Source organism: Kitasatospora sp. NPDC127060 (assembly GCF_042724935.1).
Taxonomy (GTDB): domain Bacteria; phylum Actinomycetota; class Actinomycetes; order Streptomycetales; family Streptomycetaceae; genus Kitasatospora.
This window is the reverse complement of the sequence record NZ_JBHXEG010000002.1, coordinates 166,689-223,281: the sequence shown is the minus strand read 5'-3', so window position 1 is coordinate 223,281 and position 56,593 is coordinate 166,689. Positions and strand designations below refer to the sequence as shown.

Genomic DNA, 56,593 nt, shown 5'->3' with positions numbered 1-56,593 from the left:
CGGCTGGTCGTGATCGGCGGCCTGGCCCGCTCGGCCAGCTACGAACTGGTCGGCCCCGCCGCCGAGCGGATGCTCGACCAGTACCACCTGGACCTCGCCTTCATCGGCGTGGACGGCCTGACCGTCCAGCAGGGCTGCACCACCCACGACGAGATGGAGGCCCAGACCGACCGGGCCTTCCTGCGCAGCAGCGCCCACACCGTCGTGCTCGCCGACCGCACCAAGGTCGGCCGGGTCACCTTCGCCTCGATCTGCCCGCTCACCGACGTCCACGACCTGGTGACCGACGCGGGGCTCCCGGACGCCCAGGAGCGGGCGATCGCCGAGGCCGGCGTCCGGGTGCGGCGGGCCTGACCCGCCCGGGGCCGCCCTGACCCACCCGGGGCCGCCGGCCGCCCGGGACCGTCCCGGGACGGCGGTGGGACGCGGCAGGGACGGCGAAGCGTGGTGCACGGGATCGCGGCGCTCCTAGCGTGGCAGCCGTCCGGTCCGCCGAAGCGCGGACCCCTGCCGAGTTCGAGGAGTACCCGTGGCCATCCACGCCCTGGTCAAGCGCGCCGCCGCGGTGGCGGCTGCCGCCGCCGCCCTGCTGACCGTGTCCGGCACCGCCAGCGCCAACACCAACGCCGGGTACGTCGGCCCGGGCCAGGCCAACAACTGGACGGCCGTGCAGTGCGTCCAGCACGACATCAACGTGTTCATCGACGCCCGCGGCGGCTGGTACCCGAAGCTCAAGGAAGACGGCTACTGGGGCCCGAACACCGACAACGCGATCCGCTGGTTCCAGAACTCCCTGATCAGCTACACCAAGAGCGCCGACGGCATCGTCGGCCCGCTCACCGGGGACATGGTGCTCGCCTACGGCGACGACCAGTGGGACGGCAAGTGCCGGGCCGCGCTGCCCACCAGCTCCTGACCGGACGCCCGCCCCGGAACGCCGCACCCCTGCCACCCCTGCCCCCGTGCCGTCAGCAGGCCCGGGGGCAGGGGTCCATCCGCCGCCGTCAGCTCCCCGAAGGACCAGGTAGTCCCGTATGAACGCCCTTGACCCCGCCTCCGCCCCGGTCGGCCCCGGCCGCCGCACCTTCCTGGCCGGCGCCTTCGCCGTCGGCACCGGCGCCCTGCTCGGCTCCGCCCTGACCACCGGGGTGGCGAGTGCCGCCACCGGGCCGGTGATCGCCGACACCGGCGCCTGGGGTGCCCGGCCGGCCAGCAGCCCGCTCAACTTCGTGGCGGGGGCGCCGGACAAGGTGATCGTCCACCACACCGCGACGCCCAACGTGACGGACTACTCCCAGGCCGCCGCCTTCTCGCTGGCCCGCTCGATGCAGACCTACCAGATGGACAGCGAGCACTGGATCGACACCGGTCAGCACTTCACCGTCAGCCGCGGCGCCTACATCATGGAGGGCCGGCACAGCAGCCTGGCCACCCTGCGCAGCGGAACCCAGCACGTCGAGGGCGCCCACTGCACCGCGCAGAACACCGTGGCGATCGGCATCGAGAACGAGGGCACCTACTCCACCGTCGACCCTCGCAGCCAGCAGTACGCCGCGTTGATCGAACTGATCACCTACATCTGCCAGCAGTACGGGCTGCGCGCCTACCAGGTCTACGGCCACCGGGACTTCAACAACACCGAGTGCCCCGGCGACCGCCTCTACGCGCTGATCCCGCAGATCCGCCGGGACGTCGCCGCGCGGATCGGCGGGGACCCGACCGGTCCGGTCTGGCCGGTGCTCAGCAGCGGCGCCTCGGGCGAGAACGTGAAGACGCTGCAGTACCTGCTGGTGCAGCGCGGCCAGTCGCTGACCGTGGACGGCGCCTACGGGCCCGCCACCCAGGCCGCCGTCACGGCCTTCCAGAACACCACCCACGCCTCGGCCGACGGCGTCGCCGGCAACCAGACCTGGAGCCAGGTCGTGGCGCCGCTGGCCCGCGGCGCCTCGGGCAGCGCGGTGCAGGGCGTGCAGAGCCAGCTGGTGGCGCACGGCATCCAGGTCAGCGTGGACGGTGCGTTCGGCCCGGGAACCCAGGCCGGGGTGACGTCCTTCCAGTCCTCGGCCGGGCTGCCGGCCGACGGCGTGGTGGACGCCCGGACCTGGAGCCGGCTGCTCGGCTGACCTCCCCCTCCCCCCCCGGTGACCGGCCCGGTCCGTACGGACAGCGGGGGCCGGTCACCGGCGCTTCCGGCACCCCCGCGGGGCCGTCCCAGCCCCGTCCCAGCCCCGTCCCAGCCCGTCTCAAGCCCGTCTCAAGCCCGTCCCAGGCCGCTCGCACCGCCGTCCCGGGCGTCCCGGGAGTGCCCGGGACGTCCCCGGTGCCGCGGATCGCCTGGCGGGACGGCCGACCGCCCCCCGAGAGTGGGCGGCACCGCCTGATCACCCCGACAGGCACCGGAGGGGATGGGAAGACCGTGAAGAAAACCTCGGCCCTGCGCGCACTCGCCGCGGCCGTACTGGCCTTCGTCGCACTGGCCCTGCTGCCCGCGCAGGCTCAGGCACTCGACACCACCACCTGGGTCCAGCGCAACCTGGTGGGCATCGGCTACCTGGCGAGCAGCGGCGTGGACGGCAACTACGGCCCGCAGACGACCGCCGCCGTCCGCAGCTTCCAGCACGACAACGGCCTCGACGAGGACGGCGTCTACGGCGCCCGCACCGAACTCGCCCTGCACAACAAGGTCGCCGAGGTCCAGCGGGTGGCCGGCTCGGGCGCGGACGGGGCCTACGGCTCCGGCACGACCGGCGCCGTCAGCAACTGGCAGCACGCGCACAACCTGAGCGACGACGGCATCGCCGGCCCGGCCACCATGAACGCGATGGGCGTCGCGCGGACGGTGCAGATCACCGCCCAGTGGAAGTTCCCGAGCCACGGCTGGAGCGTGAGCAGCCAGTTCGGCTGCCTGGACGCGATCTACGTCCACGAGAGCGGCTGGAAGGTGTACGCCACCAACCCGTCGTCCGGGGCGTACGGCATCCCGCAGTCCCTGCCGGGCGACAAGATGGCGACCGCCGGCTCCGACTGGCAGTACAACCCGGCCACCCAGCTCCAGTGGGGCCTGGACTACATCGCGAGCCGCTACGGCGACCCGTGCTCGGCCTGGAGCTTCTGGCAGTCCCACAACTGGTACTGACCGGCCCTCGCCGGCTCCGGCCGGCCCGGTCCTGACGGACCCCCTGCACCGCCCTGTTCGACGTCTTCCCGTGCCGACTCCTCGAAGGAGCACGTTGTGAACAACTCTTCCCTCGACCGCCGCGCCCTCCTGCGCTACGGCACCGGCGCCGTGGCCGCCGCCGGGCTCGCCGCGGTCGCCAACATCGGGTTCGCCCGCCCCGCGGCCGCCTACGGCTGGTCCGGCAACCTCAGCCAGGGTTCCTCCGGTTCGGCCGTGGTCGAGCTGCAGATCCGCGTCGCGGGCTGGGCGGCGGACTCCGCCTCGCAGACCTACGTGTCCGTGGACGGCTCCTTCGGCCCCGGGACCGCGGCCGCGGTGCGCCGGTTCCAGGCCGCGTACGGGCTGAGCGCGGACGGCGTGGCCGGCCCGCAGACCTTCGGCGTGCTCAACGCGCTGGAGAAGTCGGACGGTTCCACCGCCCACTTCAACTGGTCGGAGTTCACCAGCCACGACGGCTCGGGCTTCGGCGGCGGCAACGTCGGTGCCGACGAGGTCAAGGAGAACGTCCGCCGCACCATGTACAAGCTGGAGGCCCTGCGGAAGAAGGCCGGTGACCGCGCGATCACCATCAACTCCGGGTTCCGCAGCACCTCGTACAACGCCTCGGTGGGCGGGGCGAGCAACTCCATGCACACCTACGGCGTGGCGGCCGACACCGCGGTCTCCGGCCTGTCGACGCTCGACGTCTACCGGATCGCCGAGACCTGCGGCTTCTCCGGTCTGGAGACCCACACCGTCTCCTGGCAGCACGTGGACAGCCGGATCGAGCACTCCAACTACGGCTCCGGCTTCTGGTGGTGGCAGGACGGCGTGGCGTAACGGCGAGCGCCCCCACGACAGCGGCACCGCGCCCTCCCCACGGGGCGCGGTGCCGCTGTCCTTGTTCTCGTGCTGCTGTGTTACCGGGTACCGCGGCCGGTCAGACCTCGCGGCGCAGGCCCCGGCGGCCGGTGGCGACCAGCACCCCGCCCGCTCCGAGCGCCAGCGAGACCAGGGCCAACCCCTTCAGCAGGGTTGCCTCCCGGCGGTGCGGGCACTCGGCGTGGGCTTCCTCGGTCGGCCCGCAGTCGGCCGACCGCTCCTCGCCCGGCCCGCCCTCGGGCGAGCGGTTCCGGAGCGGCCCGCCCCGGAGCGGCCCGTTCTCCGTGGGCCCGTCGGCCGGGTCGGTACCGGGCGCCTCGCCTCCGGGCGCGGGGGCGCCCGGAGTGAGGAACGTGACGCGGCGGCTCTCGGCGAGGTGCCAGAGCTCCAGCAGGTGTTCGACATCGCCCCCGCAGACGGACGCGATGCTCTGCACCGCGTCCCGCGGGGGGAACTGCTTCCCGTTCACCCAGCGCTCCCACGAGGACTTCGCGTAGTGGGTGCGCTCGCTGAGCCGGACATAGGTGAGACCGGACAGGTTCTTCAACGACTGCAGCTCGTCGGCGAGCTGATCGGCAGGTGACGGTGTTGTGATCTCGGACGCGTGTTGGCGGCCCATGAGGTTCTCCCCGAACTTCCTCTGAGATGACCGTTGTTGTGCATGGTCCCGTTGTGCCGGGGGGCGCTCGTCTGCTCTGACGGCTGCGAGGTCTTTGCCCGGACCAGACCCGGCGTTGACCTCGGGGCTACCCGGTGTGACCAACTCTGCGCGATCGTGCACCGATCTTCGACCGTCTCCGTTGGTTCTGAGACGATGCGCCGTGTCCCCGGGCCACTGACCTGGGAGTTGAGACGCTGAAGTGGAGACGGGTGAGACGATCGGGTGGGCGCGGTGGGAAACTGATGAGGGCAGGAGCCGGAACGCGACTAAACTGATCATCCCAAAGAAGATCAGTCCATGCCTGCCGTCGACCCGCCAGAGGTGCCCCCCCACGATGAGTCAGTCCTGGAAACCGCTCCCTGACGACCTCTCGGAGCCCGCTCGGCGTCTGGCCGAGGAGCTGCGAGCGGTCAAGGACGCGCACCGGATCTCGCTCGCCGAACTCGGCAAGCGGACCTACCTCAGCAAGGCCTCCTGGGAGCGCTGGCTCAACGGCAAGCGTCTGATCACCTCCCAGGCACTGGACGGCCTGATCGCCGCGGTGGACTGCGACGCCGAACTGCTGACCTCCCTGCTGCGGCAGGCCGAGGCCGCCCGCGACGCGAACGAGCCGACCGGGCCCACGCCGGCCGCCCTACCCGTACCGGCCGCCGGTTCCGCCGCCGTGCCCGCGGCCGCCGCCAGGCCCGTCCCGGTGTCGGTCCCGTTCCCCGTCCCCGTCCCCGTCCCCGTCGCGGTGCCCGCGACCGTGCGCGGCGCCGGGTGGCGCCGCACACCGACCCTCGTCGTCGCCGCCGTCGCCGCGGCCGCGGTGCTCGTGCTGCTCGCGGGCCTCTACCTGCACGGCCGGGGCGGCGACAGCGCCGCCCCGGCGGCGACCGCCGGGCGTCCGGCCGCCACCGCGACCCAGGCCCTGGCGAGCGCGACCGCGCCGGCGCACCCGCTCTGCCAGGGCCTCGGCTGCGCCGGCAAGGACCCGGCGGCCATGGGGTGCGAGGCCGACGACCGCACCCTGCTGACCGGCAACATCGGCAAGGTCGTGCTGTACGTCCACTACAGCCCCCGCTGCCGGGCAGCCTGGGCCGGGATCACGGACGGCGCCCCCGGGGACACCGCCACCATCACCACCGGCACCGGCGGGCAGGAGACCGCCCGGATCCACTGGGGCTTCGACAACTACTCGATGATGGTGGACGCCGGCGCGCCCGACACCACCCTGCGGGTGTGCGGCCATCAGCCGGACGGCGACGGCTGCACCGGACTGGTCACCGACCCGGCCACCCGGGCGGACGTCCTGGTCCCGTCCACCCCGACCCCGGTGAGCGGCGCCCCGGCTCCGGTGGCCGCCACCCCGACCGCGACGCCGGGCTCCTGAGCGGGCTCCGGCGGCCGGGCGGCGGCCGCCGGGGCGCTCCGGTGCCCGTCAGACGAAGTTCTTGTCGATCAGCATCTGCAACACGTTCACATGGAAGTCCGGGAAGTCCATCGGCACGACGCCGAACCGGGCCCGCTGCCCGGTGCGGGCGCTCAGGTACGGGTAGACGGCACGGTCCATCAGGGTCTGCGAGCTGGTCTTGGGCCAGAAGCCGCCCGCGTAGCTGAGGAAGTTCACGAACATCCTCGGGTAGCCCGGGTTGAGGAAGGCCTTGTCGAACTGGGCGACGATGTCCCGGCCCTTCTCGCCCAGCGGGTCGAGCCCGCCGATCTGCCAGACGTCCTGGGTGTCGAACCAGTCGTTCTGCCCGCTGGACCAGCCGATCAGGCCCCACGGGTTGGCGAAGTCGGCGAGCAGCACCACCTTGCCGCGGGCCGCGCCCAGGGTGGGCCAGCCGTAGAAGTGGAACAGGCCGCGGTAGCCCAGGTCGTCCAGGTAGTGGTTCACCCGCCGCTGGAACTCGGTGTCGTCCAGGGCCTGGCCGCCGGCGTGCTCGTTCTTCAACCGCATCAGGACGGTCTCGCCCGGGTGCGCCTGGAGGAAGGACCGGCACTGGTCCAGCACGTCCTGGAGCCGGAGGTGCTGGTAGGCGTCGGAGTGGTAGATCCCGAGCTCGTCGGGCGCCCCCTCCAGGCCGTTGCAGCGGATGTCGAGGAAGCGCACGCCCTCCTGCAACTGCTGGGGCAGGCCCCAGTTCTGGGTGTGCGACCACTCGGTGCCGTACCGGGGGTTCTGGCAGCAGGAGTCGTGGGTGCCGGGGACGGTGAGGTCGAGCAGGGAGAGGTTCCCGTCCAGCCGGCCCATCCAACCGTCCGTCGGCACCCCGCCCGGGGTGGTCGAGGTGCCCGCCGCCCAGGCCGCGGACGGCACCCCGAGCAGGCTCCCGACCGCGGCCGCACCGCCGGCCCCGACGCCCCACCTGAGAAGATCACGACGTGCGATGCCCATGGACCGGCTCCCTCTGCCCCGTGCGGCTCTGACGACTTGACCCGACACTCCTCGAACGGGGCCGCCGCGTCAACGGGTTCAGCGCGGAGTCGGCTCCCGCCCGTCCGGGCCGACCACCAGCCACCAGGCCGGCAGCTCGATCCGCTCGCCGTCCGGGGTGAACTCGGTCAGCGACAACGGCAGTTCGCCCGAGGCCAGCACGGTCAGGCCGGCCGAGCGGAACAGCCCGTCGAAGGCCGCGTCGGCCACCTCGGCCGGGGCGAGGCCGTGGGCGAAGACCGGGCGCAGCTTCGGGGGCGGCCCGGCCGGATCCTTGGCCAGCCCCTGGAGCACGGCCTTGGCGGACTCGGCGAGTTCGACGACGAAGGCCCGGCCGCGCGACCCGAGCAGGGTCGCGACGGCCTCGGCCACCGGGCCGCGGTCGGCCGGGTCGCTCTGGTGGATCACCCCGCGCACGTACACGTCGGCATCGCCCAGGCGCTCGTGCAGGGCCCGGACGGCGGCCGGGTCGGTGGCGTCCAGCTGGGCGAACTCGGCCAGCTGCGATCGGTCCTGGCGCCGGGCGAGCCCGACGGCGGTCTCGGAGAGATCGACCCCGACGGCCCGGGGGAAGTGCTCGGCGAGGAAGCGGGTCTGCCGGCCGTTGCCGCAGCCCAGGTCGACGACGGGCAGCCGGGGCTCGCTCAAGTAGGGCCTGAACAGGGCGAGGTGGCGCTCCGCGGTGCGGGCCGGCTCGGCGTCCCAGATCACCGAGCCGGGCTCCTCGGGCGCCTCGCTCCAGAAGCCCTCCCAGGCGTTTCGGTACCGACTCGTCACGCTCATGGCTGGGACCTCCGGGTGTCACGCACAGTGCCGGGGTCGTGTCTATCGGTCGCGGACGCGGGAGGGCAAGGACCTCGGGCCCGACCGCTCGCGTGGCGTCGGGCCCGAGGCCGCTGGCGGCGGTCGCCTCAGCGGCCGGGGTGCCGGTCGGCCGCCATGGCGGCCGACCCGTCCGTGCGGGTGGCGGGGTGCCGGTGGGCCTGCGGCCCGGCCGGACGGGCGGTCGAGCGCGGTGCGCCCAGCGCCCCCAGCACGGAGCTGTCCAGCGGGCTGGCGGACAGCCGTTCCAGCACCCGCGCGCACGCGGCGCGCAGCCCCGGCCCCCGGTGGCGCACGTCGGGGACGACGGAATGGAACCCAGCGAGGACGGACATGCGGATCACCTCCGGAAGGACCTGCGGACCTGCAGGTGCGTCCCTCAGCTTGCGCCGCTCCGCCCGCGGGCGAACCCGGATTGACGAACTGCTGACGTCCTGCTGACGCGCCTCTGACGGGCCCCCGGAGTGCCTCTGGTGACCGCGCCCGGGCCGGTCTCAGACCCGGTGGGCGGCGACGTAGCGGGCCGGGTCCCGGCCGAACTCGCCGTGCCAGCGCCCCAGGCACTGCTCGGCGAAGGTGCGGCCGGTGGCGACGATCTCGTCCAGCGGGTCCAGGTAGCCGGGGACGTGCGGCGGTTCCAGGCCGGCCGCGACCCGGGCGGACAGTCCGGTCCGGGCCAGACGCAGCAGTTCGGCGGCCAGCGGGCGGACGGGGTCGTCGCCGAGGCGGGTGGCCAGGCCCTGGACGGGCAGTTCGGCGAGCGCGGCGCGGTGCTGCGCCAGGGTGTAGTGGCCGAGCAGGTCCCAGGCGGCGGCGAGGGAGGCGGGGTGGTAGCTGAGGCCGGTCCACAGGGCGGGGACGGCGGCGGAGTAGGGGTGCGGCGGGCCGTCGGCGCCGCGCAGTTCGAGGGTGCCGCGGACCCGGGTGTCGGTCCAGAGCTGGTTCAGGTGGGCGGCCCAGTGGGCCGGGGTGGGCTTGCCGCCCTCCGGGTAGCCGTGCCGCAGGAGTTCGGCGAAGGTGCGGTCGGGCGCCGGGTGGTAGCGGCCGGCCGGGTCGCGGTAGTGGATCGGCGGGATGTCCAGGGCCCAGTCGATGACGTCGTCCACGGTGACGCCGGGCCGCAGGGCGGGCGGCAGCACGCCGCTGCGCCGCGGGTCCATCCGCAGCCAGGACCAGCAACGGTGGGACAGTAGGCCCTCCGAACGCCCGGCCTGGAGGGGGGAGTTGACCAGCAGGGCGGAGACCACCGGTGCGGCGGCCGCCTGGGTGCGCAGCTTGCGGGTGAAGTCCTCGGGGGAGAGGTAGTCCAGGGTGACCTGGGTGGACAGCGACAGCGCCATGATGTTGCGGGCCCTGCTGCCCGCCTCGCCCAGCCCGGCGAAGTGCTCGCGCATCAGGGCGCCCCTGGTCATCGGCACCCACTCCATGTCCGACGGGCGGTCGAACGGCAGGTAGCCGCCGGGCAGCAGGGCCAGGCCGAACCGGTCGGCCAGTTCGGCGAGTTGCTCCAGCGCGGCCCGCAAGTCGTCCACCGCCTTGCCGACGCCGGGGGCGGGCGCGGACGAGTACTCGAGCTGGCCGCCGTGCTCCAGGGTGATCTGGCTGCCGTCCGGGCGCAGCACCCCGGTCAGCCGGCCGGTGTCCTCCTGCCGCTCGCCGCCCCACCGGGCCAGCACCGCCTCCAGGACGGCCAGCACGCCGCGCTCCCCGGAGTAGCGGGCGGCCAGCCCGGTGGCCGGGTCGACCAGGCCGCACTCCACCTCGATGCCGACCTGTTCGCGGCGGGCCGGGCGGAACGGGGCGCGCAGGTCCGCGCGGGTCAGCTCGCGGTCCGTCACGCGGTGCCCACCCGGGTGGCGATCCGGGGGTGGCCGGCGCGGTCGAGCAGGGCGTCCACGGCGTCCAGGGCGGACCGGGCGGCTCCCTGGCACCAGGCGTGGGCGCCGGACAGGTGCTCGCCGGCGAAGAAGATCCGCGGGTCGTCGGCGGGGTGCGGGGCGCCGAGCACGGTCAGGTAGCGGGTGTGCTCGCCGGGCGTCAGGTGGGCGAAGGCGCCGCCGCCCATGCCGGCCTGCACGTCCCAGTCGCAGTGCAGGATGTCGTCGACGTCCGCGGTGATGCCGGGGTGCAGCCGCTCCAGGCAGTCCAGTACGAGGGCGTCCCGGTCGGCCGGGGGCAGTGCGGTGAAGCGCCGGGCGTTGGCGCCCCACAGGTAGGCGCCGAGCAGGGCGGTCGGTTCGGCCGAGCGCAGCGGGTCCCGGACGGCCCAGTGCGGGCCGGGGCTGCCGTTGGCGCCGTCCTCGGCCGGTACCGCGTTGTCCGAGGGGTACCAGCACTGCTGGATCGGCAGGTCGGTGAAGCTTCCGCCGCCGTGGATGCCGTCCTCCAGCTCCCACCGGCGCCGGGTCAGGTGCAGCACGGTCTTGGTGCTGCTGGCGTAGCTGATGCCGCGCACGGCGTGCCGCTGCGGGTGGGGCAGGCCGGGGCTGACGGTGATCCGGTCCAGTGCGGGCGCCGGGACGCAGCACACCACGTAGTCGACGTGGTCGTGCAGCGGGGCGCCGAGCCGGGTGCCGCGGAGCCGGACGCCGTCCGGGGTGAGGGCGAGTTCGTCGATCCGGGCGGACAGTCGGACGCTGCCGGGGCGCAGGGCGTGGACGAAGGCGCGGATCAGCGCGTCCAGGCCGTCCACCAGCTCGACCTGCCCGTGGTGGAACAGGCCGAAGTAGTCGACCAGGACCTCCAGCAGTGAGGACTGCTCGTAGTGGGCGAGGCCGCTGGCGTGGCCGAAGAGGTCCCAGGCGTCCTGGGACAGGTGCTCGTGGACGAACTGCCAGAGCGAGACGGAGGCGGCCCGCTCCAGCGCCGGGTCGTCCCAGTGGCCGGCCAGCGTGCTTGCCTGCTGCTCGGCGGTGAGGGTGCTCCACACCGAGCCGAGCAGCCGGTCCAGCAGCGGCCCGGGGGCCTGCCGCTCGGCGGGGGCCAGCGCGTACGCGGGGAACAGCGAGGCCACCTCCTGCACCCGCACCCGCCGACCGCGCAGGTGGTAGTAGGCGCGCGGGTTGGCGTTGACGAACGGGCGGGTCTGCAGGCGGAACCGGGAGACGTAGTGCAGCACGCAGTGGTGGTTGCCGGGGATGCGCATGGCGCCCAGGTCGACGTGGGTGCCGTCCCAGAAGCGGTGGGTGCGCACCCGCCCGCCGGGCCGGTTCGCCTGCTCGTAGACGACGACGTCGAAGCCGCGCCGTTGCAGCTCGTACGCGCTCACCAGGCCGGCCACACCGGCGCCGACGACGGCGATCCGGCCGCGGGCGCCGACCACCGGGGCCAGCAGGGAGGGCGGGAACGCAAAGCTCGTATCGAACATCGACACCGCACCCCTCTGGCGACCGGGACTTCCGCCCCAGCCTCGGCCAGGCCTCGTTCGTGTGCCACTCGGCGGCGCCGGTGCGGGTGACGCGGCGGCCCGGGTTCGCAGGGCCAATCTTGTTACCGGGTGGACCGGGCCGGGGCCGACCGCACCCGGGTGTCCGGGGCGCGCGGGCCTTCGCGCGGCGGGCCCGAACGTGCCCGGGCCGGTGTTCCGCGGGCGGCGCGGACGAGCCGGACGAGCCGGACGAGGAACCGCACGTCGGGCCGGGGGGGCCGGCGCCTCCGGCCGGCCGGAGGCGCCCGGCGGGCCTCGGTTCTTCGTCCGCGCCGCCGGGGCCTGGTACGGGTGGTGGCGGGAAATCCGCTGTCGGTGCACCTGGCTAGGCTCGGCTTCGGAGTGGACGAGGACAATGTGGTGGGTGCTGACGGGTGACGTCCGCAGGGCGGGGCTGAACCCCGCTCGGTGGGGGGCCCGTTGAGCGGGACGGGACAGGACGGGGGAACACGGGATGGAAGCGGACGGGCCGGAGCTGCGGGCGTACGTCGCTGCGCTGGTGCGGATGGGCGCGCCGGTGGTGCCGGGGCCGTCCGGGCTGGCGGTGCCGGCGGGCAGTGCGGACGAGGTGACGGCGGTCGCCCGGCGGTTGGCGCTGGCGGTGCTGCCGGATCGGGGGTGTCGGCCGGAGCCGACGCCGGGGCTGCTGGGGCTGGCGCGGGCGCTGGTGGTGGACGAGCACCCGTCGGCGTCCGGGTGGACGGTGGCGGAGCGGGAGCGGCTGGCGGGGTGGGTCGCGGTGCTGATCGAGCACCGGGGCGAGGACGGGGTGGAGGAGTTGGTGCGGGCGCTGAACGGGGAGTGAGCGCGGCACTCGCCGACGGGTCGGGTGCCCGGCGGGCGGGCGTTGGCGGATCGTTGGCCGGTCCTTGGCGGCGCCCGGCAGTCTGCTGGAACCGCCACGGGGGATGTCCGGCGGAAGCCCTGCCATGTGCCCTTGCCCGACCTGAGAGGTAGCGCGTGTCGAAGCCGTCCGTCGCTCAGCCCACGTCCGTAGCCCGGCCGCCGGCCGGCCCCCCGGCCGACCCCGCGGCCACCCCGGAGCCGGCCCCGGCCCGGCCGACCCTCGACCCTGACACCCTGGCCGAGATCCACCGGCTGCACGGCGGCTACCTGCTGCGCGCCCTGCTGCGGGCCACCCGCGGCGACCACGGCAAGGCCGAGGACATCCTCCAGGAGACCCTGCTGCGCGCCTGGCAGAACCCGGCGGCCCTCGCGGCCGGCCCGGCGCACAGCCGCCCCTGGCTGTTCACCGTCGCCCGGCGGATCGCCATCGACCACTACCGGATGGCCGCCGCCCGGGCCAAGGAGGTCATCGGCGAGCCGGTGGAGGACCGGCCGGTCGCCGACGACCCGTACGAGCAGGTGCTGGTCGCCCGGGACATCGCGCTGGCGCTGCGGCGGGTGCAGAAGCACCACCGGGAGGTGCTGGTCGAGCTGCACCTGAAGGACCGTTCGGTGCTGGAGGCCTCGGTCGAGCTGGGGGTGCCGCCGGGGACGGTCAAGTCCCGGAACTTCTACGCCGTCCGGGCAATGCGGCCGGTCCTGGCGGCGGAGCACGGGTACGCGCCGGTCACGGGCTGAGGGTCCGGACCTCGCCGTGCGGGTCGCCGTGCCGGTCGCCGTGTGGTTCTCCGGCGTCGGTGCCGGTGCCCGGCACGGTGCCCCGCACGATGCCGGTGCCCGGCACGGTGCCCCGCACGATGCCGGTGCCCGGCACGGCGCCCCGCACGATGCCGGTGCCCGGCCCGGCGTCGGCGCGCAGGCTGAGGGAGGCCTCCAGTCCGGCGGTGAACTCGCTGCGCCGGCCCGCCAGTCGGTCGTGCCGGCGGAACCGCTCCAGCGCCGAGGCCAGCCGCGCGCGCACCTCCGGCGTGCGGCCCCGGGCCACCAGGTGGGCGGCGTAGGACTGCTCGGTGACGGCGTGCAGGTAGAGCAGCCCCGCCTCCTCGCAGGCGGCCAGCAGCCGGTGCCAGGCGAGGTCCGCGGTCTCGTCCCGGACGGTCGGCGGCAGCGACTGGGCCTCGGTCAGCAGCGACCACAGGTGCACCTGGGTGACCGGGCGGGGCGGCAGTAGCTCCCGGGCCTCCCGGGAGCGGAGCCGGGCGCCCGCCGGGTCTCCGGTCGCCAGGCTCACCCAGCCCTGGTGGACCAGGGCGTCGACCAGCCGCTTCCGGTTGCCCGACTCGACGGCGAGCGCGGTCGCGTCCGCCGCCAGCCGCCGCGCCCCGGCGGAATCCCCGAGCATCGCCGTGACCAGCCCCAGGGTGGCCAGCGCGCGCACGCGCGCCGAGGCCGCGGCGGGCCCCTCGGCGGACTCGGCGGCGGCCACCCCCCGACGGGCCGCCTCGGCGGCCTCGCGGCGGCGTTCAAGGGCGACCAGTGCCTGCGCCCGGCAGTTGTGCAGGAAGGCCGCCGCCACCGGGTCGGCGCAGCGCTCGGCCGCGGCCAGACCGGTGTCGGCGCGGGCCAGCCAGTCGGTGAAGCGGCTGGCGCCGTAGTACAGCGAGCCGGCGGTCAGGGCGAGCCGCCAGGCCCGGTCGGGGCGGGTGAGGGCGGTGGACTCGATCAGCGCCCGGACGGCGGGCTCCTCGGCGTGGAACCAGTCGAGCGCGCTGCGGATGTCCACGACGGAAGGGACGGGCGGGACGGGTGGGGACGGCCGGTTGGGCCGGAGCGGCTCGTCGGGCGCCGGGGTGTCCTCCTGACCGGGGTCGAGGAGACCGCCGCAGTGCAGCAGCGCGGCCTGGTAGTGGTCCAGCAAACGGGTGCGGGCGTGCTCCCGGTCCTGTGCGGGCCGCTCGGCCAGCAGGTCGGCGGCGAACAGCCGGACCAGCTCGGTGCGCTGGTAGCGGCCCGGGGCGGCACCGGTGAGCAAATGGCGGGAGGCCAGGTCGCCGAGGGCGCGGTGGGCGGTCGCGGCGTCGGTGCCGAGCAGTGCGGCGGCGGCCGGGCCGTCCACCGCGCGGCCGGGGTGGACGGCCAGCAGGGTGTGCAGCTCTGCTGCCTCGACCGGCAACTGACGGTACGTCAGTAGAAGTTGTTGCCGCAGGCCGGTCCCGCCGTCGATCTCCAGGGCGGCCAGGCGGGTCTGCTCGTCGGCGAGTTCGGCGACCAGTTCGGCGACCGTCCAGCTCGGGTGGGCGGCCAGCCGGGCGGCGGCGATCCGCAGGGCCAGTGGCAGGTGCTCGCAGAGCCGGACGAGTTCGGCGGCCGCCGCCGGCTCGGCGGCCAGGCGTCCGGGCGTCAGCAGGTGCGACAGCAGGGCCAGAGCGTCGTCCTCGGGCAGCGCGGTCAACCGCAGCAGGGCGGCGTCGTCGGTGGCGACCAGCTTCTCCAGAGAGCCGCGGGCGGTCACCACGGCGGCGCAGTCCGGGCCCTCGGGCAGCAGCTCGACCAGCTGGTCGGGGTCGGCGGCGTCGTCCAGGACCACCAGCAGGCGACGGCCCCTGGTGTGTTCGCGGTAGCGCGCGGCGCGGTCGGCCCGGTCGGCGGGGACGGCGTCCTCCGGGACGCCGAGGGCGCGCAGGAAGCGGCCGAGGACGGCCCCCGGGTCGGCCGGGCCGTCCGGGTCGAGGCCGCGTAGGTCCGCGTACAGCACGCCGTCCGGGAAGCGGTCGGCGGCCCGATGGGCCCAGGCGGTGACCAGGGCGCTCTTGCCGGTGCCGGCCGGGCCGACCACCAGGGCCGGTCCGTCGGTGGCCCGGTCGGGGGCGCAGGCGCGGTCCAGCCACCGGGTCTCGGCCGTGCGGCCGATCACGTCGACGCGTCGGCGGGGGAGTTGGTTCGGGGCCCGGTGGAGCGGTACGGCGGCCGGGGGAGCGGGAGCCGGTGCGGCGGCCACCCGCACCGCCTCCGGATGGTCGTCCGCCAGCACCTCGGCGAACGCGGCCCGCAGCGCCGGTCCGGGGCGGATGCCCAGCTCGCGGTCCAGCCGCAGCCTGGTCCGGTGGAAGGCGTTCAGCGCGTCCGCCGGCCGCCCGGCCTGGTGCAGGCAGCGCATCAGCAGCGCCACCAGCTCCTCGCGCAGCCCGTCCCGCCGCACGTTCTGCTCCAGTACGGCCACCGCGGCCGCCCCCGTGCCCTGCCGCAGCCGCAGCTCGGCCCAGTGGAGCAGGGCCGCGGTGGAGGACTGCTTCAGGTGGTCCACCGCGGCGGCCCGCAGCGGGGTGTCCGGGAGGTCGGCCAGGGCCTCGCCGCGCCACAGCTGCAGCGCCTCCTCCAGCAGCGCGATCGCCTCCCCGACGGCCCCGCGCCCGGCGAGCTCCCCGGCCCGCCCGGTCAGCCGGGCGAACCGCAGCGCGTCCACCTCCTCGGCCGGCCCGCTCAACAGGTAGCCGCAGGCCCGGGTGTGCAACTCGAACGGGGAGTCGGCCAGCACCTTGCGCACCGCCGCGACGTGCCCCTGCACCGCGGCCCGGGCACTGGCCGGCGGACGCTCGCCCCACAGCAGCTCGCAGAACTGGTCCATGCTCACCACCTGGCCCAGCCGCAGCGCCGGCAGCGCCAGCACCGCCCGCCGCTGCGACCCCGCCAGGGGGGCCAGGCCGCCGGTCGCGACCTGCAACTCCACCGGCCCGAGCAGCCGAATCCGCACCAGTACTCCCACCTCGCAACACCCGAGAGCCGTCGGCGGCCTGCGGGGTGGAGAAGTGTAGTGCGCACACATGTCCTGCCCGTGCCCGGACGTCGGTCGTCGGTGGGCCGCCGTGGATAGAGAGTCCGTAGGGGTGCGGGATGGTTGCCTGCGGGGGGGTGTGGCGGAGCGGGAAGCGGTGCGGTGCGGCGGGGACGGTTCGGTGCGGCGGTCGAAGGGATGGCGCGGTGCGCACGCGTGTGCGGCCCAGGGGTGGGCGTTCGCCGACGGTGGGCCCGCCGTGGACGGCGAGCGGGCCGGGGTGCGGTCCGAGGGGAGCTCGCCTGCGGGGGATCGGCGCGTCCCGGTAGCGTGCGGGCATGGACGAGACTCACGGGAGACACGTGAACGCCCGGTTCGAGCGGCTGGCCCAGCGGGTCCGCGACGAACTCGCCGCCGCCGGGCTGCCGGTGGTGGCCCCGGGCCTGGACACGGCGCTGGCCGTCGGCGCGGAGGTCCGGGTGAGCACCTGGAACCAGCACTTCGGCGAGGAGCCGGAGGTGCTGGTGAGCTGGCACACCAGCCCCCGGCTGCGGAGCCGGGCGGCGGACCCGGGGCGGGACGGGGAGCCGACCGGGGCGACCCGGCAGGCCGGCGGGATCCACACCGCGATGGCCGCGGCGGTGATCGCGATCCTGGCCGCGGCCGGCTTCACCGCCCGGGTCCTGGGGGACGACTACGCGCCGTTCGACGTACTGGTCCTCGACGGCCCGGACACCAGGACGCCGCCGGCCTGGTCCGACCTGGCGGAACACCCGCGGCGGACGGTCGGCGAGCCGGTCGACTGAACCGCCCGGCCCCGGCCCGTCGTCCCCTCCTAGGGCGTGTCTGACCATTCGCGTCGGGTCAGCGCGCGCCCCCGGCGTCGCGCCCCCGGCGGGAATGTCAGACACGCCCTGAAGGCACCGTCACGGGCACTCGGGGAGCGATAACCAGCGGCCGGGAGTCCCGAGCCGGGAGTACCGGGGCGGGCCCGAGACCCGTGGCACGGGGGAAGGAAAGCATGGAGATCGAGCTGCTCGGACCGATGGCGGTCCGGCGGGCCGACGGCACCGAGATCACGCCCTCGGCTCCGAAGCGGCGCGCCCTGCTGGGGGCGCTGGCCACCCGGCTGAACCAGCCGGTGGGCGCCGAGGAGCTGATCGAGCTGGTCTGGGACGGCGCCGCGCCACCGACCGCGCGGGCCGCGCTGCAGGGTCATGTGGCCGCGCTGCGCCAGCAGTTGGACGATCCCCGGCTGATCCTGGGCACCCGCGGCGGCGGGTACGTCCTGGAGGGCGACGCGGACCGGGTGGACCTGGTGCGGTTCGGCGCGCTCTGCGACCGGGCCGGGCTCCTGCTGCCGGGGACCGTCGCCGGAGCCGGGCCGGACACCCCGGCCGCCCCGCTGCTGCGCGCGGCCCTCGACCTGTGGCGCGGGCCGGCGCTGGTCGACTGCGGGTCCGCCCTGCTGCGCGAGCGCACCCTCCCGTACCTGACCGACCTGCGGCTGCGCGCCCTGGACCGGCTGGCGCAGGAACTGGTGCTGGCCGGTCACGGCGGTGAACTGGTCGCCGAGCTGACCGAGGCCGCTGACGCCCACCCCAGCCGGCAGCCGCTGGCCGCCCGGCTGGTCCAGTGCCTGGAGCAGGCCGGGCGCGGACCGGAGGCGCGGGCCCGCTACGACCACGCGGTGGCCCGGCTGTCCGGCCCGCCCGGGCCGGAACTACGGCTGGCGGGCGAGCAGTTGGCGCGCCACGCCGCGCCCGACCGGCGCTTCGTCGGCCGCGCCGCCGAACTCGCCCGGCTGCACGAGGCCCTGGGCGTGGCGGCCCGGACCGGCCGCCCGATCCTGGTCACCGGCCCGGCCGGGGTGGGCAAGACCGGGCTGGTCCAGCACTGGGCGGCGCAGCGCTTCCCCGAGGGCGTGCTCCACGCAGACCTGCGCGGCACCCACCCGGACGGCCCGCGGGAGCCCGCCGACGTCCTGGCCGGCTTCCTCGCCGACCTGGGCGTCGACCCCGGCGCCGTCCCCGCCGATCCCGCCGAGCGCGCGGCCCGCTACCGCGAACTCCTCGCCGACCGCCGGATCCTGATCCTGCTGGACGACGCCGCCGACTACCGCCGGCTCGCCCCGCTGCTGCCCGGGCCGCCCGAGCCCGGCAGCACCGCCCTGGGCCCGGTCGTCGTCGTCACCAGCCGCAACCGGCTGCGCGAACTGCTCGTCCACGAGGACGCGCTCGCGCTCCCGCTCGGCCCGCTCGGCCCCGAGGACGCCCGTACGCTGCTCGCCCGTGCCCTCGGCCCCGACCGTCAGACCACCGGCCCGGAGGCGGACGCCGAACTCGCCGAACTCGCCGAACACTGCGACCACCTGCCGCTGGCCCTGCGACTGGCCGCCGCCCGGCTGGCCGCCCGCCCGGACTGGTCACCGGCCGACCTCGCCGCCGAACTCGCCGACGAGCAGACCGGCCTGGCCGCCCTGGCGGGCGTCGGCACCGAACGCGGCCCGACCGGCGTCACCGCCGCCCTGGACCGCACCTACCGGTCCCTGCCGCCCGCCGCCGCCCGGCTGTTCACCCTGCTGGGGCTGCACCCCGGCGCGGAGATCGACACCGCCACCGCCGCCGCACTCGCCGACCTGCGGCCCGCCGCCGCCCGCAGCCAGCTCACCGCGCTCGACGCCGTCCACCTGCTGGCCGAGACCACCCCCGGCCGCTACGCCCGCCGCGAGCTCGTCCGCCGCTACGCCGCCGGACAGGCCGCCGCACTGGACTGCACCGAGCGCTTCGGCGCGCTGGACCGGCTCATCGCCCACTACCTGCAACTCACCGACCCCTGGAGCGACGACGACGCGGCCGACGCCGGCGCCACCCGGCCACCGGCCTGGTTCCGCAGGGAGGAGAGCGCCCTGCGCGCCGTCGTACTCCGCGCCGAACAGTACGGCCGCACCGGCGCCGCCTGGCAACTCGCCCACCGGATCAGCCTGTTGCACGAACGGTCGGACGAGGCCGCCGACCGCGACCGGACGCACTGGCGGGCCGTCGCCGAGATCGGGCTGCGCGCCGCGCACGCCGACCGCGACGACGCCGCGCTCGCCCGGCTGGGCACCGACCTCGCCGTCCTGCACGTCCGCCGGGCGGCCCACCGCACCGCCCTGGAGCAACTGGACGCGGCGGTCGCGGCCGCCGACCGGGCCGGGGACACCCTGCTGCGCCACCACTGCCGCGACCGGGTGGCGGCCGCCCTGGTACGGGCCGGGCAGTACGACCGGGCGCTGCCGCTGCTGACCGACCTGGTGACCGCTGCCCGCACCCCGACGGCCGGACACCTGCTGGTCCGCGCGCTGACCGGGCTCGCCGAGGCCCTGGTGCTGGTCGGCGCCCCGGAAAGGGCGCTCGCCCACGCCGACGAGGCGGTCCGCCTCGCCACGGCCGACGGCCGTCCGGGCGGAGTGGCGGCGGTGCTCGCCACCCACGGCCGGGCCCGCGCCCTGCACGCCCTCGGCCGCCGGGACGCGGCACTGTCCTCGGCCCAGCTCGCCGTGGCCCTCGGCCGCACCGTCGGCGACGCCGCCGTGGAGGCCCGTTCGCACGGGCTGCTCGCCGACCTGCTGACCGAACTCGGCCGCAGCGCGGAGGGGGCGGAGGCCCGACAGCGGGAGCAACTGCTGGGGCGGGCCTGAGGTCCGCTGGACGCTGCCCTGGCCGAAACGGGCGGGGCGGGCGGGCGAGGTGCGTGCTCCGGGGGTGCCTGCCGGCCGGGTACCGAGCACGGTCCCGGGTGCACAACTGCCTTCTGCGCCGGGCGCACAGGCGGAACTACCGGCGGTTCTGGCAGGCGGAACCGGGTGCCTGGCGCCGGTGTCCCGGGCATCCCCGCAGGCGGGCGCCGGGTACGCGCACCACTTCCGCCGGGGCATACTTCTGCCTGAGGCGATCTGCCCGGCGCGTTGGCCGGCAGAACTGCGGCAGAACGGCGGCAGAGCGGCGTGCGTGCGGACCAGGGGCGGGGCGGGGAGATGGCGGTTGCGAGTGGAACCGGAGAGTTCGGCCACCTGTTGGCGGGGTACCGGGTGGCGGCGGGCCTGACCCAGGAGGACCTGGCCGCCACGGCCGGAGTCAGCCTGCGCGCCCTCGGGGACATGGAACGCGGCCGCACCCGGGGTCCCCAGCGGCGCACCGTCCAGGCGCTGGCCGCCGCGCTGGGGCTGGACGGCCCGCAGACCTCCGCCCTGGAGCGGGCCGCGCAGTCCGGCCGCCCCCGGGGCGTACGGCAGGTGCCGTCGCAGGGCACGGCCGTGCTCCCGGCCACCCCGGCGTCGGCCACCCCGGCGCCGGCCGCGCCGGGAGCCGTACCGGAGACCGCCGGAGGCCCGAAGCGCCCCGCAGCCTCCGCGTCACCGGCAGCCCCCGCAGCCCCCGCGTCCCCCGGTGCGCTCGCGCTGCCGCGCGACCTCGCCGACTTCACCGCCCGCGAGCACGCCCTCGCCGATCTCGCCGAGCTCACCGCCGACCGGCACCCCGTCCACCCCCGGGTGGTGCTGGTGAGCGGTCAGCCCGGTCTCGGCAAGACCGCCTTCGCCCTGCACGCCGCCCACTCCCTGGCCCCGGACTTCCCGGACGGCCAGCTCTCGCTCGACCTCGGCGGCACGTCCGCGACCCCGCTGCCCGCCCGGGAGGCGCTCGGCCAGGTGCTGCGGGCCCTCGGGGTGGCGGACGGCGCGGTGCCCACCGGGACGGAGGAGCGGGCCGGGTTGTTCCGCGCCCTGGTGCGCGAGCGCCGGCTGGTCCTGGTGCTGGACAACGCCGTCGACGAGAGTCAGGTGCGTCCGCTGCTGCCCGGCTCGGGGCCGGCCGTGACCATCGTGACCAGCCGGCACTCCCTGCCCGGGCTGGAGGCGGTGCACCGGCTGCGGCTCGATGTGCTCTCGCCGGTGGAGGCCGCCGCCCTGCTGGCCCGGATCGCCGGGCCCGAGCGGGTCGAGGCCGCCCCGGACGCCGCCGCCGAGCTGGCCCGGCTGTGCGGCTACCTGCCGCTGGCGCTGCGGATCGCCGGGCAGCGGCTGGTGGCCCGTCCGCAGCAGCCGGTGGCCCAGCTGGTGCGCCAGCTCGCCGCCGAGGAGAACCGGCTGGATCTGCTGGAGACAGGGGACCTGGCGGTCCGCCCGGCCTTCGAGCTGTCCTACCGCAGGCTGCCGGCCGAGTCCCAACGGGTGCTCCGGCGTTGCGCGTTGACGGCCGGCCAGGACTTCACGGCGGCCGTACTGGCCCGCTACGCGGGGCTGTCGGCCACCCGTACCGAGCTGGTCCTGGAGCAGCTGGTCGACGCCGGTCTGGTGCAGCCGGCCACCCCCGAGCGCTACCGGCTGCACGACCTGGTGCGGCTGTACGCGGGCGAGCGGCTGGCCGCCGACGAGACGCCCGAGGCGGTGGCCGGGGCCCGCACGGAGGCCGGGAGCTGGCTGTTGCGCGAGGCGGCGGCCCACGGCCTGCGGTTCGACCCGGACCACGCGGAGGCCGAGGGCACCGGAGCGGTCGGCGGCCCGCCGGTGCCGCTGACCGAGGCGGCGCGCTGGCTGGAGGACGAGCACCCGGAGTGGCTGGCGGCGCTGTACCGGGCGCAGCGGGAGGGCCGGCACCGGGAGGTGATCGACACCGCCGAGGCCATGCACTGGTTCTCCGACCGCCTGCTGAGCTGGGACCTCTGGGGCGAGGTGTTCCAGCTGTCGGTGGACTCGGCCCGGGCGAGCGGGGACCGGCGGGCCGAGGCGGTGCACGTGAACTACCTGGCCTGGACGTACGTCACCTGTCTGCACCGCTACCAGCGCGGCGTCGAACTCGCCGGTGAGGGCCTGGAGTTGGCCCGGAGCCTGGGCGACCACGAGCAGCAGGGCTGGGCGCTCACCTACCTGGGCGCGGGGCTGCGACACCTCCAGCGCTACCGGGAGGCGAGCGAGAGCTACCAGCGGGCGGCGGAGGCCTTCGCCGAGGTCGACAACCGGGCCGCCCTGATCGGCCGGCTGGTGACCCTGCGCGGCGCGGCGACCTGCCTGCGCCTCCTCGGCCGGGCCGAGGAGGCGGTGGACTCCCGCCGTCGCGCGCTGGCGGGAGCGCTGGAGCTGGTGGAGCGCTGGTCCTCCCCGCTGATGCACCTGCTGGCGGCCATGACGGCGCACGAACTCGGCCAGGACCGGGCGGCGTTGAAGCGCTGGCCGGCCGCCGAGAAGGCCTACCGGCAGGCGCTGGTGCACTACGAGGCGATCGGGCGCCCGGACAGCATGACCAAGACCCTGACCGAGCTCGGCACCGCGCTGATCGAGCAGGGGCGGGCGGACGAGGCCCGGGAGATCCTCACCGAGGCGCTCACCGACCTCAGCGCGGACGGCCGCCGCGGCCGGGCCGCCCCGTAGCGGGAGCCCGGCCTCGGGTCTGTCCGGCGGATCTCGCCGGGCGCGCGATCCGCCGGACAGACCCCAGCCGCACCGGTCAGATCCGGGTGTCCTCCACCACCGGCAGCCACCGGTCGACCGGTCCGGCCTGGCCGCCCTGTCCGGCCTCGCCGTTGTCGCTGCCCTGGACACCCTGGCTGCCCTGGACACCCTGGGCGTCCCGCGCCGCCGGGGCGAAGGAGCGCGGCGCGACGGCCGGCTTCTTGCCGCAGAAGGCCGGCTCCAGCGCGTTCATCAGGCCCTGGGTGACCGAGCCGTTGTTGGAGGCGTTGGCGAAGACCACCACCGAGCGCCGCCCGTCCTGGGTGGTGAAGGACTGGGTCTGGTAGCCCTGGACGATGCCGCCGTGCCCGAACACGTCCCCGCAGGTGAGAGAGATGCGGCGGAGCCCCAGCCCGTAGGAGATCTTGGCGGTCGGGGTGGGCAGGGCGGATTCCATCTGCCGCAGCGAGTCGTCGGAGAGCAGGCCGCCGTTGCCGCCGGCCATCAGCGCGGTGAGGAAGCGGTCGAGGTCATCGGCGGTGGAGATGACGGCGCCGGCGCTCCAAACCCAGGAGCCGGTCTGCTCGGTGGAGTCCAGCAGCGGCTTGGTGCGGTCGTCGTTGGTGAGGTAGCCGGTGATGTGGTCGCCCGAGATCCGCTGGTCGGGGACGACGAAGGAGGTCTGCTCCAGGTCGAGCGGTTCGATGATCCGCTCGCGCAGCACGTCGGCGTACGGCCGGCCGGTGAGGTGCTCGATGGCCATGCCCAGCAGCACGAAGTCGGTGTTGGAGTAGGAGTAGCGGCTGCCGGGGGTGTACTGCAGGCCGTGCTTGACGGACATCGCGACCATTTCGGCCGGGGTGTACACGTTGGTGCGGATCCGGGCCTCGAAGGCGGCCGTGGTCTCCTCGCCGGACTGCTCCAGCAGGTCGTTGGTGTGGTCGTAGATGCCGGCCCGGTGTTCCATCACCTGACGGCCGGTCATCGTCCAGCCGTCCGGGAGGGTGCCGGCCGGGAGGTAGTCGCGTAGCGGCTTGTCGAGGTCGATCCGGCCCTCCTCCGCCAGCTGCATCACGAGAACGGCGGTGAACATCTTGGTGTTGCTGCCGACCCGGAACCTCCACCCGGAGTTCATCGGCGTCCCGTTCAGGTCGGCCTTGCCGACGCTGAGGGAGCGGGTCCGGTCGTGGTCGCCGTGGTCGCGGACCACCGCGAAGGCGCCGGGGGCGCCCGCGCCGGTGGTGGCCTGGAGCGCACTGAGAACCCCGGCCGTGTCGGGGGTGGGCAGGGCCGGGTCGCTGCGGTCGGCGGCCAGGGCGGGGGTTGCTGCGGTCGCGGCCAGGACGGCAGCGGCGGCGGCCACCGCGAGGGGACGCAGAAGGCTGGTCTTCGCCATGTTCCTCGGCTCTCTCGTGAGCTGACGCGCTGTCGGGATCGCGTCGTACGAAGATCACTATCACCGGAAGGGACGGACCGTGGCAATGTGAACGCGATTGCCCGCCTCATCCGTTCTCGGGGTGTTCGCCACCCGTACCGTTCGTTTCCCGGGCCGGGGGCAAGGTTTTACCTCCCGTCGTCTACCCGCGTTGACCGGCACGCCCGCATCCTGTTCGAGCGCCCGTTCGTCGTGTCCACGTCGTGCGCCGCGCGTCCCCCGGTGCCCCCGCGCGCCGACCTCCCCCTCACCGACCACGGAGTCCCCATGCCCCTGGCCACGTTCGCGCGCCGTGCCGGCGCTCTGCTGCTCGTCGGCGCCGGCCTGATATCCGCCTCCGGCACCGCCCACGCCGACACCGTCACCGGCACGTACTCGACGATCGTCTTCCCGGACCAGGACCACAGCGCGGTCTACAGCCTCATCGACTCGGCCACCACGTCCGTCGACGTGACCATGTACGAGCTGCGCGACACCACGGCGGTGAACGCCCTGATCGCCCGTCAGCACGCCGGAGTGCGGGTCCGGGTGGTCCTGGACGGCAAGCACAGCTCGGTCAACGGCGCCGCCTACTCCGCCCTGACGGCCGGGGGCGTCGGAGTGACGTACTCCTCCTCGGCGTTCGTCTACACCCACCAGAAGACCGTCACCGTGGACGGCGCCAAGTCCCTGATCCTGACCGGGAACCTGGACTCCACCTACTACTCCAGCAGCCGCGACTACGGCGTCCTCGACACCGACGCCAACGACGTCGCCGCGATCGAGCAGGTCTTCGCCGCCGACTACGCCAAGACCTCGATCACCCCCTCCGACGGCGACAACCTGGTGTGGTCGCCCACCGACTCCCAGGACCGCCTGCTGGCGCTGATCAACGGCGCGCAGACCTCCCTGGACGTCGAGGAGCTGGAGTTCGGCGACCCGGCCCTGGTGGACGCCGTCACGGCCGCCGCCAACCGCGGCGTCACCGTCCGCGTCGTCGGCATGAACCCGAGCTCGTACAGCTCCTCCTTCGACGAGGTCACCGGCGCGGGCGCCAAGGTGGTCACCTACTCCTCCACCACCGGCCTGTACATCCACGCCAAGGCCGTCGTCGCCGACTACGGCACCGCCACGGCCAAGGTGTTCGCCGGCTCGGAGAACTTCTCCGACAACTCGCTGAACAACAACCGCGAGCTGGGCCTGATCGTCTCCGACTCCGGGGTGCTCGACACGATCGAGTCGACCTTCGCCACCGACTTCGCCAACGGCACGGCCTACTAGGGCGGGTCGGCACTCCGGGTAGTTCCGTCACCTCCCGTCCGGGCGGCCCCGCAGCGGGGCCGCCCTCCACCCGAGGAAACGCCATGACTTCGTCCGCGAAGCCCCTGAACGAGTCCCCGAACGAGTCCCCGAACGACGGCTCCCGCCGCTCCCGCCGCTCCCGCCGCACCGCCACCGCGATCGGCTCGGCCGTCGCGCTGGTCGCGGCCTCCGCCGGACTGTGGGCGGCCACCGCCACCACCGCCCAGGCGGCCGGGCTGCCCACGCCGGACCACATCGTGGTCGTGGTGCTGGAGAACCACGCCTACAGCCAGGTGATCGGCAGCAGCAGCGCGCCGTACCTCAACAACACCCTGAAGGCGGGCGGCGCCAACCTCACCCAGTCCTACGCGATCACCCACCCCAGCGAGCCGAACTACTACGCGCTGTTCTCCGGCTCCACCCAGGGCCGGGTCGACGACAGCTGCGTGACCGTCGGCGGGTTCCAGGCCCCGAACCTGGCCTCCGAGGTGCTCGCCGCCGGGAAGACCTGGGCGAGCTACAACGAGTCCCTGCCCAGCCAGGGCAGCACGACGTGCAGCAGCGGCAAGTACGCCCAGAAGCACAACCCCTGGTTCGGCTTCGGGAACGTGCCGGTCAACACCGCCAAGACCTTCGCCCAGTTCCCGACCGACTACACCACGCTGCCCAACGTGTCCTTCGTGGTGCCGAACCTCTGCAGCGACATGCACGACTGCTCGGTGAGCACCGGCGACACCTGGATCAAGAACAACCTCGGCGCCTACGCCACCTGGGCGCAGAGCCACAACAGTCTGCTGGTCGTCACCTTCGACGAGGACAACAGCCTGTCCGGGAACCGGATCCCGACCCTGCTCTACGGCGCCCACGTCACTCCGGGCAGCAGCAGTGCCACCACCTACAACCACTACAACGTGCTGCGCACCCTGGAGGACCTCTCCGGGGCGAGCGGGCACGCGGGCAACGCGGCCGGTGTGACGGACGTCACCGGCATCTGGAACTGACCCTCCGGGGCGGCCGTCGGGCCGGACCGGCGACCGTTCCGCGGCCGCCGGTTCCGGCAGCCCGGCCCGGGCCGTGGGGCATCCCGCCGTGGCGGCGTCCCCGGGCGTCCCCGGCGTCCCCGCAGCCCGGGGGCTCCGGCGGCGCCCGCCGGCCAGGGCGCCGCAGGCCACGGCCCGTACCCGCACCGGCTCGGCGCACCGCACGCCCCCGCCGGCCCGGCCTTCCCCGCCCCTCCGCCGCCGCCCCGGGCAGTGCTTCCGCCGACGTTTCGGCCGCCGCCGAATCCGGAACGCCACGGCCCCCGAGGACGTTGACCCGCCCACGAGAGATCAGCACCCCGCCCGGCCGCCGGGCCGGCCGGGGACAGCGCGGTCCGACACCACGGCCCGACCGGCCGGAGGGCGGGCCGTGGCACGGGGAGGAGTCGCGTGGTGCGGTACGGGATCCTGGGGCCCTTCGAGGTCCGGTTCGACGGCGTGACGGTGACGGTGCCGCGCCCGCGGCAGCGCGCCGGGCTGGCCCTGCTCCTGCTCAACGCCAACCGCCCGGTCGGCATCGAGCGGATGGTGGACGCCCTCTGGGGCGGGGCCCCGCCGCGCACGGCCCGCGCCCAGGTGCACACCGTGGTCTCCACCCTCCGCCGGGCCCTGCCGCCACCGGCCGCGCAGGCGCTCACCCTCGAACCGGTCGGCTACCGGCTGGCCGTGCGGGAGGAGGAGTTGGACGCGGCGCGGTTCGGCGTGGCGCTGGCCTCCGCCCGGCGACTCGCCGAGGAGGGCCGGGCGGAGGAGGCGGCCGACCGCCTCCGGCGGGCGCTGGCGCTGTGGCGGGGCGAGGCCCTGGGCGGCATCGACGCGCCGTTCGCCGCCTCGGCCCGGGCCCGGTTGGACGAAGAGCGCTTCGCCGCCCACGAGTTGCTGGCCGACCTGGAGCTGGCGCGGGGCCGGCACCGCGAGCTCGTGCCGGAACTGACCGCGCTGGCAGGGGAGTTCCCGGCCCGCGAGTCCATCGCCGAACGGGCCGCCGCCGCCCTCTACCGGTGCGGACGGCAGGCCGACGCGCTCGCCGTCCTCCGGGCCACCCGGCAGGTGCTGGCCGAGGAGTACGGCCTCGACCCCGGCGAGCGGCTGCTGGAGCTGGAGGGGGCGATCCTGCGGCACGACCTGCCCATGGGCCCGCCGGTGGACCCGCCGGTGGACCTGTCGGTGGACCTGTCGGTGGACCGGCCCGCCGAGCCGGCGACGGAACCGGCCGCGGAGCCCGGCGAGGGACCGGGGGCGGAGCCCTTCGCGGGGCTGCCGGAGCGGGTGCCTGCCCTGCCCACCCCGGCCCAACTGCCCCAGGTCACCTCCGGCTTCGTCGGCCGCCGGGAGGAGATCGACCGCCTGGTCGAGCTGTCCGGGGCCGGCCCCGGCGCCAGCCGGATCGTGGCGCTGACCGGCCCGGCCGGCGTCGGGAAGACCTCCCTGGCGGTGCGCGCGGCCCAGGACCTCGCCGCCCACTACCCGGACGGCCAGCTCTTCGTCGACCTGCACGGCTACGACCGGGAGGAGCACGAGTCCCCGGCCAGGGTGCTGGAACGCCTGCTGCTCGCCCTCGGCGTCCCCGGCCCGCTGATCCCCCACGACGAGGCCCTCCGGGAGGACCTCTACCGCTCGACGGTGGCCGGCCGCCGGCTGCTGGTGGTGCTGGACGACGCCCGCGACTACGCGCACGTGCGCCCCCTGCTGCCGAGTTCGCCGCAGAGCTTCACCGTGGTCACCAGCCGGGGCAAACTCGGCGGCCTGGTCGCCACCACCGGCGCCGTACCGCTGCGGCTCGGTGTCCTGTCGCCGACCGACTCGGTCGAGGTGCTCGGCCGGATCGCCGGCCGGGACCGGGTCGCCGGGGCGCCGGACGCCGCCGGGGAACTCGCCCGGCTCTGCGGCGGACTGCCGTTGGCCCTGCGGATCTCGGCCGTCCGGCTCGCCGAACGGCCCGAACTGCCGCTCTCCGGCCTCGCCGCGGAACTCACCCCCGAGGACGGGCGGCTCACCGCCCTCAGCCTGCCGGACGGCGAACTGACCGTCTCCCGGGTGCTGGAGCACACCTACCGCCGCCTCGACCCGGACGCCGCCCGGCTGCTGAGGCTGCTCGGCCTGCACCCGGCCGAGTCGGTGACGGAGGCCGTCGCGGCCGCCCTGCTGGGTCCGGCCGACGCCCCGCTCGCCGCCTCCGGGGCACCCGCCCGGCCGCTGCTGCGGATCCTGGAGTCGCTCCACCTCATCGAGCCCGCCGGGACGGGAGTCCGCTACCGGATGCACGACCTGGTCCGGCTGTACGGCCGTCAGCTCGCCGCCGAGGACGAGGCGGACTCGGCCGCCGCCCGGGACCGGATGTTCGACTGGTACCTCACCGTCGCCGACGCCGCCCAGCGGGTGATGGCCCCGGCCGCGCCCCACGTACCCGTCGAACCGCGCCACCGCTGGCAGGGCCCGCACCCCTTCGAGGGGGCGGCCGAGGCCCGGGACTGGTTCGAGGCGGAGGCCGACACCCTGCTCGCCCTCACCCGGCTCGCCGCCTCGATCGGCGACCACCGCACCACCTGGCAACTGGCCACCGTCCAGCAGACCCACCTGATCCGCAGTCACGGCATGGACACCCTGGTGGAGACCCAGCAGCTCGGCGAGCGCGCGGCGGTGCTGGCGGGCCACGGCCCGGCCGCCGCGGCGCTCGCCGGCAGCCTGGGCATCGCGTTCGCGATCCGGCGCGACGAGCGCGCCCGCGAGTACCTGCTGCGGGCCGTCAGCGGGTTCCTCGCCCTGGGCGACCTGCGCCGAGCCGCCGCCACCCGGCTGTACCTCGGCGACCTGGACGGCGGGACCGCCCACCGGCTGTGCCTCACGGCGCTCGGCCGCCCGGTGGCCGAGGACGCGGAGCAGCTCGAACGGGCCGTCCGGGAGCGGCTCGCCGAGTCGGCCTGACCCGATCCGCCCGGCCGGGCCGGCGGAAAGGCGCAGCTCGCGACGGGTGGGGCGGACGGGTAGCGGATGGATAGCAGGCGAGTAGTGGGGCCGCTGAGGATGGTGACCACAGCCCCACCGGACCAGACCCGGAGGGCAGGACGACGGACCGATCGGGTCCGGCACGTGACTCACCCACGAAGGAGACGATCATGCAGAACGAGAACATCGAGAACGTCGACGTCCAGGTCGAGGACGAGCCAATGGGGGGCGCCTTGCTCGCCGGCATGTCGACCATGGCAACCCCGCCCGCCGTGGCGTGATCCCCCGCGGCGCCGCCACACCGAGTGCCGGGGGGGGGCGCCCCCCGCCGGCACCTCGGCGTCACCGGCCACCTCGGCTTCCACCGCACCTGGCACTGCCGCCTGGCACACCGCACCTGGCACACCGCACCTGGCACACCGCACCTGGCACCGCCCGTACACCGAACTCCCGGGAAGAGCCGCTCTGATGAGACTTCCGAAGGTCAAGTTCGACCACCTGCCCTACCGCACCGACGACGGCTCGGTGCGGATCGGCGGCGAGCTCTACGGCCTCGGCGCCGAGATCCGCGACCCGCACGGGTGGGTCTGGACGGCCCTCGGCCTGATGGACGGCACCCGTGCCGAGGAGCGCATCATCGACGAACTGCGCGCCGAGCACCCCGGATTGGCCCTCGCCCCGGCCGCCCGGATCGTCAGCGGACTGATCGCCACCGGCTACGTCGAGGACGCGGCCGGCGCCGACACCGACCGGCTGGACCCCGCCGAACAGGAGCGCTACGCCAAGAACCAGGCCTTCTTCCGCCGGATCGACCTGCGGCCCCGGGAGAGCCAGTGGGACGCCCAACTGAAGCTCAAACGCTCCAGCGTGGTGGTGCTCGGCGTCGGCGGCACCGGCAGCCACGCCGCCTGGGCGCTGGCGGCCGCCGGGGTCGGCCGGGTGCACTGCGTCGACCCGGACCGGGTCGAACTCTCCAACCTGACCCGTCAGGTCCTCTACACCGAGGCCGACCTCGGCCGCCCCAAGGCGGAGGTCGCAGCCGAGCGGCTGCGGGCCGTCAACTCAGGGATCGAGATCACCCACGACACCCGGACCGTGGACAGCCGGGCGGCGCTCGCCGAACTGGTCGCCGGCCACGATGCCCTGGCGTTGTGCGCGGACGAGCCCGACAGCGAGACCCTCCGCGGCTGGGCCTCGGAGGTCTGCGCGCAGACCGGGGTGCCGTGGGTCGGCGGCGGCTACAACGGCCCGTTCGTCTCGGTGGGCACCTTCACCCGGGAGGGCCCCTGCTTCCAGTGCGTCGCCGCCGGAGAGGAGGCCCGGCTGCCGGACGGACCGCCGCCCAGACTCGGGGGCAAGGGCGTGCTCTCGGCCTCCGCCGGCATCTCCGGCAACCTCGTGGCCTACGAGGTGGTCGCGCTGCTCTCCGGGGTCTCCCGGCTCGCCCCGGGCTACCTGCGGGCGATCAACCTGATCGCCCCCGACGACCAGCCGCTGATCCGCCACGAGCGCCGGCCCGACTGCCCCAACTGCCATGGCTGACGGACTCCGTGACGACGGGCTCCGTGACGACGGGCTCCGTGACGACGGAGTCCGTGACGACACCAGGGTGGTCTTCCACCCGCTCGGCATGCGCGAGGACGCCGGGGAGTGGATCGTCGGCCGGGCCGACACCGGCGACTTCGTGGCGCTGCCGCCCGCGGGAGTCCGGGCCATCCGGCTGCTCCAGTCCGGTCTGTCGGTGGCCGAGACAGCGGCCCGCATCCAACGCGAGACCGGCCGCCGGCTGGCCGTCGCGTCCTTCGTCACGTCGCTGACCGCGCTGGGCTTCGTCCGCTCGGTGGACGGCCGCGAGGTGGACTCCGCCCCGCCGGTGCGGCCCACCTTGCCGTGGATCCGGACCGAGCACGTCCGGTGGCTGCTCAGCCCGGTCGTCCCCGTCCTGCTGCTCGCGATCGCGGCGGCCGCCGCCGTGGTGCTGGCCTTCCGGCCCCGACTGCTGCCGAGCTGGCACGACCTGGTCTGGAGCGACCGGGGCACCCTCGTACTCGCCGGGCAGGCCGCGCTCACCTGGGCGATGCTCTTCGTCCACGAGCTTTCGCACCTGCTGACCGCCCGCGCGGCCGGCGTCCCGGGGCGGATCCGGCTCGGCACCCGGCTGCAGTTCCTGGTGATGCAGACCGACGTCTCCGGGATCTGGCAGTGCACCCGGCGGGTCCGCTGCACCGTCTACCTCTCCGGCATGGTGCTGGACCTCGCCACCGCCGGCGGCTGCGTGCTGATCGAGGCCGGCACCGGTCCGAACCGGCTGCTGTCCCTGCTCGCGCTCAGCAAACTGCTCGCCGTGGCCGTCGAGTTGATGGTCTTCATGCGCACCGACGTCTACTTCCTGCTCCAGGACCTCCTCTCCTGCCGCAACCTCTACCAGGACGCGGCGGCCCACTGCCGCCACCTCGCGGCCCGCTGCCTGGGCCGGGCCCACCCCGACCCGCTGACCGCCCTGCGGCCACGGGAACGGCGGATCGTCCGCGGCTACGCCGTCCTGATGGTGCTGGGCACCGCCGGCTCGCTGCTCCTCGCCTACCTGGTGTTCGCGAAGGTGACCCTGGTGCTGCTGACCCGGGCCCTGCACACCCTGGGTGGCCCGGCCGACCCGCTCTCCCTCGCCGACGCCGTCGCCACGGTCGTCGCGCTGGTCACCACCCAGGGCCTGTGGGTGCGCGCCTGGTGGCGCCGGCACGGACCGAAGGTCCGCCCCGCGCTGCGGTCGCTGCTGCGGCGCTCGGGGAGTGCGGCGCAGACCCCGGGACGGCCGGCCGGACCCTGACCGGCACTCGACCGGGGGCGCGCCCGGCTGGTATCGATTGGGGCGTGCGATTCGAACAGGTACCGATGCCGGACGAGGTGGGGGAGCGCCCCCGGGACGAGCGCGGGTACCCGGTGCCGGCGATCACGCCGTGGCAGGACGGGCAGCCGCAGTTCGCCCTGACCGACCACGGGCGCAGCGCCGACTGCGCGCTGGAGCGCCGCTGCTCGGTGTGCGGGGAGTTCATGCCGCGCGGACCGGTGTGGCGGGTGGTCGGCCCGGGGGAGAGCGCCGCGATCGCGGAGGCGCTCGCGGCCGGGCGCGGCTACCGTAACCTCGCGCCGACCATGGAGGGCCCGGGCCACCGCGCCTGCATGCTGTACGCGTCCATGGTGTGCCCCTACCTGGCCCGGCCCAACGCCCGCCGGAAGGTGACCGCCGAGGGCTCGGCGGACGGGCTGACCGCCGCCGCCGTCCGCGGCGCGGCGCGCGGCGGGACGGGGGCGGTGGTCGGGTTCGGTGACTACGAGTACGCCGTCACCGAGGCCCGGGTGCTGTTCCGCTTCCTCGACGTGGTCGAGTTCCTGCCGCACGAGTCGGCCGACGAGCACCTGGCCGAACTGCGCGCCGAGCTGGCCCGCGCGGCCGGAACGTCTTCGGGCACCGCCTAGGCCCGGCCCGGACCGGTTCGGACCGGCTAGCTAGTTGAGCCTCCGCAGACTGTTCTTGATCGCCTGAAGCTCACCAACCAGTCGGTCGATAGCCGCATCAAGCAAGAGGACAGGGTCCTCGGCCGACCAGAACCTAATCGTCCGCTCCAGCTCCTCCTGCCAGAAGGTCTCGTCGTTCTCGACCTTGAGCTTGAGGTGCCGGGCCAACTCGGCGAAGCCCGAGCCGGGCGTGTGCGACCTCTCGGGTAGTGGACCACGCGGCGTCGGCCCTGGGAGTCCGCCGACCAGCCGGACTGCTCGGCGTTGGCCGCCTCCTGGGTGCGCCGCCAGATGCCCTCCTCGACGGAGCGCGGGCGCTCGTGCCGGTCACCGGCGAAGTGCCGGTTCCACCGCTCGACCTGCTCTTCGGTCAGGCTCTCGATCACAGGGTGCGGGAAGAACACGGATGCCTCCTGATCAGTGGATGATGCTGGTGGGTCAGTGCGCTCGGCCGGCTGGCGGCGGGGCGGGGGTAGCCTGGCGTCGGCGCCGGGCATGGACCCAAGGGAACCCGGCGACGGGGTGCTGATGCGATGTCAGAAGACTGGAAATTGCGATGAACGACCGGTCCGTCACCGCAATTTCCACAGGCCCTGGACTGTCGCCGACCGTGCCCGGCTCGCTACCGTCAGGACGGCAGGCAATGGCAGTGACTCACCGCGGGGGTCTCATGGGCAGGCCGAACGACACGATCCGGCGCGTCCGCGAAGTCGAATGGGAGAAGTCGCGCACCGAGGCGGCGACGTTCCTGGTGGAGCAGTCGATCGAGGCAGGCGAGCCGCTCTACCTGGTGGCCCGCACGATCGCGACCTGGGAGGACGGCAAGACCGCTTGGCCGCGGGCCAAGTACCGCCGGCTCCTCCACCGGGTGACCGGACGCACCGCCACCGAGCTGGGCTTCACGCAGCCGACATACCGGGGCCGGTCACTCTCACCCGGCACAGAGACGACGAAGGGCAGTGACGAGGACGTGCACCGACGCAGCTTGCTCCTCGGCCTGGGAGCCGCGGTGCTGACCACCACCGTCCCCCAGGGCACGGGCGCCGGCCCGGTGCCGGGCGCGGGGCCCGCCTTGGGACGCGACCATGTCCAGGCTCTGCGGCAGGCCGAGCAGGCGCTGTACGAGCAGGACCGCGACCGCGGCTCCTCCGACCTCGCCGGGCAGGCCACGGCCATCCTGGACACCGCCCAGACCTGGCTGACGGAGGGCCGCTACGACGACGGCCTCGGCCGCGAACTCCACACCGCGACCGGCATGCTCTCCGTGGCCGCCGGCTGGCTCGCGCTGGATGCCGGGCGCACCAAGGACGCCCGCTCCCGGTACACCGAGGCCCTGGCCAGCGCCCGCCACGCCGACGACCCCGGCCTGGAAGCCCACGCTTTCGCGTGCCTGTCCCTGCTCGCTCACACCACCGGCCGCCCCCGCGAGGCCGTCGGCACCGCCCAGGTCGCGCAACGCGCGGCCGCCGGACTCGGCTCACCGCGCTGGCTGGCGCTGCTGGCGATGCGGGAGGCACGCGGCTGGGCCCTGCAAGGCGACCGCGCGCTCACCGAGCAGGCCCTTGTGCGGGCCTACGACCTGTACGCCAAGGGACCGCGGGAGGCCGACCCCGGCTGGCTGGAGTTTTTCGTCCCCGCCGAGGTGGCCGGGCTGGAGTCGCTGTGCCGGGCGGACCTCGGCCAGTTCGACCGGGCGTGCGCGGGCGCCGAGCAGACCCTGATGCTCTTCGCCGGCGGCCACGCCCGCAACGCCGCCCTCTACACCGCCGACATCGCGCTCCACCAAGCCCACCGGGAGCGTCCCGACCTCGACGCCGCCGTCGACGCGGGCCACCGCACCCTCGCCTACCTCAAGGACGTGCGCTCCGAGCGGCTCACAGCTGCCGTCCACGGCATCGCCACCGCGCTCCAACCGCACCGGACGGTGCCCTGCGTGGCCGAATACCTCGACGCCTACCGCACCGCCGTGGCCGCCTGATGGACACCACGGATTCCTCCAGCACGCCGTCGGTGTCCCTGCGCCGTCACGGCGCCGCCGACACCGCCCCGCTGATCGACACCCTCAGCGGCATCTGGGCTGACGCCCACACCGGCCACGACGACGTCACCGAGGCAGGATTCACCCCCCAGACCCTGCGACGCCAGATCACCGCACACACCCGCCACGACCGCTTCACCCTGATCATGGCCTCCGCGGACGGCCACGACGTCGGCTTCGCCTACGGCTTCGCCTGCACCCCCACCTACTGGTTCGGCGAGCAACTCCTCCCCGCCATCGAACCCGACGCCCGCACCACCGATTCCCTCGCCGGCATCTGCGAACTCGCCGTCCGAACCAACTGGCAAGGCCGCGGCATCGGAACCCGCCTCCACGACGCTCTCCTGGCAGCACTGCGCACCGAATGGGCCTCCCTGCTGGCCATGCCCGGCGACCGGCCCGCTCAGCGCCTCTACCATCGCCTCGGCTACCGCTACGCCGGACCGTACCCAGCGGGCCCCAACGGGCCGGTCCTTGACCTGCTCCTGCTCCACTCGCCGCCTCGCGCCAGCTAGGCAGTGTCCTGGCGATCACGAGCGGAGCCAAACGACTCAACTGATCGCCAGGACACTGCCTAGCTGGGGGGCCGACTCGGGCCGCCCAGGACCGGCCCGGACCGGCCCTACGGCCGGTAGGAGGGCAGGCCCTTGATGGTGGAGACCTGGGTCGGCGCCGCCGAGCCGTCGGCCGGCACGGTGCTGATGCCGTCCGGGGTGCGGGCGGCGACGGTCTTGCCGTCGGGGGACCACGCGGGCTCGGTGTAGTCGGTGGTGGCCGCGGGGGTGAGGTCCTTCTCGGCCTGCTTCCCGAACTCGGTGGCGCGGGTGAACAGGTGGTCGTGGCCGTTCACCGAGCGGACGAAGACGATCTCCTGGCCGTCCGCGGTCAGCGCGGGCTGGGAGCCCTTGCCGAGGTCGCGGGCGGCCGGGCGGAGGTAGTCGTCGTAGAGGTAGACCTCGTCGGCCGGGGTGTTGGCGTACGCGATCTCGGCCTGCTGGCCGCCCGCGTTGGGCCAGGTGTTGCCGGTCTGCGGGGGCTGGGGCTGGCTGCCCGCGTCGCCGCCCTCGGAGTTGCGCGGGGTGAGGTCCGCGACGGTGCCGCCCTTGGCGGGGACGGTCGCCAGCCGCAGCACACCGCCCTTGGTGGCGGCGAACACGATGTTGTTGTAGCGCTCGGTCTCATTGGGCACCGAGTCCCCGCTGGGCCCCTTGGCGGCGTGCTGCCAGGTCGGGTGGGACCAGGCCTCGCCGCTGGGGGCCTTGGCCAGGGTGGACTTGCCGCTGCCGTCCGGGTCGGCGGTGACCAGGTCGCCGTCGCCGTTGACGAAGACGACCTTCTTGCCGTCGGGGGACCACGCGAGGTCGCGGACCACCGTGCCGAAGTCGACGGTGGTGCCGTTCATCGCGACGGTCCTGGTGCCCGTGCTGATGCTGAGGTGGTTGGCCGCGGAGGTGCCGTTGACCTCTTTGACGCCCGGCGCGGGGCTGCCCGAGTGCGAGCCGCCGCCCGGCGTCGCCGTGCCCGGGGCCGCCGATCCGGGAGCCGCCGTTCCGGTCGCGCCGGGGGCCGCGGAGCCGGGGTCGCTGTTGTCGGGGCCGCAGGCGGAGAGCAGGACGGCGCTCGCGGTGGTCATCAGGGCGATGGCGGCCGCGGTGCCGAATCTGTTGCGCACGGACATAGCAGGGTCCCCCTCGGATGGTGCTGTCGCTTCGACAAGGAGGTTCCCAGCCCGAGGTCAGGACCGGGTGCGCGCTGTGTCACAGCCGTGGAACAGGCGCTGCCCGACGCGGCGTCAGTCGGCTTGTCCGGTAGGGCCGGGGTGCTCAGAGGCCGAGTTCGGTGAGGCCCGGGTGCCCGTCCGGGCGGGGGCCGGCGGGCCAGTGGAGGAGGCGTTCGGCGGCGGTGATCGGCAGATCGTTGATGCAGGCGAGGCGGCGGGCCATCAGGCCGTGCCGGTCGAACTCCCAGTTCTCGTTGCCGTAGGAGCGGTACCACTGGCCGCCGTCGTCGTGCCATTCGTAGGCGAAGCGGACCGCGATCCGGTCGCCGTCGTACGCCCACAGCTCCTTGATCAGGCGGTAGTCGAGTTCGCGCCGCCACTTGCGGGTGAGGAAGGCGGCGATCTGCTCGCGCCCGGTGAGGAACTCGGCGCGGTTGCGCCAGCGGCTGTCGGGTGTGTACGCGAGGGCGACGCGCTGCGGGTCGCGGCTGTTCCAGGCGTCCTCGGCGGCCCGGACCTTGCGGTGAGCGGTCTCCTCGGTGAAGGGCGGCACGGGAGGGCGCTGTTCGGTCATGGGACATCTCCTCGGGAACGGGTATTCCGCCGGTGAGAACGATCGTTCTCACTTCAGTCGCTACCCTAGGAGAATCATCGTTCTCACGCAAAGGGCACGGCAGATGGAGCAGGTGGACCCGCGGACCCGGATCCTCGACGCGGCCGAGGAGCTGTTCTACGGACAAGGCGTCCAGGCGGTCGGGATGGACGCCGTCCGGGCCGCCTCCGGGATGACCATGCGCCGGGTCTACCAGCAGTTCCCGTCCAAGGACGAGCTGGTCGAGGCCTATCTGCGGCGCCGCGACGCGCGCTGGCGGGCGAGCCTGGCCGTCCACGTCGCGCGCACCGGCGGCACGCCCCGGGACCAGCTGCTCTCGGTGTTCGACTGGCTCGGCGGATGGTTCGCCGAGCCCGGCTTCCGCGGCTGCGCCTTCGTGAACGCCTTCGGCGAACTGGGTGCCGGCATCCCGGCCGTGGCCGCCGCCGCCCGGCACCACAAGGCGGAGTTCGCCGGGTACCTGGCCGGCCTGGCCGAGGCGGCCGGCGCCCCGCCCGCCACCGCCGCCCAGCTGGCCCTGCTTGCCGAGGGCGCGATCACCGTCGCGGCCGTGCACGGGGACCCGAGTGCCGCCGCCGACGCCCGGGAGGCCGCCCGGCTGCTCCTGGACGCCGCCCTGTCGGGTCGGGGCTGACGGGGCCGCGGGTGACGGGGTCGGGGCCGAGGGGGCCGGGGCTGAAGGACGGGGTGACGGAGGTCCTGGAGCGGCTGTTCCCGGAGGGCTGAGCCGACGGCTGCGGCGGGCGGGGATCCGGAAGCCGGAACCCGCCCGCCGCCCACCGATCGTTGCCCGCCGTCCGCCGCCCACTCGGAGCGGCGCCCGGGCTCAGGGTGCGTCGGTGTGGGTGAGGGTCTCCCAGCCGATGAAGTAGTCGGCCCCGAACGGGCTGTGGGCCGCCACGTACTGCTCCGTCTGCGGCATCGCCAGGCCCTCGCGCAGGTGGTACTCGTTGTAGGCGAGTTGCACGGCCGGGCCCAGACCGGTGTTCACCGAGCCGTCGCACAGCCAGTCCGGGGCGCTCGCGCCGTTGTCGTAGGCGGTGTGGAACTCCAGGGCCTTGACCAGCCGTTCGCGTCCCTCGCCCCACAGGTCGAGGCCCTGCAGCCGGGCCGTCTCGGCGGTCTGGGCGGCGGCCTCCAGGCCCCAGCCGGTGTGGCCGAAGTCCCGGCAGGTCTCCTGGGAGAGGCCGTCCACGAAGGTGGACTGGCCGTTCCAGTACTTGACCAGCGCGGACTGTCCCTGGATCCCGGCCTTCGGCGGCGGGACCGGGAGGTTGCCGTCGGAGGAGAGGTAGACGTAGGCGGGCAGCCGGTGCCGCCACAGGTCCGCGGCCCGGTCGAACAGGCCGCGGTCGTCGAGGAAGACGGCGATGCCCATCAGGGCGTCGGTCTGGATCAGCTCCCAGTTGCCGTTCTTGCGCGGGCTGCCGGGGGTCAGCAGCGGCACGTAGACGGTGCGCAGCATGGTGGCGAAGCGGTCGACCGAGCCCGCGGACCAGCCGGCGTCCGAGTGGCGGATCAGCTCGGCGGCGCGGGCCCAGTTGTTGCCCGACCAGCCGGTCTGCAGCGGCGCGTTGGTGTTGGTGTGCTCCCGGATGACTCCCGACCAGGCGTCCATGATGGCGATCGCCTTGTCGGCGTGGCGCCGGTCGCCGGTGAGGGCCCACTGCAGGGCGTGGGCGTAGGCGGCCATCGAGTCGTCCCGCTCGTCCGAACAGCCGTTGTTGGGGTGGGAGCTGGAGCCGCACTCGACGGTGGCGCGCGGCTTGGGCTGCCAGTCGAGCGAGGCGTACTTGCCGGCCCGCAGATCCGCGAGGGCGGAGGTCCAGGGCTCGGCGCCGGCGGCCAGTTTGCCCTTGACGAAGGCGAGTTGCCGCGCGCCGACCAGCACTCCGGGGTGCTGGAAGGCGGCGGCGGGCCGGCTGCCGACCGTCGGGGTGCGGGCTTCGGCGGGGGCGCCGGCGGTGGGCAGGAGCAGCGCGGCGAGGGTGGCGCCGGTGATCAGCGTTCGGACAGCGCTGCGGGTGTTGTTCCTGGTGGTGCTACGACCCATGGGAAGTCACCTCTCGGTGGGGGAGGAGTCGTGCTCAGGTCCGGGGATAGGCAGTTAGGAAACCTTCCTAACGCAGGGCATTGAACCACCAACGCGTGAACACGCCAAGCCGCCCCGCGCCGCGCGGCCCTTGCGGGGCCCGGCCCCGTGCGTCCCACCAGTCCCTCGTTTATCGCCCGTTGATCGCCGCCGCCTACCGTCGGTTCCATGGACGACAGGACGGCCGAGCGGCCGGGGGCGGCGCCCGAGGGGCGGATGACGGAGCAGGACACCGAGCGGTTCCGGCAGTTGCTGGCCGGGCTGGAGAACTCACTGGCGGCGGACCGGGAGGTGACGGGGCGTGACGCTTGAGGCCGCCGAGCCGGGTGACCCGGTGGCGGTGCTGCCGCTGTGGCGGCGCGGCGCGGAACACCAGGACGCGGACCGGCCCGGGGTGCTGCGGGGGCACACCGGGCCGGTGGTGTCGCCGTCCGATCAGCCGGCGGCGGCGCCGGACGAGCGCTGACGGATCGAACGCCGACGGATCGAACGCCGACGGATCGAACGTTGATGGCGAGGTTGCGGCCGGAGCGGTCGCGGGTGGAGCTGGCAGGGTAGGCGGGGCAGGCGGCGGCTCACTAGCAGTCGCAGCCGCAGCCGTCGCACCCGCAGGAGTCGCAGCAGTCGCACCCGCACTTGCCGCAGTCGCAGCAGTCGCCGCAGCCGCCGCAGTCACAGGCGTCGCAGCAGTCGCAGCAGTCGTGCCGCTCGCAGAAGCCCTTGCGGCGCTCCCGGGTGAACGGGTCGTCGTGCTCGCAGCAGAGCAGCTGGCAGGAGCAGGCCATCAGCGCCCACACCGCGCACCCGGCGAGCAGGTTGCGCGGCTGCGGCGGCTTCCCGCCGGGCGGTGGGAGGAAGCCCGGGCCCTGGGGCACCCACGGGGGTACGGGCGCCTGGTCCGGGGCCTGACGCGGCGGAGCGTCCTGCGGGTGCTCGCCGGTGGCGCCGGTGGCGGCCCCGCCGGTGGCGCCGTGGCGGCAGCTCGTCCCGTGCCCGGCCCGGCCGAAGACCCGGTCCACGGCGCTCTCCGTCTCGTGTCCGAGCAGGACGTGCACCAGGGCCCGGTCGGTCAGTTCGACCTCGCGCAGCGCGAGCCGGATTCCGTGCACGGCGTCCCGGCAGAGCCGCTCGGCCTCGGCGCGGTCGGTGCCGGTGGCGGTCAGCGGGTTCCAGGCGCCCGAGGCGGCGTCGGCGTCCTGGTCCTCGGCGGCGTCCAGGAGGTGGGCGAGGCGGCCGAACAGCCGCCCCGCCTCGGCGAGCGGGGCGGCGTTGCCGGGGCGCCCGGCGATCACGGCGGTGTGGGCGAAGGCGGCCGAGGTGGCGGTCTCGGTGGGCTCGGTGACCAGCAGGACGGAGCCGCCGGGCAGCAACGTGCGCTCCAACTCGCCCTGCCGGGAGGCGGCGTCGAGCAGTACGGCGGTGTCGAAGCCGACCGTGGAGGCACTGCCCGCGCTCTTGCGGTCCCAGCGGCGGGTCACCGCGCGGGCCCCGGCGGCGACCGGCCGGCGGGCGAACACGCCGTCCCGGTCCTCGACGTGGTCGCGGATCTTCACCGAGGCGAGTGCCAGCGACACGGCGGCGGCCAGCCGGGCACCCTCGCCCTTGGCCACCGAGGCGGTCCGCATGCCGCGCAGCGGGCAGGGGCCGGCGGTGCGGCGCCACGAGGAGTCCTCCCGCTCGGCCTGGGCCTCGACCAGGACGGAGATGATCAGCCCGTCGTAGTTGGTGGCGGTCCGGGCGAGCTGCCCGTGGTCGTCCCGCAGAGCGAGGCAGAGCCCGCAGAGATGCGCCATCCAGGAGGTCTGGAGGCGCTCGGACAGTCGGTGCCTGCACGGCCTGATGATGCCGAACACGATCGTTGGTCCCCCTCGCCGATGGGCCGCTGACCGGCCACTTTGTCGGCGGACATCATATGAGCATGCTGCGGCCGGGGCTCCAGGGACGGGTGGGGCCGGCCGAATCGGAGCCGAAGCGAAGCCGAGCCGCCGTCAGACCGTCACCGGGTCCGAGGGAACCACGTCGGAAGCCGGGAGCGCGATCCCATATCCGGGATAGCATCGCGGATATGGGAATCGACACCGTCGCCGACGAGCGGCTGGCACGACGGCTCGCCGAGTTGCGGGTCGAACGCGGCTGGACCCTGGAGGAGTTGGCCCGGCTCGCCGACGTCAGCCGCTCCACCCTGTCCCGGGTCGAGCGGGCCGAGGTCAGCCCGACCGCCGCGCTGCTCGGGCGGCTGTGCGCCGTGTACGGGCGGACGATGTCCCGGCTGCTCGCCGAGGTGGAGTCCCGCCCCGCCCGGCTGGTCCGCGCCGAGGACCAGCACTCGTGGCAGGACGAGGCCACCGGCTTCGTCCGCCGCTCGGTCTCCCCGCCGCACGGCTCGCTGCACGCGGAGATCGTCGAGGGCCGCCTCCCGGCCGGCGCCGACATCGCCTACGACCGGCCCTGCCTGCCCGGGCTGGAGCACCACCTCTGGCTTTTCGAAGGGCAGTTGGAACTGAGCCTGGACGGCGAGCCGCAGCTGCTCGGCCCCGGCGACTGCCTGCGCTACGGCTCCGGCACCAGCCGCTTCCGCAGCCTCGGCCCCGGCGCGGCCCGCTACGCCCTCGTGGTGGTCGAACCGTGAGCGCCGCCGACGGCCCCACCGGGCCGATAGCCGAGCGCCAGGCCGCCGCACCGCCGAAGGAGCGGTTCGACGCCGCCGGGCGCCGCGTGCTGCTGGTCTGTGTCGCGGGTGGCTTCACCACCCTGCTCGACCAGTCCGTGCTGAACACCTCCATCCCCGCCCTGCGCGAGGCCCTGCACGCCCAGCCCGCGCACCTCCAGTGGATCGTCGCCGGGTACTCGCTGGCCTTCGGCCTCGCGCTGATCCCCGGCGGGCGGCTGGGCGACGTCAAGGGCCGCAAGTGGTTCTTCGTCACCGGTCTCGCCCTGTTCACCCTGGTCAGCCTGGTCTCCGCGACCGCCGGCGACCCGGTGGTGCTGATCGCCGCCCGGCTCCTCCAGGGCGTCGGCGCGGGCCTGGTCAACTCCCAGATGATCGGCACCCTGCAGGACGTCTTCGACGGCCAGCTGCGCGCCCGCGCCCTCGGCATGTACGCCGTGACCGGCAGCCTCGCCTTCGCCCTCGGCCCGCCGGTCGGCGGCCTGGTGCTGGCGGCGGCCGGCCCGGAACTCGGCTGGCGGCTCACCTTCCTGCTCAACGTCCCGTTCGGGCTGGCGACCGTCCTGCTGGCCGTCCGGCACCTGCCCGAACCCCGCCCGGCCGCCCGGAACGCCGATCTCGACCTGCTCGGCCTGCTGCTGGTCGGCGCGCTCACCCTGGTCCTGATGCTGCCCTTCGTCCAGCCGCCCGGCCTGGCGGGCTGGCTGGCCTTCGTGGCCGGCGCACTGGCGCTGCTCGGTGCGCTCGTCGGCTGGCAGCGCCGCTACGCCCGCACCGGCGGGAACCCGCTGATCCACCCCGCGCTCACCCGCTCCGCGCCGTACGCGCTCGGTACGGCCACCGCGATGGCCCAGTTCGGCTCCTCGCTGGCCGCCTCGCTCGTCCTCACCATGTTCCTCCAGGACGGCCTGGGCCTGTCCCCGATGGGCGCCGCCCTGGTCTCGCTGCCCTCGGCGCTGGCCATGGCGACGGCCTCCGCACTCGCCTGGCGGGTGGTGCAGCGGCTCGGCCGGCGCACCGTCACCATCGGGATGACCGGCTCCGCACTGGCCATGCTGCTGAGCGGCGCCGTCGCCCACTGGGCCCCCGCCGCCGTGCTGCCCTGGCTGCTCGCCCTGCTCCAACTGCTCAGCGGCGCCTCGGTCGGACTGATGGGCTCCACCAACCAGGCGTACGTGCTGCGCCACGCGCCCGCCGAGGCGGCCGGGGTGAGCGGGGCGATCCTGCAGATGGCGCAGCGGATCGCGGCGGCCGTCGCGGTCTCCGCGCTGTCCGGGGTCTACCTGCGGGAGACCGCCGGGGGCGGCGGCCACCGCTCCGCCTACCTGGCGGCCAGTCTGGTCTGCGCCGCGGTGGCCGGACTCGCCGTGCTGGCCTCGGTGTTCGCCGGCCGGGCCACCGGCGGGGACCGGGCGCCCGGGGAACCGGCCGCGCTGAGCCGAGGGCGAACAGCCGCCCGCTGACCGCCGGCCGGCGCGTACGGTGGGGGGCATGACGACAGTACGGACGGTCCGGCTCCCCGAGGTCACGCTCGCCTACCGGGAGAGCGGACGCCCCGACGGCCCGCCGCTGGTGCTGCTGCACGCCCTCGGCGAGCGCGCCGCCGACTGGGACACGGTGCTGCCCGACCTCGCCCCCGGCCACCGCGTGTACGCGCCCGACCTGCGCGGCCACGGCGACAGCGGCCGCACCGCCGAGTACGACCTGGAGCGGATGCGCGAGGACGTGCTCGCCTTCCTGGACGCGCTCGGCCTGGACCGGGTCGACCTGGTCGGCCACTCGATGGGCGGGGCGGTCGCCTACCTGCTCGCCCAGGCCGCGCCGGAGCGGGTGAACCGGCTCGTCCTGGAGGAGATCCCCGCCCTGTACCCGCGCCCGGCCAGCGTGCCGCCCGAGGGCGAGCAGGAGCCGGCGCACTTCGACTGGGCGATGGTCCGGGCGATCAAGGCGCAGTTCGACGACCCCGACCCGGCCTGGCGGGCCGGGCTGACCCGGATCACCGCCCCCACCCTGGCGGTCGCGGGCGGGGCCGCCAGCTACATCCCGCAGGAGCGGATCGCCGAACTCGCCCGGCTGGTCCCGGACTGCCGACTGGTCACCATCGAGGCCGGGCACCTGGTGCACAGCGCCCGGCCGGCCGAGTACATCGCCGCCGTGGCACCGTTCCTGACGCCCTGACGCCCTGACGCCCTGACGCCCTGACGCCCTGACGCCCTGACGCCCTGACGCCCTGACGCCCTGACGCCCTGGCCGGCCCGGCCGGCCCGGCCGTTCACCCGAAGAGGATCGCCCGCCCACTCGCGAGACTGGCCCGGCAGGCCCGGTACAGCTGGTGCCAGGCGAAGACCTCCGGCTCGAACGGGTCGTCCCGTGGCAGCGCCTCCAGCCGGGCCGACTCCGCCGGGTCGAGCGAGCCGTCCGCCGTCAGCCTGATCCCGATGGCGGCGGCGAAACCCTGGAGCTCGGCGAGCAGACCGGCCGTGGAACCCACCATGCCGCCGCCCGGTACCCCGGACTCCGCCGGGAGGAACAGCGGGTCCTCGTACTCGAACTCGGCCGGCACGTAGTAGCCCTCGCAGTCGGAGTGGCAGAGCAGATGCGAGTCGAACATGACCATCTCGTCGTCGACCAGCCCGAGCTCGTCCTCGTACTGCTCCTTGCCCACCCCACGCGCCCCGGTGACCGGCTCACCCAGCCGGTGCAGCACGAACACCCGCCGCAGCCCGGACAGGTAGCTGTACGGAAACCCCGCGGAGAACCCCTCGCCCTCCCCGCCCGGCTCCCGCCATGCCACGCCCTCCGCCGCCAACGCCCGGTGCAGCACCTCGGCCTCGGCCCGCAACTCCGGGGCACCGAGCGCCCCCACGCTGATCGTCAGTCCCATGGCCCGGCATTCTGGCCCCGCCCTACGACAACCGTCCTCAGACCCCCTGCTCGGCGGGGAGGCGGCCGTTGCGGACGGCGGTGAGCAGGTCGGCGTGGTCGGCCTCGGTGCGGTCGGCGTAGGCGACGGCGAAGGCGGCGATCGCCTCGTCGAGGGCCTCGCTCTTGCCGCAGTAGCCCGCCAGCAGGCCCGGGTCGGCGGTGTGGGCGTGGGCCCGGGCGAGCAGGGCGCCGGTGATCCGGGCGTAGTCGTCGAGCTGGCCCGGGAGCAGGGCGGCCGGGTCGACGCTGCCCTTGCGGTTGCGGAACTGCCGTACCTGGTAGGGGAGTCCGTCGACAGTCGTCCAGCCGAGCAGGGTGTCGCTGACCACCTGCATGTGCTTCTGGCCGAGCACCACGCGCCGGCCCTCGTGCTCCTCCGGCGACTGCCCGGGGCCGCCCAGGTAGGGCAGCAGGGCGGACGGCCGGGCCTCCTTGACCTGGAGCACCAGCGGCTGGTCCCGGTGGTCGGTGAGCAGCACCACGTACGAGCGGGTGCCGACGCTGCCGGTGCCGACCACCCGGAACGCCACGTCCTGCACCCGGTAGCGGGACAGCAGGGTGCGCACCTCGGTGGGCACCGTGGCCACGTACGGGCCGAGCGACTCGGCCACCGCCCGGGCGGTCGCGTCGGTGACCCGGGTGAGCACCGGCGGAGCCGCCGTGAAGCGCCAACCGCCGTCCGCGGTACGGGTGGTGCTGCGGGCGGCGAACCGGGCGCTGGTGTTGCCGAGGGCCTTCGTCCCGACCTTCCGCAGCACCTCGGCGAGGTCGTGGGCCTCGGTGAATACCACCAACTGCTCGTCGGCCACGGCGTTCCAGGCGTCCAGGGCGGGCAGCTTGGCCAGGGTGCGCATGGTGCGGCGGTAGGAGGCGGCCGCGTGCTCGGCGGAGGCCCGGGCGGTGCTCTCGCCGGCCCCGGTCTCCCGCCCGGCCAGCACCAGGCTGGTGGCCAGCCGCTTGAGGTCCCACTCCCAGGGGCCGGGCACGGTCTCATCGAAGTCGTTGATGTCCATCACGAGTTGGCCGCGCGCGTCGCCGTACAGCCCGAAGTTGGCGGCGTGGGCGTCCCCGCACAGCTGCGCGCTGACGCCGGTCACCGCCGTGCCCGCGAGGTCGGCGGCCATCAGCCCGGCCGAGCCGCGCAGGAAGGCGAACGGGGTGGCGGCCATCCGGCCGACCCGGAGCGGCACCAGCCCGGGGATCCGCCCCGCGTTGGCGGCCTCGATCGCAGCCACGGCGGTGGGCCGGTCGGGCGCGGGCGCGAACTCCGCGTGCCGCTCCCGGGGGACGCGTCCGCGCAGTGCTTTGCCCTGTTCGCGGGCCCGCAGTGCCCGGCCGTCCGGCCCGGTCGCGAATCCGGGGACGGTGAACTGCCGCCGCGCCGTGGTGTTCCCGTGGTCCGTCACTGTTCCCCGCCCGCCTGCCTTGCTCGAACTCCCGCCCGTGACCTGCACGGATGGCTCATCAGGGGGAGTGACGTCCGGCGCCGCGCGGTGGTTCCGGGGGCGGGGGCGTGAAGGGTGGGACGGGCACGTACCGTGGGGCGGGTGAACGATCTTCGAGGCGGCCTGCTCGCCCGGCTCCCCGCCGCCGCGGCCGCGGTGCCCACCGTGGCGGCCGGCCTGGGGGTGCGCGCCGCGCTCTCCGGCGACCTGGCCAAGTACGCGGGCGACGCGCTCTACACCGTGCTGGTATACGCCCTGGTGGTGCTGGTCGCCCCGCAGGTCCGCCCGGCGCGGGCGGCGCCGTGGGCGGCGGGGGTGAGCTGGGCGGTGGAACTGTTCCAGGCCACCGGGCTGCCGGACGCGTGGGGGCGGCACAGTGGGCTGGTGCACCTGGTGCTCGGGTCGACCTTCAACCCGCCGGACCTGTTCTGGTACCTGGTCGGCGCGGCCGGCGCCGCCCTGCTGCACCGGACACTGCTGCGCCGGACACTGCCGCGCCGGGTGCCGCGGACCGGTCCGGCCGCAGCGCCCGGCGCCGAGGGATGAGCTGGCGGTACGTCAGAGCGGAAGCAGATCCGGCCGCTTGGCCTCCACGTGGTCGCCCGAGGACTCGCCGCGCAGGCGCCGGCCGACCCAGGGGATCAGGTACTCGCGCGCCCACTGGAGGTTCTCCCGCCGCTGGTCGGCGGGGGTGAGGGTCCGGGTGGTCGGCCACGGGGCCTCCGGGTCCTCCTGGGTGCGCAGGCCCAGCGAGCGGGCGGCCAGCAGGGCGACCCGCTGGTGCCCCTCCGGGGAGAGGTGCAGCCGGTCCTCGCTCCAGGCGCGGCGGTCCTGCACCGCGCGCAGCGACCACAGGTCGGCGACCTTGCAGTCGTAGCGGTCGGCGACGGCCCGCATGTGGCCGTTGTAGGTGGCGATCTTGCCGCGCAGGTGCTTGAGCAGCGGCACCTCGCGGGTGTCGAAGCCGGTGCAGATCAGTACCGTCCCGGCGTTCTCGGTGAGTTGGGCGATGGCGGCCTCGAAGCGGCCGGCCACCTCGTCCGGGTCGCTGCCGGGCCGCAGGATGTCGTTGCCGCCGGCGCAGAAGGTGACCAGGTCGGGCTGGAGCCGGCGGACCTCCGGCACCTGCTCGGCGACGATCTGGTCCAACAGCCGCCCGCGCACCGCCAGATTGGCGTAGCGGAACCCGCCCGGCGGCCGTCCGTCGGCGAGCAGCCCGGCCAGGCGGTCGGCCCAGCCGGCGAAGGCGCCGTCGGCACCGGGGTCGTTCAGGCCCTCGGTGAAGCTGTCCCCGAGGGCGGCATACGAACTGAGGTCAAGGGTCTCCTGGAGGTTCGGCATGAAAGAGATAGTTCACCCAATCAAGTGACCTACGCCACCGTAGGTGCCCCTGGCGGCACGTGAGATGGGCCACGTACCCTGGCCGGCCCCTTCCGGGCCGCAGAGCGGCGTGCCCGGGAAAGCACAAGATCCGCACCCCCTTCCACTTCCCGGCCGGCCGGGACGATGCTCGAAGTACGGCGCGTCGCTGCGGCCGCCGTTCCTTCCTGGGGGGGCATCAGCCATGAACCGATCCGAGAACTGGTCCGTCGACGACCGCTGCACCAACTGCGACGTCGCCCGCCAGCTCGCGCCCGGCCTGATCCGCGAGCACGACCGCAAGTCCGAGCTGATCCGCCAGCCGCGCGACGACGCCGAGCGCCGTCAGCTGCTGGCCGCCGCCCACGCCTGCCCGACCCGCTCGATCCGCCCCGGCACCGGCCGGCTCGACCCGGCGACCGACCCCTTCCCGCTCGCCCTGGAAGAGGACGGGGTGGGGGAGGGGGACACGGCGGGGGACGGGGAGAAGGCGGCGGACGTGCTGATCCTCGGCCACAACTCCCGGCAGACCGCCGGCGCCACCGCCTACCTCTGCCGCCGCCCGACCGGCTGGGTCATGATCGACACCCCGCGCTTCAGCGAGGCGCTCGCGGCCCGCTACCGGGCGCTCGGCCCGGTCACCGACGTCCTGCTCACCCACCGCGACCACGCCGCCCACGGTCGGCAGTACGCCGACCGGCTGGGCGCCCGGCTCTGGATCCACGAGGGCGACCTCGCCGCCGCGCCGGACGCCGACCGGGTGCTGCGCGGCACCGACCCGGTGGAGATCTCGCCCGGCCTGGTCGCCCACCCCTTCCCCGGTCACACCCTCGGCAGCGTGCTCTACCTCGCCGACCGGCGCTACTGCTTCAGCGGCGACAGCCTGTACTGGTCCCGCACCAACCAGGACATCGAGGTGCAGGAGGCCGTCACCTGGTACTCGATCGAGGAGCAGTCCGCCTCCCTGGACCGCAGCCTCGACGCGCTGCGCTTCGAGTGGCTGCTGCCGGGCCACGGCGACAAGCACCGGATGTCCGCCGAGGAGGCGGACCGCCGGCTGCGCGCCCTCGCCGTCCGGGCCCGCGCACTGCGGACCGAACCGGTCGACTTCGCGGCGGTGCGCTGGTGACGGCCGTGCGCCCGTGTGCGTGGCGCGCTGGTGACGGCGGCGCGCCGCTGATCATGGTGTGCCGGTGAACATGGTGTGCCGGTGAACGCCGTGCGCCGGGGCTCGCGCCGGGTGCGCGGGGGGTTGCGCCCGCCGGGGGCGCCCGCGCGGGTGTGCGAACGGGGGCGGCGGGGCAGCCGCCTCTGGAGCGACACGGTACCCGTGCAGACCAACTCCCCGCGAACCGAGGACGGTTGAGCAATGCCCACGCACACCCCGGCACGTACGGCGCGACCCCGGCGCTACCTGATGTGCCGGCCGACGTACTTCACGGTGGACTACGCGATCAACCCGTGGATGGACCCCTCACAGCCCACCGACACCGCACTCGCCGTCCGCCAGTGGGAGCGGCTGCAGCGCACGTACCGCCGCCTCGGCCACACCGTCGAGCTGATCGACCCCGTGCCCGGACTGCCCGACATGGTCTACGCCGCCAACGGCGCGACGGTGCTGGACGGTCGGGCCCTGGTGGCGACCTTCCGCTACCCCGAACGGGCGGCCGAGTCCGACGCCTACCAGTCCTGGTTCCGGCTGCACGGCTACCGCGCGGTGCGCCGCGCCGGGCACGTCAACGAGGGCGAGGGCGATCACCTGGTGGTCGGCCGCCGGGTGCTCGCCGGTACCGGCTTCCGCACCTCGCGGGCCGCGCACGCCGAGGCGGAGCAGCTGTTCGGCGTACCGGTGGTCAGCCTGACCCTGGTCGACCCGCGCTTCTACCACCTGGACACCGCGCTGGCCGTCCTCGCCGACGACCACGTCATGTACTACCCGGAGGCCTTCGACGCCGACAGCCGCTCGGTGCTGCGCGCCCTCTACCCGGACGCGATCCTCGCCGACCGGGCGGACGCCGAGGTGTTCGGGCTCAACGCGGTCTCGGACGGGCGCCGGGTGCTGCTCCCGGAGGCCGCCAAGAACCTGGCCGGCCGGCTGGCCGAGCACGGCTACGAGCCGATCCCGGTGGACGTCTCCGAGCTGCTCAAGGGCGGCGGCGGGGCGAAGTGCTGCACCCTGGAGCTCCGCCCCTGACCGCTCAGCCCGTGACCAGTAGCACCTCCAGGGTGCGCGGCCCGTGCACCCCCTCGACCCGGTCCAGTTCGATGTCACTGGTTGCCGAGGGCCCGGAGATCCAGGTCTGCGGGCGCGCCGGGTCGAGCCGGGGCAGCGCCAGCGGGACTGAGGCGACGACCTGCTCCGGTGCCCGGACCACGCACAGGTGGTGGTCCGGGACGAGCGACAGCAGCCGCCGGCCCTGGCCGGGCCCGGCGTCCAGCACGATCGTGCCGGTCTCGGCGATCGCCAGCGCGCAGCCGGTGACCACGCTGTCCACGGCGTCCAGCCGGGTGGCGGTGAGGCTCCCGTCGTCCGGCACCGGCGTGACCCCGGTGGCGGCGGCGAGCCAGCCGTCCGGCAGTCCGGCCGGCACCGCGACCGTACGGCTGCCCCGCGCGGCGAGCAACTCTGCGACAAGCTCCGGGAGCCGTGCAGCGGTGCAACGGTGTACCAGGGCCCGGTAGTCGGCCAGGTTGCGGTGCAGCAGGCCGAGCAGCGCGGCCGGGTCGTCGGGGTCCAGGTGCGTGCTCGAGTAGTGGCGCGCCACCGGCTGTTCGGCCGTCGTGGCGACGTCCCCGAGCGCGGCCCGGATCCGGCCGAGGATCAACTCCCGCGCGTCGGAAGGTGCGTTCATGTGCGGTTGCTCCGCCACCAGTCGCGGAACGGCTCGGCCGGCACCTCCGGAAGGTCCCGGCTGTCGGTCCAGGCCCGCCCGGGGCCGGGCAGCCGGCGCGGGTGCAGGGCGCGGGTGCGCCCGGCGAGTCGCTCGGCGGCCGCGAGGGCCGCCGGATGGTCCAGCAGGTACCCGGCGGCGGCGACCGCCGCCCTCTCCACCGGGTGCCCGCCCTGCTCGGCGACCCGTTCGCGCAGGTGCACCAGCACCTCGGGGATGTCGATCGCCACCGGGCACACCTCGTAGCAGGCCCCGCAGAGCGTGGAGGCGTACGGCAGCGAGGCGTCCACGGGGCTCGCGGTGCCGCGCAGTTGGGGGGTGAGGATGGCGCCGATCGGCCCCGGGTAGACCGAGCCGTAGGCGTGCCCGCCGGCCCGCTCGTACACCGGGCAGACGTTGAGGCAGGCGGAGCAGCGGATGCAGCGCAGCGCCTGCCGGCCGACCTGGTCGGCCAGTGCGGTGGTGCGCCCGTTGTCCAGCAGCACCAGGTGGAACTCGGACGGGCCGTCACCCGGCGTCGTCCCGGTCCACAGCGAGGTGTACGGGTTCATCCGCTCGGCGGTGGAGGAGCGCGGGAGCAGTTGGAGGAAGACTTCGAGGTCCCGCCAGGTGGGGACGACCTTCTCGATGCCGACCACGGAGATCAGGGTGCGGGGGAGGGTGAGGCACATCCGGCCGTTGCCCTCGGACTCGACCACCACCAGGGTGCCGGTCGCGGCGACCATGAAGTTGGCGCCGGAGACCGCCACCCGGGCGCGCAGGAACTTCTCCCGCAGGTGCAGCCGGGCGGCTTCGGCGAGTTCGGCCGGGGAGTCGGTCAGACCCTCGGGGGCGGGGCGACCCCAGCCGGCCATCCGTTCGGCGAAGATGTCCCGGATCTCGGCGCGGTTGCGGTGGATCGCCGGCACCAGGATGTGAGAGGGCCGGTCCTCGCCCAACTGCACGATCAGTTCGGCGAGATCGGTTTCGTAGGCGGTGATCCCCTCGGCGGCCAGCGCCTCGTTCAGCCCGATCTCCTGGGTGGCCATCGACTTGACCTTCACCACCTCGGTCTCGCCGGTGGCCCGGACGAGTCCGGCGACGATCCGGTTGGCCTGCTCGGCGTCCGCCGCCCAGTGCACGGTGCCGCCCGCAGCCGTGACGGTCTCCTCCAACTGCACCAGGTAGCGGTCGAGATGGCGCAGGGTGTGGTCCTTGATCGCCTTCCCGGCCGCGCGCAGCTCGGCCCAGTCGGGCAGTTCGGCCACGGCCCGGGCGCGTTTGTCACGGATGGTGTGGGTGGCGTGCCGCAGGTTGGCGCGCAGCTGCCCGTCCCGGACGGCGTCGGCGGCGGCCCGGGGAAAGGCGGGCATGCCCAGGAAGGTGCCCGAACTCATGACGGCCTCCAGGGGTGTTCCTCGGTGGCGGCCAGGATCTCCGCGAGGTGCAGCGGCCGCAGTGGGTCGCCCCGGCGGCGCAGGGTGCCGCCGAGGTGCAGCAGGCAGGAGTTGTCGCTGCCGCACAGGACTCGGGCGCCGGTGCCGAGGGCGTTGGCGAGCTTGTCCTCGGCCATCGCCGCCGAGACCGCCGCGTTCTTGACGGCGAAGGTCCCGCCGAAGCCGCAGCACTCCTCCGCGCCGGGCAACTCCACCAGCTCCAAACCCCGTACCGCGCGCAGCAGTCGCAGTGGCCGCTCGCCCAGACCGAGCAGCCGCAGGCCGTGGCAGGAGGGGTGGTAGGTGACGGTGTGCGGGAAGTGGGCGCCGACGTCCTCGACGCCGAGCACATCGATCAGGAACTCGCTGAGCTCTATCACCCGGGGCGCCAACGAGAGCGCGGCGTCGGTGAGTTCGCCGCCCCGGCCGTCGACGGCGGCCCGGGCACCGATCCGGGGGTAGTTGTCCCGGACCATCGCCACACAGGAGCCGGAGGGCGTCACCACGTGGTCGTACCCGGCGAAGGCCCGGGCCGTCCGGCGCACCAGCGGCTCACAGGCCCGGCGGTAGCCGGTGTTGTACTGCGGCTGTCCGCAACAGGTCTGCCCGGCGGGGAAGTCCACCGTCACACCGAGGCGTTCCAGCAGGCGCACGGTGGCGACCGCGGTGGCCGGGAACAGCGCGTCGTTGACACAGGTGGCGAACAGCGCGACCCGCACTCCGAGCTCCTCGCGTCGAAACGGCACCGGTCCGCCCGTGATCGTACCGAGCGGACCGGTGCCGGCGGGGGGAATCCGGCGGGATCGGGCGGGATCAGGCGCCGAGCCAGAGGTCCGGCCCGAACACCTCGTAGTGGATGTCGGCGGCCGGGACGCCCGCCGCGAGCAGCTGCCCGCGCACGGCGCGCAGGAAGGGCAGCGGGCCGCACAGGTAGGCGGTGGTGCCGGCCGGGATCTCGACGGTCGACAGGTCGACCAGGCCGGTGCGCTCGGCGGGCCACTCGCCGAGCGGCTGCTCGTAGAAGACGTGGGCGGTGGCGTCGGCCAGCTTGGCGGTCAGCTGCTCCAGGTCGGCCCGGAAGGCGTGGCTGAGCTGGTCGCGGTCGCCGTGGACGGAGACGACCCGGCGGGTGGAGCCGGTGGCGGCGAGGTGGTCGAGCATCGCGGTCATCGGGGTGTTGCCGATGCCGGCGGAGGCGAGCAGCACCGGGCCGTCGCCGTCGGCGAGGAAGATGTCGCCCAGCGGGGGCGCCAGTTCGACGGTGTCGCCGGCGTGCAGGTGGTCGTGCAGGTGGCCGGAGACCTCGCCGCCGGGCTCGCGCTTGACGCTGAAGCGCAGGGCTCCGTCGGCGGCGCCGGAGAGGCTGTACTGGCGGATCTGGTGGGCGCCGTCGGCGAGTTCGGTGCGCACCGAGACGTACTGGCCGGGCCGGGAGGCCGGGGCGGGGCGGCCGTCGGCCGGGCGGACCAGGTAGGTGGTGACGCTCTCGGTCTCCTGGTGGCGGGCGACGACGGTGTACGGGCGCCACAGGTCGGCCGGGTCGCCGCCGGCGGCGACCTCGGCGCGCAGCCGGTCCTCGACGGCGATCAGCGCGTTGGCCATCAGCCAGTAGACCTCGTCCCAGGCGGCGGCGACCTCGGGGGTGACGGCCTCGCCGAGCACCTCGACGATCGCGGCGAACAGGTGCTCGTGGACGACCTTGTACTGCTCGCTGTCGATGCCCACCGAGACGTGCTTGTGGGCGATCCGGGCGAGCATCGCGTCCGGCCGCTGGTCGGGGTGGGTGACCAGCGCGGAGGCGAAGGCGGCTATCGAGCCGGCCAGCGCCTCGCGCTGGGTGCCGTTGGCCTGGTTGCCCCGGTTGAACAGGTCGCGCAGCAGTTCCGGGTGCGCGGCGAACAGCCGGTCGTAGAAGCGCGGGGTGATGTCACCGATCGCGGCGCCCACGACGGGCAGGGTGGCCTCGACGACCTCGGCGGACTTCGCGGACAGCATCAGAGGAGCTCCTGACTGGTAGCTGAGAACGGCTGAGAACTGGCAGCTGAGAACCGGCAGTTCAGAGCCGGCAGCTCAGAATTGGTATCTGAGATGCGAATTAAAGGCCGTGGGCGCCGACTGACCCCCGGGGGGATGGGGTCAGGCGGCGGGTCCAGGGGTGAGGCTGAGCAGCACCGGCCCGGTGGGGGAGGCCACCAGATCGTCGATGCTGAGCGGGTCGAGCGCGGCGAAGAACGCCTCCTGCGCGGTGCGCAGCGCCCCGCGAAGCCGGCAGGCGGCCCGCAGTGGGCACGGCGGGTCGTCCTCGCAGCCGACCACGTCGCCGACGCCCTCCAGCTCGCGCAGCAGCAGACCGAGCGAGCCGGTCCGACCGGCAAAGGTGATCATCAGCCCGCCGCCGCGTCCGCGCCGGGCCTCCACCACCCCGAGGTGCTGCAGCCTGCTGACCACCTTCGCCGCGTGGGTGTACGGCACGCCGACCGACTCGGCCACCTCGCGGGTGGTCGGGTTCTCGTCCTCGCCGGCCACGGCCAGCCGCATGGCGATCCGGAGGGCGATGTCGGTGCTCTTGGTCAGCCTCACGATCGAAACGCTAGCTAATACGACTCCACAACTCCAATTTCTTGCACGATCTCGACTGAGACCCTGGTCACCCCGGGGAGCCGGATCGCGGGGGAGTCCGATGTCGAGGGGGGCGTGGCGGGGCTTCCCGGTCGAATCCGAACAGTTGGCGACATTACCGATCAGCTCCTGACCCACCATCAGCAACCGCTCTACGCTTCCTGCGGCTCCGGAGCCACGTCCTTCACCGCAGCCCTGCCTGCCGACTCCCCTGGAGATCCCTTGAGACCACGTCGTGCACCCCGGCGCGTCTGGACGGCCGTGACGGCGATATCCGCCGCCACGGCCGCACTGCTCTCCCAGCCCGCCACCGCCGGGGCCGCCGCGCCGCCGCCGACCGTGACGGCCCAGGTGCCGGTGGCGCCGTACCCGGCCGGGGTGGCGCTCAGCCCGGACGGCTCCCGGGCCTACGTGACCAGCCAGAGCAGCGGCACGGTCAGCGTCCTGGACACCGCGAGCAAGGCGGTCACCGCCGGCTTCACCGCGGGGACGGGCTCCTACGCGGTCGCCCTCTCGCCCGACGGCCACCGCGCCTACCTGACCCACCACCTGGACAACGCGGTCAGCGTCGTGGACACCGCGAGCAACACCGTCACCGCCACCGTCCCGGTCGGCGCCCAGCCCTGGGGCCTGGCGCTGTCGCCGGACGGCAGGCACGCCTACGTCAGCAACGCGGGCGCCGGCACGGTGAGCGTGCTGGACACCGCGAGCAACACCGTCACGGCGACCGTCCCGGTCGGCGCCGAGCCGCACGGGCTCGCCGTCTCCCCGGACGGCAAGCGGTTGTACGTCGCGGCCTCCGGTGCCAAGGCGGTGAACGTGGTCGACACCGTGAGCAGCACGGTGAGCGCCACCGTTCCGGTCGGCCACAGCGCCTTCGGTCTGGCGCTCAGCCCCGACGGCAGCCGGCTGTGGGCCGCCGACGGGGACGACACCACGGCGGTCGTGCTCGACACCGGCGCCGGCACCCTGCTGGGCACCGTCACCGTCGGCAACGGCCCGTACTCCGTCGCCCTCGCCCCGGACGGCTCGACCGCCTACGTCTCCAACTACGCCGACAACACGCTCAGCGTCATCGACGCGGCCAGCCGGACCGTCACCGCGACCGTCCCGGTCGGCGCCAGCCCGTACACGCTGGCGCTGAGCGCCGACGGGCGGCGCGGCTACCTCGCCGACTTCACCGGCAACGCCGTCGAGGTGCTGAACTTCCCGCTGCCGGTGCCCGCGGTGACCGGGATCAGCCCCAACGGCGGCTCCGGACTGGGCGGCACCACGGTGACCGTCACCGGCACCGACCTGAACGGCGCCACCGCCGTCACCTTCGGCGCGGCCGGCCCGGCCACCTCGTTCAGCTGCACCAGGACAAGCTGCACCGCGACCGCGCCCGCCACTACGGTGACCGGCCCGGTGGACGTCCAGGTCACCACGCCCGGCGGCACCAGCGCCGCCGTCCCGGCCGACCGCTTCGGCTACACCGCGCCCAGCGCCCACCTGGCCGTCGCGCTCGCCGCGAGCCCGGTCTCCGGCCTGTTCGGCAGCCGGGTCGACTACACGGTGACCCTCACCAACCAGGGCCCCGACCCGCTCACGGGAGCCGTCGTCTCCGCCGCGCTGCCCGCCGGGCTGACCACGACGTCGAGCGACTGCACCGTGGCCGCCGGCAAGCTCGGCTGCGCCCTGGGGGCCCCGCTCGCCAAGGGCGCAGCCGCCACCCGGCACTTCTCGGTCGCCGTCGGCCCGCTGAGCCTGGTCTCCTCCTGGGACGTCACGGTGGCCCGCAGCGCCGGGACCCCCGCCGACCCCTCGCCCGCGACCAGCCGGGACACCCGCAGCTGCACCTCGGTCCTCGGCCTGCTGATCACCTGCCGCTGACCGGCCCGCTCGGGAGGCCCCGTCCGGAACGCCCGGGCGGGGCCCTCCCGTGTCCGGGGGCACGATCCCACCGTCAGCTCTGGACGGAGTGTCCGAATCGGACGTACAGTCCGTCCATGCCTGCCGAAACCCCAGACCCGCGCGTGTCGACCTGGTCACCGGTCTGCCGCGCGGTGGCGCTGCTGCTCGGGCCCTACGCCGAGGTGGTGCTGCACGACACCGCCACCGACCGGGTGCTGGCGATCTGGAACCCGATGACCGTCCGCGCCCCCGGTGACCCGTCCCTGCTGGGCGAACTG

50 protein-coding genes (2 of these 50 only partly in view) are annotated in these 56,593 nt (G+C 74.6%); 30 read left to right on the top strand and 20 right to left on the bottom strand.

Going from position 1 to position 56,593, the window contains the following annotated elements; genetic code table 11:
- The 5 genes from ACFWIS_RS02975 to ACFWIS_RS02955 all read left to right on the top strand — a co-directional run.
- Positions 1-354, top strand: partial view of a DeoR/GlpR family DNA-binding transcription regulator gene (locus ACFWIS_RS02975; protein ID WP_380459862.1) — the 3' end only. 405 nt of this gene lie to the left of the window's left edge; only the last 354 of its 759 coding nucleotides appear in the window; its start codon lies beyond the left edge, outside the window; the stop codon is at positions 352-354.
- A 175-nt stretch (positions 355-529) separates the two neighbouring features.
- On the top strand, positions 530-916 hold the full coding sequence (locus tag ACFWIS_RS02970) for a peptidoglycan-binding protein (RefSeq protein ID WP_380459864.1): 387 nt from the start codon (positions 530-532) through the stop codon (positions 914-916).
- 118 nt (positions 917-1,034) lie between these two features.
- Positions 1,035-2,123, top strand: a complete 1,089-nt coding sequence (locus tag ACFWIS_RS02965; RefSeq protein WP_380459866.1) for an N-acetylmuramoyl-L-alanine amidase — start codon at positions 1,035-1,037, stop codon at positions 2,121-2,123.
- A gap of 293 nt (positions 2,124-2,416) precedes the next feature.
- Positions 2,417-3,136: a peptidoglycan-binding protein gene (locus ACFWIS_RS02960; protein ID WP_380459868.1), complete on the top strand. Its 720-nt coding sequence runs from the start codon at positions 2,417-2,419 to the stop codon at positions 3,134-3,136.
- Positions 3,137-3,232: 96 nt separating this feature from the next.
- Complete coding sequence (locus ACFWIS_RS02955; RefSeq protein ID WP_380459870.1) at positions 3,233-3,997, top strand: D-Ala-D-Ala carboxypeptidase family metallohydrolase; 765 nt, start codon at positions 3,233-3,235, stop codon at positions 3,995-3,997.
- Between the two features lie 100 nt (positions 3,998-4,097).
- On the opposite strand, the gene ACFWIS_RS02950 is transcribed toward ACFWIS_RS02955, so the two are convergent.
- Positions 4,098-4,658, bottom strand: a complete 561-nt coding sequence (locus ACFWIS_RS02950; RefSeq protein ID WP_380459872.1) for a helix-turn-helix domain-containing protein — start codon at positions 4,656-4,658, stop codon at positions 4,098-4,100.
- Between the two features lie 376 nt (positions 4,659-5,034).
- Between ACFWIS_RS02950 and ACFWIS_RS02945 the strand changes: the two genes are divergently transcribed.
- Positions 5,035-6,075 carry a DUF2690 domain-containing protein gene (locus tag ACFWIS_RS02945; RefSeq protein ID WP_380459874.1) on the top strand — a complete coding sequence of 347 codons (1,041 nt, stop codon included), beginning with the start codon at positions 5,035-5,037 and terminating at the stop codon, positions 6,073-6,075.
- Between the two features lie 48 nt (positions 6,076-6,123).
- On the opposite strand, the gene ACFWIS_RS02940 is transcribed toward ACFWIS_RS02945, so the two are convergent.
- The 5 genes from ACFWIS_RS02940 to ACFWIS_RS02920 form a co-directional block, all read right to left on the bottom strand.
- The gene (locus ACFWIS_RS02940; protein WP_380459876.1) at positions 6,124-7,083 is read right to left on the bottom strand and encodes a phosphatidylinositol-specific phospholipase C; all 960 of its coding nucleotides are present in this window, start codon (positions 7,081-7,083) and stop codon (positions 6,124-6,126) included.
- A gap of 78 nt (positions 7,084-7,161) precedes the next feature.
- Complete coding sequence (locus tag ACFWIS_RS02935; protein WP_380459878.1) at positions 7,162-7,905, bottom strand: class I SAM-dependent methyltransferase; 744 nt, start codon at positions 7,903-7,905, stop codon at positions 7,162-7,164.
- 128 nt (positions 7,906-8,033) lie between these two features.
- Entirely contained in the window at positions 8,034-8,279 is a 246-nt protein-coding gene (locus tag ACFWIS_RS02930; RefSeq protein WP_380523460.1) for a hypothetical protein, read from the bottom strand.
- A 159-nt stretch (positions 8,280-8,438) separates the two neighbouring features.
- Positions 8,439-9,782, bottom strand: a complete 1,344-nt coding sequence (locus ACFWIS_RS02925) for a glutamate-cysteine ligase family protein (protein WP_380459882.1) — start codon at positions 9,780-9,782, stop codon at positions 8,439-8,441.
- Positions 9,779-11,311 carry a flavin monoamine oxidase family protein gene (locus ACFWIS_RS02920; protein ID WP_380459883.1) on the bottom strand — a complete coding sequence of 511 codons (1,533 nt, stop codon included), beginning with the start codon at positions 11,309-11,311 and terminating at the stop codon, positions 9,779-9,781. The genes ACFWIS_RS02925 and ACFWIS_RS02920 overlap by 4 nt, the downstream gene beginning before the upstream one ends.
- 514 nt (positions 11,312-11,825) lie before the next feature.
- On the opposite strand from ACFWIS_RS02920, the gene ACFWIS_RS02915 reads away from it, so the two are divergent.
- Together ACFWIS_RS02915 and ACFWIS_RS02910 are read left to right on the top strand one after the other, a co-directional pair.
- A complete protein-coding gene (locus tag ACFWIS_RS02915) occupies positions 11,826-12,176 on the top strand; it encodes a hypothetical protein (RefSeq protein ID WP_380459884.1) in 351 nt (116 codons plus the stop codon).
- Positions 12,177-12,331: 155 nt separating this feature from the next.
- A complete protein-coding gene (locus tag ACFWIS_RS02910; protein WP_380459886.1) occupies positions 12,332-12,955 on the top strand; it encodes a sigma-70 family RNA polymerase sigma factor in 624 nt (207 codons plus the stop codon).
- Here the strand turns inward: ACFWIS_RS02910 and ACFWIS_RS02905 are convergent.
- Positions 12,945-15,968: a BTAD domain-containing putative transcriptional regulator gene (locus tag ACFWIS_RS02905; RefSeq protein WP_380459888.1), complete on the bottom strand. Its 3,024-nt coding sequence runs from the start codon at positions 15,966-15,968 to the stop codon at positions 12,945-12,947. The two genes, ACFWIS_RS02910 and ACFWIS_RS02905, sit on opposite strands and share 11 nt — an antisense overlap.
- Before the next feature lie 359 nt (positions 15,969-16,327).
- On the opposite strand from ACFWIS_RS02905, the gene ACFWIS_RS02900 reads away from it, so the two are divergent.
- The 3 genes from ACFWIS_RS02900 to ACFWIS_RS02890 all read left to right on the top strand — a co-directional run bounded on the left by ACFWIS_RS02900 (position 16,328) and on the right by ACFWIS_RS02890 (position 22,398).
- Positions 16,328-16,795 carry a hypothetical protein gene (locus ACFWIS_RS02900; protein ID WP_380459890.1) on the top strand — a complete coding sequence of 156 codons (468 nt, stop codon included), beginning with the start codon at positions 16,328-16,330 and terminating at the stop codon, positions 16,793-16,795.
- A 215-nt stretch (positions 16,796-17,010) separates the two neighbouring features.
- The gene (locus ACFWIS_RS02895; protein WP_380459892.1) at positions 17,011-19,671 is read left to right on the top strand and encodes a BTAD domain-containing putative transcriptional regulator; all 2,661 of its coding nucleotides are present in this window, start codon (positions 17,011-17,013) and stop codon (positions 19,669-19,671) included.
- Between the two features lie 336 nt (positions 19,672-20,007).
- The gene (locus ACFWIS_RS02890) at positions 20,008-22,398 is read left to right on the top strand and encodes an ATP-binding protein (protein ID WP_380459894.1); all 2,391 of its coding nucleotides are present in this window, start codon (positions 20,008-20,010) and stop codon (positions 22,396-22,398) included.
- A 76-nt stretch (positions 22,399-22,474) separates the two neighbouring features.
- Here the strand turns inward: ACFWIS_RS02890 and ACFWIS_RS02885 are convergent, their stop codons facing one another.
- Entirely contained in the window at positions 22,475-23,815 is a 1,341-nt protein-coding gene (locus ACFWIS_RS02885; RefSeq protein WP_380459896.1) for a serine hydrolase domain-containing protein, read from the bottom strand.
- A 306-nt stretch (positions 23,816-24,121) separates the two neighbouring features.
- On the opposite strand from ACFWIS_RS02885, the gene ACFWIS_RS02880 reads away from it, so the two are divergent.
- The 8 genes from ACFWIS_RS02880 (at position 24,122) to ACFWIS_RS02845 (ending at position 35,190) form a co-directional block, all read left to right on the top strand.
- The gene (locus ACFWIS_RS02880) at positions 24,122-25,114 is read left to right on the top strand and encodes a phosphatidylserine/phosphatidylglycerophosphate/cardiolipin synthase family protein (RefSeq protein WP_380459898.1); all 993 of its coding nucleotides are present in this window, start codon (positions 24,122-24,124) and stop codon (positions 25,112-25,114) included.
- Between the two features lie 83 nt (positions 25,115-25,197).
- Complete coding sequence (locus tag ACFWIS_RS02875; protein ID WP_380459900.1) at positions 25,198-26,136, top strand: alkaline phosphatase family protein; 939 nt, start codon at positions 25,198-25,200, stop codon at positions 26,134-26,136.
- 432 nt (positions 26,137-26,568) lie between these two features.
- A complete protein-coding gene (locus ACFWIS_RS02870) occupies positions 26,569-29,100 on the top strand; it encodes a BTAD domain-containing putative transcriptional regulator (RefSeq protein ID WP_380523458.1) in 2,532 nt (843 codons plus the stop codon).
- A 489-nt stretch (positions 29,101-29,589) separates the two neighbouring features.
- Complete coding sequence (locus ACFWIS_RS02865; protein ID WP_380461228.1) at positions 29,590-30,663, top strand: HesA/MoeB/ThiF family protein; 1,074 nt, start codon at positions 29,590-29,592, stop codon at positions 30,661-30,663.
- Positions 30,656-31,948 (top strand): hypothetical protein, encoded by a 1,293-nt coding sequence (locus ACFWIS_RS02860; RefSeq protein WP_380461227.1) that lies wholly within the window; start codon positions 30,656-30,658, stop codon positions 31,946-31,948. Before ACFWIS_RS02865 ends, ACFWIS_RS02860 begins: the two co-directional genes overlap by 8 nt.
- Positions 31,949-31,992: 44 nt before the next feature.
- On the top strand, positions 31,993-32,598 hold the full coding sequence (locus ACFWIS_RS02855; protein ID WP_380461226.1) for a hypothetical protein: 606 nt from the start codon (positions 31,993-31,995) through the stop codon (positions 32,596-32,598).
- 709 nt (positions 32,599-33,307) lie between these two features.
- Complete coding sequence (locus ACFWIS_RS02850; protein ID WP_380461225.1) at positions 33,308-34,615, top strand: hypothetical protein; 1,308 nt, start codon at positions 33,308-33,310, stop codon at positions 34,613-34,615.
- On the top strand, positions 34,615-35,190 hold the full coding sequence (locus tag ACFWIS_RS02845) for a GNAT family N-acetyltransferase (protein ID WP_380461224.1): 576 nt from the start codon (positions 34,615-34,617) through the stop codon (positions 35,188-35,190). The genes ACFWIS_RS02850 and ACFWIS_RS02845 overlap by 1 nt, the downstream gene beginning before the upstream one ends.
- A 107-nt stretch (positions 35,191-35,297) precedes the next feature.
- On the opposite strand, the gene ACFWIS_RS02840 is transcribed toward ACFWIS_RS02845, so the two are convergent.
- On the bottom strand, positions 35,298-36,347 hold the full coding sequence (locus ACFWIS_RS02840; RefSeq protein WP_380461223.1) for a TolB family protein: 1,050 nt from the start codon (positions 36,345-36,347) through the stop codon (positions 35,298-35,300).
- 151 nt (positions 36,348-36,498) lie between these two features.
- Positions 36,499-36,969, bottom strand: coding sequence for a DUF1348 family protein (locus tag ACFWIS_RS02835; RefSeq protein ID WP_380461222.1), 471 nt, complete (start codon positions 36,967-36,969; stop codon positions 36,499-36,501).
- A 103-nt stretch (positions 36,970-37,072) separates the two neighbouring features.
- Between ACFWIS_RS02835 and ACFWIS_RS02830 the strand changes: the two genes are divergently transcribed.
- Positions 37,073-37,642 (top strand): TetR/AcrR family transcriptional regulator, encoded by a 570-nt coding sequence (locus ACFWIS_RS02830; RefSeq protein ID WP_380461221.1) that lies wholly within the window; start codon positions 37,073-37,075, stop codon positions 37,640-37,642.
- A gap of 192 nt (positions 37,643-37,834) precedes the next feature.
- On the opposite strand, the gene ACFWIS_RS02825 is transcribed toward ACFWIS_RS02830, so the two are convergent.
- Complete coding sequence (locus tag ACFWIS_RS02825) at positions 37,835-39,061, bottom strand: alginate lyase family protein (RefSeq protein ID WP_380461220.1); 1,227 nt, start codon at positions 39,059-39,061, stop codon at positions 37,835-37,837.
- Between the two features lie 207 nt (positions 39,062-39,268).
- Here ACFWIS_RS02825 and ACFWIS_RS02820 point away from each other — a divergent pair, with 207 nt between their 5' ends.
- On the top strand, positions 39,269-39,412 hold the full coding sequence (locus ACFWIS_RS02820; protein ID WP_380461219.1) for a hypothetical protein: 144 nt from the start codon (positions 39,269-39,271) through the stop codon (positions 39,410-39,412).
- Complete coding sequence (locus tag ACFWIS_RS02815) at positions 39,402-39,566, top strand: hypothetical protein (protein WP_380461218.1); 165 nt, start codon at positions 39,402-39,404, stop codon at positions 39,564-39,566. The genes ACFWIS_RS02820 and ACFWIS_RS02815 overlap by 11 nt, the downstream gene beginning before the upstream one ends.
- Positions 39,567-39,678: 112 nt before the next feature.
- Here the strand turns inward: ACFWIS_RS02815 and ACFWIS_RS02810 are convergent, their stop codons facing one another.
- Positions 39,679-40,953, bottom strand: coding sequence for a DUF5685 family protein (locus tag ACFWIS_RS02810; protein ID WP_380461217.1), 1,275 nt, complete (start codon positions 40,951-40,953; stop codon positions 39,679-39,681).
- Between the two features lie 212 nt (positions 40,954-41,165).
- Between ACFWIS_RS02810 and ACFWIS_RS02805 the strand changes: the two genes are divergently transcribed.
- From ACFWIS_RS02805 to ACFWIS_RS02795, 3 genes are read left to right on the top strand one after another with little or no spacing between them, the layout of a single operon-like run.
- The gene (locus tag ACFWIS_RS02805) at positions 41,166-41,729 is read left to right on the top strand and encodes a helix-turn-helix domain-containing protein (protein ID WP_380461216.1); all 564 of its coding nucleotides are present in this window, start codon (positions 41,166-41,168) and stop codon (positions 41,727-41,729) included.
- Entirely contained in the window at positions 41,726-43,231 is a 1,506-nt protein-coding gene (locus ACFWIS_RS02800) for an MFS transporter (RefSeq protein ID WP_380461215.1), read from the top strand. The genes ACFWIS_RS02805 and ACFWIS_RS02800 overlap by 4 nt, the downstream gene beginning before the upstream one ends.
- A gap of 28 nt (positions 43,232-43,259) precedes the next feature.
- On the top strand, positions 43,260-43,946 hold the full coding sequence (locus ACFWIS_RS02795) for an alpha/beta fold hydrolase (RefSeq protein WP_380461214.1): 687 nt from the start codon (positions 43,260-43,262) through the stop codon (positions 43,944-43,946).
- A 94-nt stretch (positions 43,947-44,040) separates the two neighbouring features.
- Here ACFWIS_RS02795 and ACFWIS_RS02790 read toward each other — a convergent pair whose 3' ends face one another.
- Positions 44,041-44,652, bottom strand: coding sequence for a hypothetical protein (locus ACFWIS_RS02790; RefSeq protein WP_380461213.1), 612 nt, complete (start codon positions 44,650-44,652; stop codon positions 44,041-44,043).
- Between the two features lie 37 nt (positions 44,653-44,689).
- The gene (locus tag ACFWIS_RS02785; RefSeq protein WP_380461212.1) at positions 44,690-46,147 is read right to left on the bottom strand and encodes a DUF2252 domain-containing protein; all 1,458 of its coding nucleotides are present in this window, start codon (positions 46,145-46,147) and stop codon (positions 44,690-44,692) included.
- A gap of 93 nt (positions 46,148-46,240) precedes the next feature.
- Between ACFWIS_RS02785 and ACFWIS_RS02780 the strand changes: the two genes are divergently transcribed.
- A complete protein-coding gene (locus ACFWIS_RS02780) occupies positions 46,241-46,684 on the top strand; it encodes a DUF2809 domain-containing protein (protein ID WP_380461211.1) in 444 nt (147 codons plus the stop codon).
- A 12-nt stretch (positions 46,685-46,696) separates the two neighbouring features.
- Here ACFWIS_RS02780 and ACFWIS_RS02775 read toward each other — a convergent pair whose 3' ends face one another.
- Complete coding sequence (locus tag ACFWIS_RS02775) at positions 46,697-47,479, bottom strand: SGNH/GDSL hydrolase family protein (RefSeq protein ID WP_188304029.1); 783 nt, start codon at positions 47,477-47,479, stop codon at positions 46,697-46,699.
- Positions 47,480-47,702: 223 nt separating this feature from the next.
- On the opposite strand from ACFWIS_RS02775, the gene ACFWIS_RS02770 reads away from it, so the two are divergent.
- Both ACFWIS_RS02770 and ddaH read left to right on the top strand, forming a co-directional pair.
- Complete coding sequence (locus ACFWIS_RS02770; protein ID WP_380461210.1) at positions 47,703-48,626, top strand: 4Fe-4S domain-containing protein; 924 nt, start codon at positions 47,703-47,705, stop codon at positions 48,624-48,626.
- A 240-nt stretch (positions 48,627-48,866) separates the two neighbouring features.
- Entirely contained in the window at positions 48,867-49,691 is an 825-nt protein-coding gene (ddaH, locus tag ACFWIS_RS02765; RefSeq protein WP_380461209.1) for a dimethylargininase, read from the top strand.
- 4 nt (positions 49,692-49,695) lie between these two features.
- Here the strand turns inward: ddaH and ACFWIS_RS02760 are convergent, their stop codons facing one another.
- From ACFWIS_RS02760 to ACFWIS_RS02740, 5 genes are all read right to left on the bottom strand, one after another.
- Positions 49,696-50,349 (bottom strand): lactate utilization protein C, encoded by a 654-nt coding sequence (locus ACFWIS_RS02760; RefSeq protein WP_380461208.1) that lies wholly within the window; start codon positions 50,347-50,349, stop codon positions 49,696-49,698.
- A complete protein-coding gene (locus ACFWIS_RS02755) occupies positions 50,346-51,764 on the bottom strand; it encodes a lactate utilization protein B (protein ID WP_380461207.1) in 1,419 nt (472 codons plus the stop codon). The genes ACFWIS_RS02760 and ACFWIS_RS02755 overlap by 4 nt, the downstream gene beginning before the upstream one ends.
- Positions 51,761-52,522 (bottom strand): (Fe-S)-binding protein, encoded by a 762-nt coding sequence (locus ACFWIS_RS02750; RefSeq protein ID WP_380461230.1) that lies wholly within the window; start codon positions 52,520-52,522, stop codon positions 51,761-51,763. Before ACFWIS_RS02750 ends, ACFWIS_RS02755 begins: the two co-directional genes overlap by 4 nt.
- Positions 52,523-52,616: 94 nt before the next feature.
- Positions 52,617-53,798 (bottom strand): globin domain-containing protein, encoded by a 1,182-nt coding sequence (locus ACFWIS_RS02745; protein ID WP_380461206.1) that lies wholly within the window; start codon positions 53,796-53,798, stop codon positions 52,617-52,619.
- Between the two features lie 141 nt (positions 53,799-53,939).
- Positions 53,940-54,383, bottom strand: a complete 444-nt coding sequence (locus ACFWIS_RS02740) for an RrF2 family transcriptional regulator (protein WP_380461205.1) — start codon at positions 54,381-54,383, stop codon at positions 53,940-53,942.
- A 300-nt stretch (positions 54,384-54,683) separates the two neighbouring features.
- Between ACFWIS_RS02740 and ACFWIS_RS02735 the strand changes: the two genes are divergently transcribed.
- Positions 54,684-56,294 carry a beta-propeller fold lactonase family protein gene (locus ACFWIS_RS02735; RefSeq protein WP_380461204.1) on the top strand — a complete coding sequence of 537 codons (1,611 nt, stop codon included), beginning with the start codon at positions 54,684-54,686 and terminating at the stop codon, positions 56,292-56,294.
- Between the two features lie 116 nt (positions 56,295-56,410).
- Positions 56,411-56,593: the start of a transcriptional regulator gene (locus ACFWIS_RS02730; RefSeq protein WP_380461203.1), read on the top strand. The gene runs 474 nt beyond the window's last position; only the first 183 of its 657 coding nucleotides appear in the window; its start codon is at positions 56,411-56,413; its stop codon lies off the right edge, out of view.

Bases quoted from the DNA above. Each gene is read 5' to 3' on its own strand.
- ACFWIS_RS02865 (WP_380461228.1), top strand. From the start codon at position 29,590: ATGAGACTTCCGAAGGTCAAGTTCGACCACCTGCCCTACCGCACCGAC.
- ACFWIS_RS02820 (WP_380461219.1), top strand. From the start codon at position 39,269: ATGGACGACAGGACGGCCGAGCGGCCGGGGGCGGCGCCCGAGGGGCGG.
- ACFWIS_RS02845 (WP_380461224.1), top strand. From the start codon at position 34,615: ATGGACACCACGGATTCCTCCAGCACGCCGTCGGTGTCCCTGCGCCGT.
- ACFWIS_RS02895 (WP_380459892.1), top strand. From the start codon at position 17,011: ATGGAGATCGAGCTGCTCGGACCGATGGCGGTCCGGCGGGCCGACGGC.
- ACFWIS_RS02775 (WP_188304029.1), bottom strand. From the start codon at position 47,479: ATGCCGAACCTCCAGGAGACCCTTGACCTCAGTTCGTATGCCGCCCTC.
- ACFWIS_RS02915 (WP_380459884.1), top strand. From the start codon at position 11,826: ATGGAAGCGGACGGGCCGGAGCTGCGGGCGTACGTCGCTGCGCTGGTG.
- ACFWIS_RS02860 (WP_380461227.1), top strand. From the start codon at position 30,656: ATGGCTGACGGACTCCGTGACGACGGGCTCCGTGACGACGGGCTCCGT.
- ddaH (WP_380461209.1), top strand. From the start codon at position 48,867: ATGCCCACGCACACCCCGGCACGTACGGCGCGACCCCGGCGCTACCTG.
- ACFWIS_RS02795 (WP_380461214.1), top strand. From the start codon at position 43,260: ATGACGACAGTACGGACGGTCCGGCTCCCCGAGGTCACGCTCGCCTAC.
- ACFWIS_RS02935 (WP_380459878.1), bottom strand. From the start codon at position 7,905: ATGAGCGTGACGAGTCGGTACCGAAACGCCTGGGAGGGCTTCTGGAGC.
- ACFWIS_RS02825 (WP_380461220.1), bottom strand. From the start codon at position 39,061: ATGGGTCGTAGCACCACCAGGAACAACACCCGCAGCGCTGTCCGAACG.
- ACFWIS_RS02945 (WP_380459874.1), top strand. From the start codon at position 5,035: ATGAGTCAGTCCTGGAAACCGCTCCCTGACGACCTCTCGGAGCCCGCT.
- ACFWIS_RS02950 (WP_380459872.1), bottom strand. From the start codon at position 4,658: ATGGGCCGCCAACACGCGTCCGAGATCACAACACCGTCACCTGCCGAT.
- ACFWIS_RS02875 (WP_380459900.1), top strand. From the start codon at position 25,198: ATGACTTCGTCCGCGAAGCCCCTGAACGAGTCCCCGAACGAGTCCCCG.
- ACFWIS_RS02830 (WP_380461221.1), top strand. From the start codon at position 37,073: ATGGAGCAGGTGGACCCGCGGACCCGGATCCTCGACGCGGCCGAGGAG.
- ACFWIS_RS02790 (WP_380461213.1), bottom strand. From the start codon at position 44,652: ATGGGACTGACGATCAGCGTGGGGGCGCTCGGTGCCCCGGAGTTGCGG.
- ACFWIS_RS02900 (WP_380459890.1), top strand. From the start codon at position 16,328: ATGGACGAGACTCACGGGAGACACGTGAACGCCCGGTTCGAGCGGCTG.
- ACFWIS_RS02770 (WP_380461210.1), top strand. From the start codon at position 47,703: ATGAACCGATCCGAGAACTGGTCCGTCGACGACCGCTGCACCAACTGC.
- ACFWIS_RS02940 (WP_380459876.1), bottom strand. From the start codon at position 7,083: ATGGGCATCGCACGTCGTGATCTTCTCAGGTGGGGCGTCGGGGCCGGC.
- ACFWIS_RS02805 (WP_380461216.1), top strand. From the start codon at position 41,166: ATGGGAATCGACACCGTCGCCGACGAGCGGCTGGCACGACGGCTCGCC.
- ACFWIS_RS02880 (WP_380459898.1), top strand. From the start codon at position 24,122: ATGCCCCTGGCCACGTTCGCGCGCCGTGCCGGCGCTCTGCTGCTCGTC.
- ACFWIS_RS02850 (WP_380461225.1), top strand. From the start codon at position 33,308: ATGGGCAGGCCGAACGACACGATCCGGCGCGTCCGCGAAGTCGAATGG.
- ACFWIS_RS02755 (WP_380461207.1), bottom strand. From the start codon at position 51,764: ATGAGTTCGGGCACCTTCCTGGGCATGCCCGCCTTTCCCCGGGCCGCC.
- ACFWIS_RS02890 (WP_380459894.1), top strand. From the start codon at position 20,008: ATGGCGGTTGCGAGTGGAACCGGAGAGTTCGGCCACCTGTTGGCGGGG.
- ACFWIS_RS02885 (WP_380459896.1), bottom strand. From the start codon at position 23,815: ATGGCGAAGACCAGCCTTCTGCGTCCCCTCGCGGTGGCCGCCGCCGCT.
- ACFWIS_RS02760 (WP_380461208.1), bottom strand. From the start codon at position 50,349: ATGAACGCACCTTCCGACGCGCGGGAGTTGATCCTCGGCCGGATCCGG.
- ACFWIS_RS02930 (WP_380523460.1), bottom strand. From the start codon at position 8,279: ATGTCCGTCCTCGCTGGGTTCCATTCCGTCGTCCCCGACGTGCGCCAC.
- ACFWIS_RS02835 (WP_380461222.1), bottom strand. From the start codon at position 36,969: ATGACCGAACAGCGCCCTCCCGTGCCGCCCTTCACCGAGGAGACCGCT.
- ACFWIS_RS02965 (WP_380459866.1), top strand. From the start codon at position 1,035: ATGAACGCCCTTGACCCCGCCTCCGCCCCGGTCGGCCCCGGCCGCCGC.
- ACFWIS_RS02745 (WP_380461206.1), bottom strand. From the start codon at position 53,798: ATGCTGTCCGCGAAGTCCGCCGAGGTCGTCGAGGCCACCCTGCCCGTC.
- ACFWIS_RS02920 (WP_380459883.1), bottom strand. From the start codon at position 11,311: ATGTTCGATACGAGCTTTGCGTTCCCGCCCTCCCTGCTGGCCCCGGTG.